General features: G+C 64.1%; 57 protein-coding genes (2 of these 57 running past the window's edge). 28 read left to right on the forward strand and 29 right to left on the reverse strand.

Annotation, left to right across the window (positions count from 1 at the left end; translation table 11 throughout):
* Positions 1-362, forward strand: the end of a protein-coding gene (gene dapB / locus IE097_RS17005; RefSeq protein WP_189462072.1) for a 4-hydroxy-tetrahydrodipicolinate reductase. It extends 439 nt beyond the left edge of the window; the window shows 362 of its 801 coding nt (coding positions 440-801); its start codon lies beyond the left edge, outside the window; it ends in the stop codon at positions 360-362.
* 120 nt (positions 363-482) lie between these two features.
* The gene (locus IE097_RS17010; protein ID WP_189462074.1) at positions 483-1016 is read left to right on the forward strand and encodes a cytochrome b; all 534 of its coding nucleotides are present in this window, start codon (positions 483-485) and stop codon (positions 1014-1016) included.
* 213 nt (positions 1017-1229) lie between these two features.
* On the opposite strand, the gene IE097_RS17015 is transcribed toward IE097_RS17010, so the two are convergent.
* Positions 1230-2402: a BaiN/RdsA family NAD(P)/FAD-dependent oxidoreductase gene (locus tag IE097_RS17015; RefSeq protein ID WP_189462075.1), complete on the reverse strand. Its 1173-nt coding sequence runs from the start codon at positions 2400-2402 to the stop codon at positions 1230-1232.
* 96 nt (positions 2403-2498) lie between these two features.
* Between IE097_RS17015 and IE097_RS17020 the strand changes: the two genes are divergently transcribed.
* The 3 genes from IE097_RS17020 to IE097_RS17030 all read left to right on the forward strand — a co-directional run bounded on the left by IE097_RS17020 (position 2499) and on the right by IE097_RS17030 (position 4700).
* Positions 2499-3149, forward strand: a complete 651-nt coding sequence (locus IE097_RS17020; RefSeq protein WP_189462077.1) for a DUF924 family protein — start codon at positions 2499-2501, stop codon at positions 3147-3149.
* A 125-nt stretch (positions 3150-3274) separates the two neighbouring features.
* Positions 3275-4075: a Cof-type HAD-IIB family hydrolase gene (locus IE097_RS17025; RefSeq protein WP_189462078.1), complete on the forward strand. Its 801-nt coding sequence runs from the start codon at positions 3275-3277 to the stop codon at positions 4073-4075.
* 160 nt (positions 4076-4235) lie between these two features.
* A complete protein-coding gene (locus IE097_RS17030) occupies positions 4236-4700 on the forward strand; it encodes a tetratricopeptide repeat protein (RefSeq protein ID WP_189462080.1) in 465 nt (154 codons plus the stop codon).
* On the opposite strand, the gene IE097_RS17035 is transcribed toward IE097_RS17030, so the two are convergent.
* The 3 genes from IE097_RS17035 to IE097_RS17045 are packed head-to-tail and all read right to left on the reverse strand — an operon-like array spanning position 4679 to position 6017.
* A complete protein-coding gene (locus IE097_RS17035; protein WP_189462081.1) occupies positions 4679-5275 on the reverse strand; it encodes a DUF4865 family protein in 597 nt (198 codons plus the stop codon). The two genes, IE097_RS17030 and IE097_RS17035, sit on opposite strands and share 22 nt — an antisense overlap.
* Positions 5272-5688: a tautomerase family protein gene (locus IE097_RS17040; RefSeq protein ID WP_189462084.1), complete on the reverse strand. Its 417-nt coding sequence runs from the start codon at positions 5686-5688 to the stop codon at positions 5272-5274. The genes IE097_RS17035 and IE097_RS17040 overlap by 4 nt, the downstream gene beginning before the upstream one ends.
* Positions 5689-5693: 5 nt before the next feature.
* Positions 5694-6017, reverse strand: a complete 324-nt coding sequence (locus IE097_RS17045) for a carboxymuconolactone decarboxylase family protein (RefSeq protein WP_189462086.1) — start codon at positions 6015-6017, stop codon at positions 5694-5696.
* A 107-nt stretch (positions 6018-6124) separates the two neighbouring features.
* On the opposite strand from IE097_RS17045, the gene IE097_RS17050 reads away from it, so the two are divergent.
* Positions 6125-7042, forward strand: a complete 918-nt coding sequence (locus IE097_RS17050; RefSeq protein WP_189462088.1) for a LysR substrate-binding domain-containing protein — start codon at positions 6125-6127, stop codon at positions 7040-7042.
* Here the strand turns inward: IE097_RS17050 and IE097_RS17055 are convergent.
* Positions 7029-7691: a carbonic anhydrase gene (locus IE097_RS17055; RefSeq protein ID WP_189462089.1), complete on the reverse strand. Its 663-nt coding sequence runs from the start codon at positions 7689-7691 to the stop codon at positions 7029-7031. The two genes, IE097_RS17050 and IE097_RS17055, sit on opposite strands and share 14 nt — an antisense overlap.
* Positions 7692-7958: 267 nt before the next feature.
* Between IE097_RS17055 and IE097_RS17060 the strand changes: the two genes are divergently transcribed.
* The 5 genes from IE097_RS17060 to IE097_RS17080 all read left to right on the forward strand — a co-directional run bounded on the left by IE097_RS17060 (position 7959) and on the right by IE097_RS17080 (position 10663).
* Positions 7959-8507 (forward strand): cytochrome b, encoded by a 549-nt coding sequence (locus IE097_RS17060; protein WP_189462091.1) that lies wholly within the window; start codon positions 7959-7961, stop codon positions 8505-8507.
* A gap of 34 nt (positions 8508-8541) precedes the next feature.
* Positions 8542-9111: a YceI family protein gene (locus IE097_RS17065; RefSeq protein ID WP_189462092.1), complete on the forward strand. Its 570-nt coding sequence runs from the start codon at positions 8542-8544 to the stop codon at positions 9109-9111.
* Positions 9112-9113: 2 nt separating this feature from the next.
* Positions 9114-9443, forward strand: coding sequence for a DHCW motif cupin fold protein (locus IE097_RS17070; protein ID WP_189462094.1), 330 nt, complete (start codon positions 9114-9116; stop codon positions 9441-9443).
* 15 nt (positions 9444-9458) lie between these two features.
* A complete protein-coding gene (locus tag IE097_RS17075; protein ID WP_189462095.1) occupies positions 9459-10025 on the forward strand; it encodes a YceI family protein in 567 nt (188 codons plus the stop codon).
* A gap of 179 nt (positions 10026-10204) precedes the next feature.
* On the forward strand, positions 10205-10663 hold the full coding sequence (locus tag IE097_RS17080; RefSeq protein ID WP_189462097.1) for a YgiW/YdeI family stress tolerance OB fold protein: 459 nt from the start codon (positions 10205-10207) through the stop codon (positions 10661-10663).
* Here the strand turns inward: IE097_RS17080 and IE097_RS17085 are convergent.
* Positions 10660-11577 carry a LysR family transcriptional regulator gene (locus IE097_RS17085; protein WP_189462099.1) on the reverse strand — a complete coding sequence of 306 codons (918 nt, stop codon included), beginning with the start codon at positions 11575-11577 and terminating at the stop codon, positions 10660-10662. The genes IE097_RS17080 and IE097_RS17085 overlap by 4 nt on opposite strands.
* Positions 11578-11690: 113 nt before the next feature.
* Between IE097_RS17085 and IE097_RS17090 the strand changes: the two genes are divergently transcribed.
* Positions 11691-12389 carry a pirin family protein gene (locus IE097_RS17090; protein WP_189462100.1) on the forward strand — a complete coding sequence of 233 codons (699 nt, stop codon included), beginning with the start codon at positions 11691-11693 and terminating at the stop codon, positions 12387-12389.
* A 116-nt stretch (positions 12390-12505) separates the two neighbouring features.
* Here the strand turns inward: IE097_RS17090 and ampC are convergent, their stop codons facing one another.
* Positions 12506-13669 carry a class C beta-lactamase gene (gene ampC / locus IE097_RS17095; RefSeq protein ID WP_189462205.1) on the reverse strand — a complete coding sequence of 388 codons (1164 nt, stop codon included), beginning with the start codon at positions 13667-13669 and terminating at the stop codon, positions 12506-12508.
* Between the two features lie 121 nt (positions 13670-13790).
* Positions 13791-16466 carry a bifunctional acetate--CoA ligase family protein/GNAT family N-acetyltransferase gene (locus IE097_RS17100; RefSeq protein ID WP_189462101.1) on the reverse strand — a complete coding sequence of 892 codons (2676 nt, stop codon included), beginning with the start codon at positions 16464-16466 and terminating at the stop codon, positions 13791-13793.
* Between the two features lie 170 nt (positions 16467-16636).
* On the opposite strand from IE097_RS17100, the gene ppa reads away from it, so the two are divergent.
* From ppa to IE097_RS17115, 3 genes are all read left to right on the forward strand, one after another.
* Entirely contained in the window at positions 16637-17167 is a 531-nt protein-coding gene (gene ppa / locus IE097_RS17105) for an inorganic diphosphatase (RefSeq protein ID WP_070527721.1), read from the forward strand.
* A gap of 405 nt (positions 17168-17572) precedes the next feature.
* On the forward strand, positions 17573-18715 hold the full coding sequence (locus IE097_RS17110; RefSeq protein WP_189462102.1) for a porin: 1143 nt from the start codon (positions 17573-17575) through the stop codon (positions 18713-18715).
* 291 nt (positions 18716-19006) lie between these two features.
* Positions 19007-20209: an ammonium transporter gene (locus IE097_RS17115; protein ID WP_189462104.1), complete on the forward strand. Its 1203-nt coding sequence runs from the start codon at positions 19007-19009 to the stop codon at positions 20207-20209.
* Between the two features lie 220 nt (positions 20210-20429).
* On the opposite strand, the gene IE097_RS17120 is transcribed toward IE097_RS17115, so the two are convergent.
* Complete coding sequence (locus tag IE097_RS17120; protein ID WP_189462106.1) at positions 20430-20828, reverse strand: RidA family protein; 399 nt, start codon at positions 20826-20828, stop codon at positions 20430-20432.
* Between the two features lie 592 nt (positions 20829-21420).
* Here IE097_RS17120 and IE097_RS17125 point away from each other — a divergent pair.
* Entirely contained in the window at positions 21421-22494 is a 1074-nt protein-coding gene (locus IE097_RS17125; RefSeq protein WP_189462108.1) for a linear amide C-N hydrolase, read from the forward strand.
* 212 nt (positions 22495-22706) lie between these two features.
* Here the strand turns inward: IE097_RS17125 and IE097_RS17130 are convergent, their stop codons facing one another.
* Entirely contained in the window at positions 22707-22913 is a 207-nt protein-coding gene (locus tag IE097_RS17130) for a hypothetical protein (RefSeq protein ID WP_189462109.1), read from the reverse strand.
* Between the two features lie 1030 nt (positions 22914-23943).
* On the opposite strand from IE097_RS17130, the gene IE097_RS17135 reads away from it, so the two are divergent.
* Positions 23944-24678 (forward strand): polysaccharide deacetylase family protein, encoded by a 735-nt coding sequence (locus IE097_RS17135; protein ID WP_189462111.1) that lies wholly within the window; start codon positions 23944-23946, stop codon positions 24676-24678.
* A 122-nt stretch (positions 24679-24800) separates the two neighbouring features.
* Here the strand turns inward: IE097_RS17135 and dagF are convergent, their stop codons facing one another.
* The 7 genes from dagF to dagR all read right to left on the reverse strand — a co-directional run bounded on the left by dagF (position 24801) and on the right by dagR (position 32388).
* The gene (gene dagF, locus IE097_RS17140) at positions 24801-25550 is read right to left on the reverse strand and encodes a 2-dehydro-3-deoxy-phosphogluconate aldolase (protein WP_189462113.1); all 750 of its coding nucleotides are present in this window, start codon (positions 25548-25550) and stop codon (positions 24801-24803) included.
* On the reverse strand, positions 25547-26680 hold the full coding sequence (gene dgaE, locus IE097_RS17145; protein ID WP_308429730.1) for a D-glucosaminate-6-phosphate ammonia lyase: 1134 nt from the start codon (positions 26678-26680) through the stop codon (positions 25547-25549). Before dgaE ends, dagF begins: the two co-directional genes overlap by 4 nt.
* 10 nt (positions 26681-26690) lie before the next feature.
* Entirely contained in the window at positions 26691-27545 is an 855-nt protein-coding gene (locus IE097_RS17150; protein WP_189462114.1) for a PTS system mannose/fructose/sorbose family transporter subunit IID, read from the reverse strand.
* A gap of 2 nt (positions 27546-27547) precedes the next feature.
* On the reverse strand, positions 27548-28294 hold the full coding sequence (locus tag IE097_RS17155) for a PTS mannose/fructose/sorbose/N-acetylgalactosamine transporter subunit IIC (RefSeq protein WP_070527780.1): 747 nt from the start codon (positions 28292-28294) through the stop codon (positions 27548-27550).
* A gap of 25 nt (positions 28295-28319) precedes the next feature.
* On the reverse strand, positions 28320-28805 hold the full coding sequence (locus IE097_RS17160) for a PTS sugar transporter subunit IIB (protein ID WP_189462115.1): 486 nt from the start codon (positions 28803-28805) through the stop codon (positions 28320-28322).
* Positions 28806-28833: 28 nt separating this feature from the next.
* Positions 28834-29241: a PTS sugar transporter subunit IIA gene (locus tag IE097_RS17165; protein WP_189462117.1), complete on the reverse strand. Its 408-nt coding sequence runs from the start codon at positions 29239-29241 to the stop codon at positions 28834-28836.
* Between the two features lie 333 nt (positions 29242-29574).
* On the reverse strand, positions 29575-32388 hold the full coding sequence (dagR, locus tag IE097_RS17170; protein WP_189462118.1) for a transcriptional regulator DagR: 2814 nt from the start codon (positions 32386-32388) through the stop codon (positions 29575-29577).
* A gap of 190 nt (positions 32389-32578) precedes the next feature.
* On the opposite strand from dagR, the gene IE097_RS17175 reads away from it, so the two are divergent.
* The 4 genes from IE097_RS17175 to IE097_RS17190 all read left to right on the forward strand — a co-directional run bounded on the left by IE097_RS17175 (position 32579) and on the right by IE097_RS17190 (position 36454).
* On the forward strand, positions 32579-33118 hold the full coding sequence (locus tag IE097_RS17175) for a hypothetical protein (protein WP_189462120.1): 540 nt from the start codon (positions 32579-32581) through the stop codon (positions 33116-33118).
* Positions 33119-33220: 102 nt separating this feature from the next.
* Positions 33221-34153 carry a TraB/GumN family protein gene (locus tag IE097_RS17180; RefSeq protein ID WP_189462121.1) on the forward strand — a complete coding sequence of 311 codons (933 nt, stop codon included), beginning with the start codon at positions 33221-33223 and terminating at the stop codon, positions 34151-34153.
* Positions 34154-34215: 62 nt separating this feature from the next.
* Complete coding sequence (locus tag IE097_RS17185) at positions 34216-35253, forward strand: aldo/keto reductase (RefSeq protein ID WP_189462123.1); 1038 nt, start codon at positions 34216-34218, stop codon at positions 35251-35253.
* Between the two features lie 13 nt (positions 35254-35266).
* Positions 35267-36454, forward strand: a complete 1188-nt coding sequence (locus IE097_RS17190; protein WP_189462125.1) for a M20 metallopeptidase family protein — start codon at positions 35267-35269, stop codon at positions 36452-36454.
* Between the two features lie 171 nt (positions 36455-36625).
* Here the strand turns inward: IE097_RS17190 and IE097_RS17195 are convergent, their stop codons facing one another.
* On the reverse strand, positions 36626-37015 hold the full coding sequence (locus IE097_RS17195; protein ID WP_189462126.1) for a DUF3224 domain-containing protein: 390 nt from the start codon (positions 37013-37015) through the stop codon (positions 36626-36628).
* A 42-nt stretch (positions 37016-37057) separates the two neighbouring features.
* Positions 37058-37762, reverse strand: a complete 705-nt coding sequence (locus tag IE097_RS17200; RefSeq protein ID WP_189462128.1) for a hypothetical protein — start codon at positions 37760-37762, stop codon at positions 37058-37060.
* A 219-nt stretch (positions 37763-37981) separates the two neighbouring features.
* Here IE097_RS17200 and IE097_RS17205 point away from each other — a divergent pair, with 219 nt between their 5' ends.
* Positions 37982-38323, forward strand: a complete 342-nt coding sequence (locus IE097_RS17205) for a zinc ribbon domain-containing protein YjdM (protein ID WP_189462130.1) — start codon at positions 37982-37984, stop codon at positions 38321-38323.
* A gap of 67 nt (positions 38324-38390) precedes the next feature.
* Here IE097_RS17205 and IE097_RS17210 read toward each other — a convergent pair whose 3' ends face one another.
* The gene (locus tag IE097_RS17210) at positions 38391-40001 is read right to left on the reverse strand and encodes a methyl-accepting chemotaxis protein (RefSeq protein WP_189462132.1); all 1611 of its coding nucleotides are present in this window, start codon (positions 39999-40001) and stop codon (positions 38391-38393) included.
* 244 nt (positions 40002-40245) lie between these two features.
* Between IE097_RS17210 and IE097_RS17215 the strand changes: the two genes are divergently transcribed.
* The gene (locus IE097_RS17215; RefSeq protein ID WP_189462134.1) at positions 40246-40593 is read left to right on the forward strand and encodes a GFA family protein; all 348 of its coding nucleotides are present in this window, start codon (positions 40246-40248) and stop codon (positions 40591-40593) included.
* A 74-nt stretch (positions 40594-40667) separates the two neighbouring features.
* On the opposite strand, the gene IE097_RS17220 is transcribed toward IE097_RS17215, so the two are convergent.
* On the reverse strand, positions 40668-44306 hold the full coding sequence (locus tag IE097_RS17220) for a phosphocholine-specific phospholipase C (RefSeq protein ID WP_189462136.1): 3639 nt from the start codon (positions 44304-44306) through the stop codon (positions 40668-40670).
* Positions 44307-44505: 199 nt separating this feature from the next.
* Here IE097_RS17220 and IE097_RS17225 point away from each other — a divergent pair, with 199 nt between their 5' ends.
* Complete coding sequence (locus IE097_RS17225) at positions 44506-45216, forward strand: MarC family protein (protein WP_189462138.1); 711 nt, start codon at positions 44506-44508, stop codon at positions 45214-45216.
* 67 nt (positions 45217-45283) lie between these two features.
* Here IE097_RS17225 and IE097_RS17230 read toward each other — a convergent pair whose 3' ends face one another.
* The 6 genes from IE097_RS17230 to IE097_RS17255 form a co-directional block, all read right to left on the reverse strand.
* Positions 45284-45664, reverse strand: a complete 381-nt coding sequence (locus IE097_RS17230) for a hypothetical protein (RefSeq protein ID WP_189462139.1) — start codon at positions 45662-45664, stop codon at positions 45284-45286.
* 84 nt (positions 45665-45748) lie between these two features.
* Complete coding sequence (locus IE097_RS17235; RefSeq protein WP_189462141.1) at positions 45749-46276, reverse strand: hypothetical protein; 528 nt, start codon at positions 46274-46276, stop codon at positions 45749-45751.
* Between the two features lie 56 nt (positions 46277-46332).
* A complete protein-coding gene (locus IE097_RS17240) occupies positions 46333-46629 on the reverse strand; it encodes a hypothetical protein (RefSeq protein ID WP_189462142.1) in 297 nt (98 codons plus the stop codon).
* A 79-nt stretch (positions 46630-46708) separates the two neighbouring features.
* Positions 46709-47038: a hypothetical protein gene (locus tag IE097_RS17245; RefSeq protein ID WP_189462144.1), complete on the reverse strand. Its 330-nt coding sequence runs from the start codon at positions 47036-47038 to the stop codon at positions 46709-46711.
* Between the two features lie 236 nt (positions 47039-47274).
* Positions 47275-48009 (reverse strand): DsbC family protein, encoded by a 735-nt coding sequence (locus IE097_RS17250; protein ID WP_189462145.1) that lies wholly within the window; start codon positions 48007-48009, stop codon positions 47275-47277.
* A gap of 42 nt (positions 48010-48051) precedes the next feature.
* On the reverse strand, positions 48052-49224 hold the full coding sequence (locus IE097_RS17255) for a UbiH/UbiF family hydroxylase (RefSeq protein ID WP_189462146.1): 1173 nt from the start codon (positions 49222-49224) through the stop codon (positions 48052-48054).
* Between the two features lie 101 nt (positions 49225-49325).
* Here IE097_RS17255 and IE097_RS17260 point away from each other — a divergent pair, with 101 nt between their 5' ends.
* Both IE097_RS17260 and IE097_RS17265 read left to right on the forward strand, forming a co-directional pair.
* Entirely contained in the window at positions 49326-51623 is a 2298-nt protein-coding gene (locus IE097_RS17260; RefSeq protein ID WP_189462147.1) for a DNA internalization-related competence protein ComEC/Rec2, read from the forward strand.
* A 34-nt stretch (positions 51624-51657) separates the two neighbouring features.
* On the forward strand, positions 51658-52446 hold the full coding sequence (locus IE097_RS17265) for an MOSC domain-containing protein (protein ID WP_189462148.1): 789 nt from the start codon (positions 51658-51660) through the stop codon (positions 52444-52446).
* An 83-nt stretch (positions 52447-52529) separates the two neighbouring features.
* On the opposite strand, the gene IE097_RS17270 is transcribed toward IE097_RS17265, so the two are convergent.
* Complete coding sequence (locus IE097_RS17270) at positions 52530-53423, reverse strand: response regulator (RefSeq protein ID WP_229797647.1); 894 nt, start codon at positions 53421-53423, stop codon at positions 52530-52532.
* Between the two features lie 42 nt (positions 53424-53465).
* Positions 53466-54245, reverse strand: coding sequence for a ParA family protein (locus IE097_RS17275; RefSeq protein WP_189462149.1), 780 nt, complete (start codon positions 54243-54245; stop codon positions 53466-53468).
* Between the two features lie 223 nt (positions 54246-54468).
* Here IE097_RS17275 and IE097_RS17280 point away from each other — a divergent pair, with 223 nt between their 5' ends.
* A complete protein-coding gene (locus IE097_RS17280; protein WP_189462150.1) occupies positions 54469-55614 on the forward strand; it encodes a porin in 1146 nt (381 codons plus the stop codon).
* 168 nt (positions 55615-55782) lie between these two features.
* Positions 55783-56038, forward strand: partial view of a molecular chaperone HtpG gene (htpG, locus tag IE097_RS17285; RefSeq protein WP_189462151.1) — the 5' end (the start) only. Its footprint extends 1631 nt past the window's final position; only the first 256 of its 1887 coding nucleotides appear in the window; it begins with the start codon at positions 55783-55785; the stop codon falls past the right edge of the window.

The raw sequence follows: 56038 nt of genomic DNA on the forward strand, positions 1-56038 counted from the left end.
ACGTCGAAGTCATCGAAATGCACCACCGGATGAAGGTCGATGCACCGTCGGGCACGGCGCTCATGCTCGGCGAAACCGTTGCCGAGGCCCAGGGCCGTACGCTCAAGGACGCGGCCGTGTACGCCCGCGAAGGCATCACCGGCGCACGCGAATCCGGCACGATCGGGTTTGCCACGCTGCGTGGCGGTGACGTGATCGGCGACCATACGGTGATCTTCGCCGGACTGGGCGAACGCATCGAGATCAGCCACAAGGCCAGCAACCGGACCATTTACGCTCAGGGCAGCCTGCGCGCCGCGCACTTCCTGGCTGACAAGACCAGCGGTTTCTACGACATGCAGGACGTACTCGGCCTGCGCTGAAGCCGTGACCGCCAGACGGGGCGCCTGCGGGCGCCCTTTTTCGTTGCCGGACTCAATCGCTTGGGATTCGCCGCACAATCCCCTACCATATGCGGGGTTATTTACCGACGGAGCCCTCCGATGTCGACAACCCGCTACCACCCGCTTTCCATCGGCCTGCACTGGCTGATGTTCCTCCTGTTCGTGGCCGTTTACGCGGCGATCGAACTCAAGGGTTTCATTCCCAAGGGCGAGCCGCTGCGTGCGCAGGCCACGTCGGTGCACATGCTGTGCGGCCAGCTGATTCTGCTGTTTGCCTGTGTACGGCTGCTGGCGCGCTGGCGCTTTGGCGCACCACCCGTTCTCGGCCACAGTGCGGCGCAACGTCTGGCCGCCCACGCCGGCCACCTGCTGCTGTATCTGGTGATGTTCGTCATGCCGCTGACCGGCATCGTCTTTACCCAGGCAGGCGGCCGCGAGGTCACCTTCTTCGGTCTGCAGCTACCGCATCTGGTCGCTGCCGACCCGGCCTTGAAAGCGTCGGTGAAGGCATTTCACGAACTGGTCGGCAATGCGGTGTACTTCCTGATCGGCATCCACGTCGCCGCGGCGGTCTGGCACCACGTGGTGCTGAAGGACGACACGCTGCGCCGCATGCGACCGTCGTCCCGCTAAAGCACGCCGGAAAGAAACAGGGCGCCGCATGGCGCCCCGCTGGAACGAGTCCGGCAGCTCCGTGACCGAAGGCATCCTGCTTTCACCCCGATCCCCGCCGGCAGGTTCCGGGTCGAACCGCAGTTCGACCGATGGCCGACTCAGCTTCCATCGGCTGAACGGAACGTTGGCATCACTCCGGCCCGCGTTCCGACCTACAGTTTCAACGTAGCATCAGACATTCAGTCCCGCCACGTATCCCGACGACCACGCCCACTGAAAATTGTAACCGCCCAGCCAGCCGGTCACGTCGACGACTTCGCCGATGAAGAACAGGCCGGGAACATCGCGCGCCATCAGGGTCTTGGAATTGATGCCTTTGGTGTCGACGCCGCCACGGGTCACCTCGGCTTTCTTGTAGCCGAGCGTCCCCGATGGCACTACCTGCCAGTCGGACAGTCGGTCGGCGATCTCGGCGATTTGTCTGGGCAGGTACTGTTTCAGCGGTTTGTTGTCGCCGAACTGCGCGGCCAGCGCCTGTGCAAACCGGCGCGGCAGCCGTTCTGCCAGCACCGTCGACAGCAGCGCATCGCGGCTGGCGCCGGCGAGGAATTCGGCCGGGCTCTCGTCCGGCATCAGGTCGAGGTGCACCGGCTCGCCCGGTTGCCAGTACGACGACACCTGCAGGATGGCCGGCCCCGATACGCCCTTGTGTGTCAGCAGCACGTCCTCGCGGAACCGTACCTTGCCGGCGCGGACCTCGGCGGATTCGAGCGCGACGCCGGCCAGCTCGCCCCACAGGTCCTGCGGCTGGAAGGTCAGCGGCACCAGCGCGGCGCTCGTCGGCACGATGGCCAGACCGAACTGGCGCGCCAGATCGTAACCGATGCCGGTCGCGCCGATCTGCGGAATCGACAGCCCGCCGGTCGCCACGACCAGCGATGCACAGCACCAGGTTTCATCGCCGGCGTCGACTTCGAAGCCGCCTTCGACCTGCCGGACCGCGCCGATTGCCGTACCCATGCGCCACGTCACACCGCCGCGGTCGACCTCGGCCTTGAGCATGTCGATGATCGCGCCCGAGCCCTGGTCGCAGAACAGCTGGCCCAGCGTCTTCTCGTGATAGGTGAGGCCGTACGACTCGACCAGTTTGATGAAGTCGTGCTGGGTGTACTGCGCCAGCGCCGATTTGACGAAGTGCGGGTTCTGCGAGAGGTAGCACTCCGGGCGGACGTTCAGGTTGGTGAAGTTGCACCGGCCACCGCCGGAAATGCGGATCTTCTCGGCCAGTTTGCTTGCATGGTCGATCAGCACGACGCTGCGCCCCATGGTGCCGGCCGTCGCCGCGCACATCATCCCTGCCGCACCGGCGCCCAGCACCACCACGTCGATTGTCTTGCGTTCCATCTGCACTCCCTTGCAAGCGGCGATTGTAGCCGCGTCGACGACGCTGCGGTTTACACTGATCGGATCCGCAGCCCGCACCCGCCAGAAGGACGCCCCATGACCTCGTTGATCCGCCGCTCCAGCCCCGAAGGCCAGGTCAAAAGCGGCCGCCTGCGCGCCGGGCGCGACACCGTCGCCACGCCGGACGAAGTGCTGGCCTTCTGGTTCGGCTGCCCGGACGACCCGGACTACCGGCAGCCCCGTGCCGCCTGGTTCCGCAAGGACCCGGTGTTCGACGCGGCGATCCGCCGGCGTTTTCTCGCCACGGTCGAGGCCGCGCTGGCCGGGCATTGTGACGACTGGCACACCGACGCCCGCCGCACCCTGGCCTTGGTCATCGTCCTCGACCAGTTCCCCCGCAATCTGTTCCGCGGCACGGCCAGGGCCTTTGTCGGCGACACCCTTGCCTGCCGCATCGCCCATGCCGCGGTCGACGCCGGCTGGCACGACGCACTGTCGCCGGTCGAACAGCTCTTCCTTTATCTGCCGTTCGAACATGCGGAATCGCTGGCCGACCAGGAAAGGATGCTGGCCCTGACCGCCGACTGGCAGGGCCACGACGTGCTCGGCGACTTCCACCGCTACGCGGTCCTGCACCACGAAGTCATCGCCCGTTTCGGCCGCTTTCCGCACCGCAACGATGTCCTTGGCCGAGCCTGCACGCCGGACGAGCTCGACTATCTGGCACAACCCGGCGCAGGGTTCTAGCGTGCATGCCGGCGTGACGCATCGGGGAAATCCGTTAGCCGAACGGGCAGCCCACCGGCATTTTTGACTGCAAATCAAGGGGGTATGCCCGGTAGAATGACGGAATCCCTCTGCCCGGAGTCCCCATGTACAAGGTTATTGCCTCCGACCTCGACGGTACGCTGCTCGACGGCGACCACACCGCCTCCGCCTTCACCGCCCGGACGATGCAGGCCCTGCAGGCGCGTGGCGTGCCGCTGATCATCGCAACCGGCCGGCACTATTGCGACGTACGCGGCATCCGCGCCGCTCTGGGCATCCGCGCCCACCTGATCACGTCGAACGGTGCACGCGTCCACGACCCGGACGACCGGCAGATGTACGCCAAGAACATTGCGCCGGCCATCGTTCGCGAAATGATGCAGCCGGAGTTCAGCGACGGCGCCACCGTCAACCTCTACCTCGATGAGGAATGGCTGATCGGCGCGCCGTGCGAATGGCTCAAGGACATGCACAAGGACTCCGGTTTCACGTACCGGATCGACGATTTGCCCAAGCACAGCGGCGAAGGTGTCGCCAAGGTGCTGTACATCGCCGAGCCGGAGCACCTGGCCAAGATCGAGGCCAAACTGTACGCGCGTTTCGGCCATGGTCTCTACATCACCTATTCGCTGCCCGACTGCCTGGAAATCATGGCACCGACGGTATCGAAGGGACATGCGCTGCAGGTGGTGCTCGATTCGCTGCAGCTGCAGATGGCCAACTGTGTCGCATTCGGCGATGGCCTGAACGATCTGGAAATGCTCGGCACCGCCGGTCATCCCTTCATGATGGGCAACGCCAACCCCAAGCTGGTGGCACTGCTGCCCGACGTGCCGCAGATCGGCCGCAACACCGATGCCGCCGTCGCCTTGAAACTGCGCGAGCTCTTCAAGCTCGAGCAGTAAACAGACCGGCGCGCTTGCGGCAACGCGGGCGCGCCGTCCCGGCGATATTCGTCGTCGGGGCGTACCGGCCGCCCGTCCCGTTCTGCACGCTCCGAACCGTGCCGAAGCCACCACGTTTTGCCATGCTCAGGATATCGATACCGATCCGGAGTGTGCGGCCGTGAAACGCTTCCTGATGATCGCCACGACCCTGGTGCTGACCACCGCCGCGTGGGCTTCCGGCGGCGGCAGTCCGCCTGCGGCCCGCAGCAACAGCAACGACACGCCGAAGGCCATTGCCGAGGCGCGCCAGTACATCGACCAGCAACAGTGGGATCAGGCCCTGCAGATTCTGGACGCCGCACGCCAGCGCGACCCGCGCAATGCCGACCTGTGGAACTGGACCGGCTATTGCGAGCGCAAGCGCGGCAACCTGCAGCAGGCCTTTGCCGCTTACGACGAAGCCTTGCGACTGAACCCGCGCCACCTCGGTGCGCATGAATACCTCGGCGAAGCCTGGCTGCAGGCCGGGCAGCCCGAGAAGGCACAGACCCAGCTCGACCAGCTGAAAACGCTGTGCGGCACTTGCGAGGAAGAACGCGATCTCGCCAGCGCCATCGACACCTACCGAGCCAAGGCGCAGTAGCCCGCGGCCGTCGGCATCAGATCTGGCGCGGAGACGTGGCCGACCGCATACGGCTGTACATCGCCCGCCTCCTCCGGCACCGGTCGGTCAATCCACAAGGCAAACCGCGTCAGCGTCCAGCTGGTCGGATCGTAGGCGACCAGCGCGGCACAAGCACCGTGTTCGCTGATCCGCTGGCACGACATCCCGGCTTCGGCAGCCCTCAAGTCCCCCAGCCCCCCGGCCGACGGCATGGCCATCTGCGTGCGGCTGGCAAACCGTGCGCCTGGCAGGTCCCCGGTCCAGCCCGCCTGCCAGACCGGCCGGCATTGCACCGACGGCCGGCCGAAATCGGCGCACAGTCCGGCGAAACCCGGGCCGCTCAGAAAGGCGTTCATTGCGACGATGTCCTGCCAGAGATAGAACGGTGCATACAGATTGTGCCGCGCCCCCTCGCTGTGCCGCGCGCTCAGGTAAGCCTTGAAAACCAGCCCGGACAGCCGGTCCGTCAGCCCGCCCCTGGTCGCAATCCGCGCGTCGATGATGGCCATGTCGTAGTCGGCCGGCAGCAGAATGCTGTACTGCATCGCGATCATTGCGGCGTCCCTCCATGGGCAGCATCGGGCGGCACGATCATCGTGGCGCGACCGAAACCGAACGACCAGCTGTCCGGTTCGGTGGTCGTAATCACCACCATGACATCGGCCGGCCGGATGCCCGGCGAAGCTTCGAGCAAGTGCACCAGAGAACCGAAGAAGGCCTGCTTGGTTTCGGTCGAGCGCGGCCGGCCGGCGGTCAGCGCGATCAGGACGAAATCGTCCGAACGCGGGCCGCCCAGATAGTCGCGATCGAACACCAGCGATCCCGGCGCAAGCTGTTCGATCACCTGAAAACGGTCACCGGCAGGCACTTCGAAAGACTGTTCGAGAGCCTGTTGCACCGCGTCCGAGACGGCCCGCAGCCAGGCCGGCGATTTGCCCTGCAAAAGCGATATCCGTGCGAAAGGCATGATGGTCACTCCTGTGCTTCGTCGAGCCGGCCCTGCACGGTCAGCGCCGATGCGGCAGCCGGCCAGCCGGCGTAGAACGCCAGATGCGTGCCCAGCTCGCGCAACTCCTCGTCGCTCACGCCGTGTGCGCGGGCCAGGTTGAAATGGAACGGCAGCTGTTCGCTTCGGCCCAGTGCCAGCAGCGTGGCCACCGTGATCAGGCTGCGGTCGCGCTTCGACAGCTGGGGACGCTGCCACACGTCACCGAACAGCACCTCGTCGGACAGCGCGGCGAGCTTCGGTGCCAGTTGGCCCAGCGCACGCTGGCCCAATCCATCCAGCAGGTTCATGGCATTGCTCCTTGGCAGGAAAACTTGACACCACCACCTTAGCGCCGCAATTTAATACTGAATATTGGAATGTTTTTGATCAACAATCCTGAAAAACGGGATTATCAATGCGACGCGTGCACTTTGATCTGGATGTCCTGCGCTGCTTCGTCACCGGCGTCGAGCTGGGCAGCTTTGCCAAGGCGGCAGACCGGCTCGGGCGTTCGACCTCGGCCGTCAGCGCCCAGTTGAAGAAGCTGGAAGATCAGGCCGGCACGCCCGTCCTGCGCAAGTCCGGCCGCGGGCTGGCGCTGACCGATGCCGGCGAGACGCTGCTCGCCTATGCACGGCGGTTGCTGGCGTTGAATGATGAGGCGGCCGATGCGCTGCACGGCATGCGCCAGACCAGCGAAGTCCGCCTCGGCCTGCCGGAGGATTTCGGTGAATCGCTGCTGCCGCAGCTGCTCGGGCAATTCGCCCGCGCGAATCCGGACGTCCGCCTTGACGTCACCGTCGGCCGCAATGCCGCGCTGATGGCGGCGATCGACACCGGGCAACTCGATCTGGCCCTGTCCTGGGATTCCGGCATGCCGGCGCGCCATGCCGAACGGCTGGGTACGGTGCCGATGTGCTGGATCGGACCGGCCGACACGGACCGGGCATGGCAGGTGGGAACGGCGTTGCCGCTGGTGGCCTTCGAGGCGCCGTGCCTGATGCGCAGCGCGGCCGCCGATGCGCTCGATCACGCCGGGATCGCCTGGCGGATTGCCTTTACCAGCACCAGTCTGGCCGGCATCTGGTCGGCCGTTGGCGCCGGGCTGGGCCTGGCGGTGCGCACACCGCTGGGTCTGCCGGAGCGGGTACGGCGGCTCGATGCCACCGAAACGGGATTGCCGGCCTTGCCGGCACTGGATTTGCGCCTGCTGTGCGCCGAAGCCGATCCGGCCCCGGCGGTCCGCGGCCTGCAGCACCTGCTGCAGCAGGCGCTGGCCGGCTGGTTCGATGCCACGCCGGACGGCGTGGCGGCGGGGCTTACTCGGCCGTGACGCCGTTGTCGGGCGCTTCGACCACGGCTTCGAAGGCGTTCACATCCGGATTGAACTGGAACAGTGCGCCCTGCTGGATGTCGAAGTACCAGCCGATCAGTGCCAGCTCGCCGGCAGCAACGCGTTCGGCGACGAAGGGGAAGGACATCAGGTTGTCGAGCGAGACGATGATCGCCGCCAGCTCGCAAGCACGGACCTGTGCTTCCGGGCTCTTGTAGTCGAGCTCGGCCAGCACTTGCTGCTTGGCCGGATTGGCGATGCTGACCCAGCTGCCGATGAAGTCGGTTTCGTTCGACGCATCGTCACCCGCCATCAGTGCGCCGATGCCGCCGCAGGCCGAATGACCCATGACGACGATCTGCCGCACCTTGAGGCTCTTGACCGCGTACTCGATCGCCGCCGACACACCGTGGTACTGGCCGCCGGTTTCGAACGGCGGGACCAGGTTGGCGACGTTGCGCACGACGAACAGGTCGCCCGGGTCGCAGTCGGTCAGGATGGCCGGATCGACGCGCGAGTCCGAACAGCCGATCAGCAGTGTCTTCGGCTTCTGCCGGCGCTTGAGGCTTTCGAACAGCCTGGTGTCTTCGCCGAAGTACTTGTGCTGGAAGCGGCGGAAGCCGCCAATGAACTTTTCGATGTCTTTCATGCTCACTAGATTCCCTGACTCGCTGCGCGCCGGAAGGCACAGATATAAACATCCCGGTAGGGGATTCTACCTGTTGCTGCGCAACATCGCCTTTGGCCTTGTGTAAGGACTCGACATCGGACAAAGCAGCCGGCTACATTGAACGGCACGCTTCGGAAAGCTTGTTCTGTTTTTTTGAACCATCTATTGCATATTTTCCGATATCCCATCCCGAGTCTGAGGCAATACTATTTGTCGCAGATCAATAATTCTGAATAAGGATTTTTCATGTCGCGAGACCGCTACGATCCGCTGCAAATGTCGCTGCACTGGCTGATGGCGCTGCTGATCTTCTCGGCCTTCGGGTTGATCTGGTACTTCAACAGTCTTGAACTGGGCCCGCAGACCTTCAAGCTCAAGTTCCAGATCATCGCCTGGCACAAATGGGCCGGTATCAGCGTGATGTTCCTGCTGATCCTGCGGCTGGCGTGGCGGCTGGGCCGTGGCGCACCGGCGCCGTTGCCGAACCAGCCGGCCTGGCAGCTCAAGGCGGCCGCCAGCATCCATCACCTGCTGTATCTGTTGATGTTCGCGCTGCCCTGTATCGGCTGGCTGATGAGTTCGGCCAAGGGCTATTCGGTCGTGCTGTTCGGTGAGTGGCCGCTGCCCGATCTCGTCGGCAAGAACGCCGAACTCGGCGAAACGCTGGCGACGATCCACTATTACCTCGGCTATACCCTGCTCGCACTGGTGGTGCTGCACGCCGCCGCCGCGATCAAGCATCACCTGATCGACCGCGACGCCACACTGTCGCGCATGTTGCCCTGGGGCCGCTGATCCGGCCCCGGACATCCACAACAAGGAGAACACGATGACCCGTTTCCGTACCACGCTGATTGCCGCAACGCTGGCCGCCGCGGCTTTCGTGCCGGCCCAGGCCGCGCAGACGCTGAACGCGGCCAAGAGCCAGATCGGCTTCACCTTCAAGCAGATGAACACGCCGAGCGACGGCAGCTTCAAGCGCTTTGCCGCCAACGTCGATTTCGACCCGGCCAAGCCGGAGGCCACCAGGGCCGAGTTCAGCGTCGACCTCGCCAGCATCGACACCGGCAGCCCGGATGGCGACAACGAAGCCAAGAAAAAGGCCTGGTTCAACACCGCAGCCACCCCGAAGGCCACCTTTACCGCCAAGAGCGTCAAGGCGCTCGGCAACGGCAAGTTCGAAGCCCGCGGCCCGCTGGTGATCAAGGGTGTGAGCCGCGACATCGTCTCGACCTTCACCGCCAAGCAGAACGGCGCCGAGCTGCAGCTTGACGGCAGCTTCCCGCTGCTGCGCCTGCAGTACAAGCTGGGCGACGGCGACTGGGCCGATACCGGCGCCGTGGCCGACGAAGTGCTGGTCAAGTACCGCTTCGTGCTGAACGGCAAGGCCGGCAAGTAAGCATGCAGCTGGACCAGATCGCCTTCGGCGTCACCGACTGGGACACGGTCGAGGAAACCGTGCACCCGGGCGAGACCGGCGAAGCGCGCTGGCGCACCCGCCAGTTCGGGAATGTGCGCGTGCGGCGCGTCAGCTACACGCCGGGCTATCTGGCCGATCACTGGTGCAGCAAGGGCCACATCCTGCTGTGCCTTTCCGGCGAGCTCGACACCGAACTTGCCGACGGCCGCCGCTACACGCTCCTGCCCGGCATGAGCTATCAGGTGGCCGACAACGCCGAACCGCACCGCTCGTCCACCCGGACCGGTGCCACCCTTTTCATCGTCGATTGACCCTGGAGTACACACATGAAAAAACTGATCCTCGCCGCAGCCTTCGCCACCGTTGCCTCGGCCGCCTTCGCCGCACCGGAAACCTACTCGATCGATCCGTCGCACACTGCGGCGCATTTCTCGATCAACCACCTCGGTTTCTCGACCCAGCAGGGCACGTTCGACAAGACCAGCGGCAGCATCGTGCTTGACGCCGAAAAGAAGAGCGGCAGCGTCGACATCAGCATCGACACCGCCAGCCTCGACACCGGCTGGGATGCGCGTGACAAGCACCTGAAGGGCGAAGACTTCTTCAATGTCGAGAAGTACCCGACCGCGACGTTCAAGTCGAAGAACTTCAAGTTCGACGGCGACAAGCTGGTTGCAGTCGACGGCGACTTCACCCTGCTCGGCGTCACCAAGCCGCTGACGCTGTCCGTGGCCGACTTCAAGTGCGGCCCGCACCCGATGATGAAGAAGCCGTGGTGCGGTGCCGCGGCGACTGCCGTGCTCAAGCGCAGCGATTTCGGCATGAAGGCTTACCTGCCGGCCGTGGGTGATGAAGTCAAACTGACGATCCAGGTCGAAGCCGGCAAGCAGTAAAAACCGCCTGTCTGCCCGCCCGCAAAAACCCGCGCTCGCCGCGGGTTTTTGCTTTTTCGGCCCCCTTACCGGCGAAAGCCGCTGCCTACACTGTAAGCACATGGGCCAGCGACAAGTTTTCACCGTGCAGCGAAAAACACGCGCGTATGAGCCCTGTATGGGACCATCAGGAGGTCATCATGAGCACAGGCACGCACGTCTCCATTGTCTGCATGGCCCTGTTGTCAGGGCTTTGCCTGGCATCGGCCCAGGCCGGCTACAGCGGCCCCGGCAGCGAAGCCACCGACGTCGACACCGCAGCGGCAGCGCTGCAGGCCCCCGACAAGACTTCGGTCAGTCTCGAGGGCTACATCATGCGCAAGCTCAAGGGCGATCGCTACGAGTTTCGCGACAAGAGCGGCGCCATCGGCATCGACATCGACGACGACCAATGGCCGAAGGAATCGATCAACGACCGCACCAAGATCCGCGTGATCGGCGACATCGACCGCTCCCTCAGCTGCATCGGCGTCACGGCACAGTCGCTTGAAGTCCTGCCGGCCGACGCCGATACGCCGAAGGCCGCACCGCAGAAAACCACCTCGGCCAAAAAGCCGGTCACAACGGCCACGGCCAAGAAGCCCAAGACCGGCAACTAGCGCCCTGCGCCGGCCAGCCAGCGACCGATCCGGTCGTCGCCGGCCAGCGCATCCAGCCACCAGCGCAAGGCCCGGCCCGCGCCACTGGTACGCCAGGCGGCGTAGAGCCGGGTTGGCGGCTTCACTTCTTCGATCGCCTTGCGCACCAGTCGCCCGTCCGCCAGATAGGGCGCGGCCACGCAGTGCGGCAGATATCCGCAGCCGAGCCCGGCCAGCTGCACGTCGAGCTTGGCGGCCAGATCGGGTACGGTCAGCGTCTCCTGTCCCGAAAGAATGCCGACGGTGCGCGGCATCAGGTGGCGCGAACTGTCGGCGATCGCGCACGAACGGTGCTGCTGGATCTGTGCCGCCTGCAGGGGCTCGGGCAGCACCGCCAGCGGATGTTGTGGTGCAACGGCGAAAATGAACTCGCAGTCACCCAGATAGTGCGTGGCATAGCCGCCCCCGTGCGGCCCCTCGAGCGATGCGCCGATGACGAGGTCGGCACGATGGTCGACCAGGGCCTCCCAGACGCCACCGAGCGTTTCCCGCGAAAAGCGCAGTCGTGTCCCGGATTGAAGCGCGTCGAACTCGGCGATCCAGTCGTGCAGCAGCGACAGCGGCATCAGCGCGTCGATGGCGATGTTCAGCTCGGTTTCCCAGCCGGTTGCCACCCGCTTGACCCGGCATTCCAGATCGCCGGCCGCGCGCAGCAGGTGTCGTCCTTCTTCGAGCAGTGTCTCGCCGGCCGGTGTCAGCCGGGCGCGGTGACCGCTGCGGTCGAACAGCTGCACGTCGAGTTCGTCCTCGAGTTTCTTGACCATATAGGTGACGGCCGACGGGACCCGGTGCACCGCTTCGGCGGCGGCGGCAAAGCTGCCCTTGCGGGCAATGGCATCGATGATTTCCAGCGATTCGAGGTTGAGCCTGAGCATGACGGCCATCCATTCATAAATTCGAACAAGATGTCCATATCTTTTCGCTATCAACACATGAAGTCAAGGAATAGCATGGCGTTACTGGTTCAACAACTTAGAAGGAGTACACCATGATCAAGCTGCGCAAAGCCGGCGAACGCGGCCATGCCAACCACGGCTGGCTGGACTCCTGGCACAGCTTCTCGTTTGCCGGTTACTACGATCCGGCCCACGTGCACTTCGGCGCGCTGCGCGTCATCAACGACGACCGCGTCGCACCGGGCATGGGTTTCGGCACGCACCCGCACAGCGACATGGAAATCATCAGCTATGTGCTCGAAGGCGAACTCGAGCACAAGGACAGCATGGGCAACGGCTCGGTGATCCGTCCCGGCAGCGTCCAGCGCATGAGCGCCGGCACCGGCGTGCTGCATTCGGAGTTCAATCCGTCGAAGCAGAACGCCGCGCACTTCCTGCAGATCTGGGTGATGCCGGACCGCAAGGGCGTGACGCCGTCGTACGAGGAAACGCATTTCGGCGACGAGGAAAAACGCGGTCGCCTGCGTCTGGTGGCCAGCAACGACGGCGCCAACGGCTCGGTAACGATCAATCAGGACCTGCGTCTGTACAGCGGGCTGTTTGATGGCGACGAAACCGCGACCCTGCCGCTGGCTGCGGACCGACGTGCCTATGTGCATGTTGCCCGCGGCAACGCCGAAGTCAACGGCATCGCACTGGAAGCCGGTGATGCACTGATGCTCAGCGACGAGACGTCGGTCACGGTCGCCGCCGGCCAGCAGGCCGAGGTGCTGGTGTTCGACCTTGCCTGATGACCGACGACCCGGACCATAGGGTCCGGGTCGTCGGCCGGTGAAGCCCCGGGCCATTTCAGCCCGGGGCTTCGCTGACCGAATCAATGAACGGGCGGGATGTTCCCGCCCGGCGTTCAGCGCGGCTTCGTGCCGGGTGCGAGCCGGCTCAGGATGGCATGCGCCGCATCGATCCGGGCCGGAATCGGGAAGTTCCGGTTCGCCAGCATCACGATGCCGATCCGCTCCTCGGGCACGAAAGCCACGTAGGCGCCGAATCCGTTCGTTGCGCCGGTCTTGTTGAACAGCGTCGCGCCGGACGGCGTGCGTGGCGGGGTCAGCTTCACCGCCGGATTGGGCTTCATGCTCACCTCCGGCGAGTTGCCGGCCTGCAGTCGCTGCAGCGAAACCGGATACGGATACTGCTCCCAGCCCAGCCCCTGCACCATCCCGCCGATCCTGAAGTAGCCGGTATGACTACCCTCGACGGCGCGCCGCATCGGCCCTTCAAGCCCGGCCGGATCGATGTTTGCCTGCACGAAACGGGCCATGTCGGCCGCCGAGGACTTGATGCCGTAGGCTTCCGCATCGAACATGCCCGGATTCACCCGGATGGCTTTGTTCGTCTTGTCGTAACCCCATGCATAGCGGGCCATCGCGCCCTGCGGTACACGGACATAACTCCGATTCAGGCCGAGCGCAGGGAAAAGCCGGCTTTCCACCGCGTCGGCAAAATTGCTTTTCAGTGCGATCGCGGTGACATGCCCGAGCAGACCGATGCTGGGGTTGGAATACCTGCGCAGTACGCCCGGTTCGGCATCGGGCTGCCACTGCCGGAAATAGTCGATCATCTGCGCGTCGTCCGACACGGCGTCGGGAAACTGCAGCGGCAAGCCACCGGCACTGTACGTGCCCAGTTCGAGCAGGCTGGCCCTGTCGACCGGAAATCCGGCCAGCGCGGGCATGTATCGCCCGGGGTGGTCGCCCAGCGACAGCGCTCCTGTTTCCTGCGCGTACAGCGCCAGCGTTGCCGTGAACGTCTTGCTGACGGAACCGAGTTCGAACAGCGTGTTCTCGCTGACCGGGGTCTGGTCCTGTCGCGATGCGACGCCGTAGCTGTAGAAGTGCGGCCGGCCGTCGACGATCACCGCGACGGCCATGCCAGGCACGTCGTACTGCTGGATCACCGGGCGGATCGCCGCATCGACGATGCCGCGAATTCCGGCGTCGTCGTCCGCGCGGGCGACAAGGGGGAGACAGGCCGCGACAACGGGCGCGATCAGGGCGAGGCATTTGGGCAGGACGTTCAAGCGGGTACCTTTTCAGCGGGGCTTCGGCGGACGGCGCCATCGCGCCGACCGGCAGAGCGTGACCGGTTTGCCCGTCACGGACAATCCGGCAAATTCCCGCCACGCGGTGCCGTCAGAGCGGCTTGACCACCCACTTGAGGCCGTCGTCTTCCGGGTGCGGCTTGACCTCGAAGCCGAGCGACTTCATGAACGACAGCATGGTCTTGTTGCTGGTGAGCACTTCGCCCTCGACCACCGACAGACGCATGTCGCGCGCGGCATCGAACAGCGCGTTCATCAACCGGTTGCCCAGCCCCTTGCCCTGCCAGGCATCGTCGATGACGATGGCGAACTCGCAGCTGTCGTAATCCGGGTTGACGACGAAACGTGCCACCGCAACGATGGCCTCGCCCCCGCCCGACTCGACCGCGGCGACCAGCGCCAGCTCGCGGGCGTAGTCGATCTGGGTGAAGCGCGCCAGCTGCGCCTGCGGCAGCGACTTCAGCGTGCTCATGTAGCGGTTGTAGCGCGTTTCCTCCGACAGGCTGGCAACGAAGGCGATGATCAGCTCGGCGTCTTCGGGCCGGATCGGCCGGATCGTCACCGGCATGCCGTTCTTCAGCTGCGTCACCTGCACCAGCTGCGACGGGTAAGGATGGATCGCCATATGCCCGTAACGGCGCGCTTCCGGCGCCACCGGTGCGACGATGATCCGCGCATCGACGGCGATCACGCCGCCCTCGTCGACGACCAGCGGATTGATGTCGAGATGCTGGATCTGCGGCAGCTCGCACACCATTTCCGACACGCGCAGCAGCACCGCCTTGATTGCGTCGAGATCGGCGGCCGGCTGGTTGCGGAAGGTCTCGAGCATTTTCTTCACCCGGGTCCGGCGGATCAGGTTCTCGGCCAGGTATTCGTTCAGCGGCGGCAGCGCCACGGCGACGTCGTTGAACACCTCGACCGCGATGCCGCCGGCGCCGAAGGTGATCACCGGGCCGAAAGCGCGGTCATGGGCGACGCCGACCATCAGCTCGCGGGCGTTCTTCTTGCCGTGCATCGGTTGCACGGTCAGGCCCTTGAGGCTGTCGCCGAGCCGGTCGCGTGCGCGCGCCAGCATCTTGTTCGCTTCGGCCGCCACCTGCACCAGGCTGGTCAGGTTCAGCGCCACGCCGTCGATGTCGGTCTTGTGCAGCACGCCCTCCGCGTCGACCTTCAGTGCCACCGGCAACCCCATGCCCATGGCCGCATTCACGGCCTCGTCGGCACTGGCCGCACGCATCGTCAGCGTCACCGGAATGTTGAAGGCACGCAGGATGGCCTTGGACTCGATCTCGTCGAGCACGCTCCGCCCGCTGGCAACGACGCCGTCGATGATCAGCCGGGCGGTTTCCAGATCGGGCGCATCCCACTCGCCGATCGGCCCCGGCGTCTGCAGCAGCAACTGCTGGTTGTACTGCCAGGCGGCGAGCGAATAGAACACCTCGATCGCCTGTTCCGGCGCATGGAAGTAGGCGCAGCCCGCCTTGGCCAGCAGGTTGCGGCTGGCCTCGACCTTCTTGCCGCCGATCCAGGCGAACAGGATGGGCTTGTCGTGCGCCTTGCGCAGCGCCGCGAGCACGCGTGCGGTTTCCATGTCGTCGGTGCCGGCCTGCGGCGTGAAGATCACCAGCACGCCGTCGACCTGCGGATCGTCGAGCATGATGCTGGTCGCCGCCTCGAAGCGCGAGGCCGGGGCGTTGCCGAGGATGTCGACCGGATTGTCGCGGCTGGTCTGGCCCGGAATGATCGCATCGAGCCGCGCCACGGTTTCCGGCGCCAGCTTGGGCAGCGGCACGTTCAGGTCGCGCGCGCGGTCGACGGCCATCAGCCCGGCGCCGATCCCGTTGGTCAGGATCGCCAGCCGGCGCCCCTTGACGCGATAGTTGTTGGTCAGCACCCGCGCAGCGGTGAAGATCTGGTTGATCGAGCGTACCCGCAGCACGCCGGCCCGGCGCAAGGCGTTGTCGAACACGTCGTCGCGGCCGATCAGCCGCTCCGAGTGCGTCCGGCCCAGCTTGACCTCGTCGTCGTAACGGCCGACCTTGAGCACCAGCACCGGCTTGGATCGCGCCGCGGCACGCAGCGACGACATCAGCATGCGGGCGTCGTGCACGTCTTCGATGTAGATCAGGATGCTCTTGGTCTTGTTGTCGGCAACGAGGTAGTCCAGCGTTTCGCCGACGTCGACGTCGGCCGCCACGCCCAGCGAGACCACCGAGGAAAAACCGATGTCGTGCGACTCGGCCCAGTCGAGGATCGCCGAGGTGACCGACGAGGACTGCGATACCAGCGCCATGTTGCCCGGCTTGATCTTGCCGATGTAGTTGGCGGCGGGAAACTTGCTCGCCCCGCGGGCCGTGCCGAACACCGTCGGCCCGATCAGGCGGATGCCGTACTGGCGCGCCCGCACGAGAATGCGGTCGAGCAGCTTGCGGGTTCTGGCATCGGTGCCGACGAAATCGCAGCTCATGATCACCGCCGCCCGGATGCCGGCGCGACCGCACTCCTCGATCACGTCCGGCAGCGTTTTCGACGGCGTGGTGATCAGCGCCAGCTCGACCGGACTGCCGATGTCGCGCACGTGCTTGAACGCGGCCACGCCCTGCACCTTGGCATGCCGCAGGTTCACCGGAAATACCTTGCCCGTGTAGCCGGATTCGAGCAGGTTGGCGAGGACCACCGCCCCGACCGAACCGGCACGCTCCGAAGCACCGATCACCGCCACCGAGCGCGGATCGAACAGAGGGGTCAGGTAGTGTTTTTTCATGGCCCAAGCCTTTGCCGGTTATGCCGTCATTCTAATGGCAGTGCGACAGTGCGCGCTGCGGCGGATCAACACTGGCGCATTCTGCCATTGCCCGATCACGCCGGATGCGGCCGAAATCACCTACCGCTATAATTCGTCCCGTTTCCTATCAACCCGCATCAGGACGCAGCATGGACATCAGCAAGATCCCGGCCGGCAAGGACCTGCCGAACGACTTCAACGTCATCATCGAAATCCCGGCCAACGCTCCGCCGGTGAAGTACGAATTCGACAAGGAAGCCGGCTGCATCATCGTCGACCGTTTTGTCGGTACCTCGATGTCGTATCCGATGAACTACGGCTTCGTGCCGCACACCCTGTCGCTGGATGGCGATCCGGTCGACGTGCTGGTCCACACCCCGTTCCCGCTGTCGCCGGGCATGGTCATCAAGTGCCGCGCCATCGGCGTGTTGGGCATGGAAGACGAAGCCGGTCAGGACGCCAAGGTCATCGCCGTGCCGGTCGAGAAAGTGTGTGCGATGTACGCCCACATCCAGAAGCTGGAAGACCTGCCGGAGCTGCTGCTCGCGCAAGTGAAGCATTACTTCGAGCACTACAAGGACCTGGAGAAGGGCAAGTGGGTCAAGGTCACCGGCTGGGGCGACAAGGCCGCCGCCCAGGCCGAGATCGTCACGAGCTTCGAGCGCGCCCAGAAAGGCTGATTGCATATCCGCCCTGCAGAAAAAGCCGGTCATCGACCGGCTTTTTTTCATGGCCCTGTTGTACCGCTGCATCACCCGCCAGCCGGCAAGCGCCCTTCGCCCGCGCCCTGCACCGCCCTCGCTCGCCTGTGATCGCAGGCGGACCGCCGCCTGTTCCGATCCCCCTATGCCGTCCAGGGTCCGCCGTTGCTGGCTTGAACACGTCTCGGCCGCAAACGGCCGGTCGTACCCTTGATGACAGGTTGTTTATGGAAACAGTTTCAATGTCTTTTAATTACGTTTGATACCAAATTTGCAGCGTCCTACAGTCCTTCCTGTTGAGTTTCACAACTTTTCACAAGAACAGCCGCTGTTTTTGCACGGAGCACGCGGCAAGAAACTGACTGCACAGAGAAGGAGTCGTTCATGCAACACCGCAAACTGTACCGAAACACCCTGTCCGCCCTGCTGCTCGCCGCCGGTCTGGCCAGCCCGGCCATGGCCGCGATCACCATCGGCGGCTCGATGGAAACCGACATCCTCTACGAAGGATCGAACGCCGACGGCTTCAGCGACAACGCCCAGCTCGACGTCGAACCGCGGATCTTCTTCCAGGGGGACGACAAGCTCGACAACGGCTCGAGCGTGATCTGGAAAATCTGGACCGGCGCCGAGAACTACCGGACCGGCAAGGACAATGACATCAACGGCGGCAACGGCCCGGCCAACTGGGGCAACCGCGAAGCCTGGGGCGGCTGGAAGGGAGACTGGGGCCAGTTGCGCTTCGGCAAGATCTACTCGCCGTCCTACCTGGTACTCGACTGGCCGTACGCCGCACAGGGCGGTTCGATGCATGTCGAGGAAGTCGGCGTCATCGGCTTCAACGTCGAGAACTCGATCGTCTACGACTCGCCGAACCTGAACGGCTTCACCGTGTCGGCGATGTACTCGCTGCGCACGCAACAGAACAACACCGAAGGCGGCGGCGACGAGTACTTTGCCGACGTCACCGCCGGTTATGCCGGCCACAACGCCACGGTCAACGTCGGCTACCAGCAGGCCAAACCGCGGCTGCAGAGCGGCTCGGCCAGCGACGATGTCGACAAGTTCGGCTTCATCGCCGGCGGCTACACCTTCGGTGACAGCGGCTGGACCGTCCGTGGCGGCTACAAGTGGTGGGACTGCAGCGCATCGGCCCACGCCAACGCCGCAGCCGGCACCGACCAGAGCCTCGACGACGCGGTCGGCAGCTGCAACTACTTTACCGGTCCGGAACAGCAGCAGGCGTGGGTCCAGGGGCTCTACACCACCGGCAAGCACAGCTTCGCGGTCGGCTACAACTACTTCTGGGGCGCCAAGGACATCAACGGCAACAGGATCGACGACAGCGACAGCCAGACGCTGCTGGCGCGCTATACGTATGCGCTGTCGAAGAACACCTCGGCCTACTTCGACACCCGCTTCAGCACCAACGACACCAACGGCACCATCGGCGCCACCTACGGCACGTCATACAAGCCGGGCACCGATTCGTACCGGCTGCTGATCGGCACCTGGACCGGTTTCTGAACGCCGGCCCGTCCCGACAACAAGCCCGCCTCGGCGGGCTTTTTTCATGCACCAGTCCGCCCTGCATGCCGCACCATCTTCGCCACCCAGCACCCTTAATGTGCATTCGCACCGATCAAGCGGACAACGATGCACACTATCGGTGCAACCATGCGGCGCAACATGCAGCCGAAATGACGAATACCCTTTTCAGATCAGCACCCTGATCACACCGGCACACTGCTTGCTTCCGGTGCACGCCACACATGGCGCACCAATTCAAAGCGCCAACCTGAAATCCGGGAGCATGCAGTGAGCCAATTCCAAACCAGCACCGACGTGCTGTTCATCCTGCTCGGGGCGATCATGATTCTGGCGATGCACGCCGGCTTCGCCTTTCTCGAGCTCGGCACCGTCCGCAAGAAAAACCAGGTCAACGCGCTGGTCAAGATCCTCACCGATTTCGGTGTCTCCGCCATTGCCTATTTCTTCATCGGCTACGGCATCGCCTATGGCACCCACTTCCTCCAGCCGGTGCACGAGATTGCCAGCAACAGCGGCTACGAACTGGTGCGCTTCTTCTTCCTTCTGACCTTCGCCGCGGCGATTCCGGCCATCGTCTCCGGCGGCATTGCCGAACGCGCCAAATTCCACCCGCAATCGGCGGCGACCTTTTTGCTGGTCGGCTTCGTCTACCCCTTTTTCGAGGGGATGATGTGGAACAACAACTTCGGCGTACAGGACGGTTTCAAGTCCGTTTTCGGCGCACCGTTCCATGACTTCGCCGGCTCGGTCGTCGTCCACGCCGTCGGCGGATGGATCGCACTGGCGGCCGTGCTGCTGCTCGGCGCACGCCGTGGCCGCTACCACAAGGATGGCGGCGTTGCCGCGCATCCACCGTCGAGCATTCCCTTCCTCGCGCTCGGGGCATGGATCCTCATCGTCGGCTGGTTCGGCTTCAACGTGATGAGCGCGCAAAAGGTCGCCGGCATCTCCGGTCTCGTTGCGATGAATTCGCTGATGGCCATGGTCGGCGGCACGCTGACCGCGATGTGGGCCGGCAAGAACGACCCCGGCTTCATCCACAACGGCCCGTTGGCCGGCCTCGTCGCCGTCTGCGCCGGCTCCGACGTGATGCACCCGCTGGGCGCACTGGTCGTCGGCGGCGTCGCCGGCGCCGGCTTCGTCTGGCTGTTCACCGTGGTGCAGAACCGCTGGAAGATCGACGACGTGCTCGGCGTCTGGCCGCTGCACGGCATCTGCGGCGCGTGGGGCGGCATCGCAGCGGGCCTCTTCGGTCTGGAAGCGCTCGGCGGTGCCGGCGGCGTCAGCTTTCTTGCCCAGCTGGTCGGCACGCTGATGGGCTGCACGATTGCCTTCGCCGGCGGCTTCGTCGTCTACGGCGTGCTGAAGAAAACCGTCGGCCTGCGCCTGTCGGACGAGGAGGAATTCAACGGCGCCGACCTGTCGATCCACAAGATCACCGCAACGCCGGAGCGTGAATCGAGCTGGTAAGCCGATCACAAGGGCATGGCCGGTGCGGGCATGCGGGCTGTTCACGAGATAGGCAGCGTCGCCCGGTGTCCGGCCATCCGGTTCAGCCGCGTCGACCCGGCCACCCGCATCGTCATGCGCCGGCCGGACGCCAACGCAAAATGACTGCGGGACAGGGCGATTACGGCGGTCGCGCCGATGGCCGTGAATACGCGGCGCGAAGACCGCCCGCGACAACCGGCTAGTCGAGCATGGCTTCCGCCTCGATTTCGATCAGCCATTCGGGCAAGGACAGCCCGCTGACGATGATCCACGATGACGGCGGCGGATCGTTCGGGAAACGCTGCCGCAATGCCGCCACGATCTGGTCCTGTTCCTCCCTCGCGGCTTCACAGATGTAGATCCGCAGCATCACCACCTGTTCCAGCCCGGCGCCCGCGGCGGCCAGCACGCGCTCGATATTGTCGAACGCCGCATCGGTCTGCTCCCGCAATCCGGGCCCGACGGTTCGCTCGCTGGCGTCAACGCCGACCTGTCCGGACAGCAGCATCCGGCGTTGCCCACTGACAATGGCAGCCTGACTGAAGCCGTATTGCCGCGTATTGAATACGCTATCTGGATTGAGGACGGTTTTGGTCATGATCGATTCCTGGTCTGTGTGTCGGCGCAGCAGCGATGGAGGACGGACCCCGGCTGCGCCCCACCGGCAGACCGGGCCGCTGCGCGAGAGTTCACCGGAGCAATCTCGCGCCAAGCCCCTCCGGACCGGAAGCACCTCCCAAAGCGGCAACCCCATGCGCCATGTCTATGCCCGGCGCCACGCCGCAACCGGCCGATCGATCGGCGCCAGCGGGGAAACGCCATGCAGGGAACACCGCCTTGCCACTGGGCATTCACCTGCCCGACTGCACCTCGTGAATTCGCAGCCCTGCACTCCCCTGGCATCCGGGCGGGTGATCCGGCCGATGATGACGCTCAGGCGCTGTTTCCACCGGGAAGCCCCCCTTAAGGGATGCCGCTGCTCACCGGGCCGCAGTAGGCGGGTCCGGTCAATTTTCACCCGGCAACAATTCACCCGCCTGCTGAAAATACCGCGCAAGCCCTGAACGCGCTGGCTTGACGCACCGATAGCACGATGACCAACTTGAAGTTGGTTGTCTGACAGCAACTGACCTGATCACCCGGTCGGTCGCATACTGGTAGGCCTCTGATCCGTCTGAAGAGGTCCGCTCATGATTGCCGTCCGTTTTCCCCGTGCCGTGCTGGCAAGCGTACTCGCAAGCAGCCTGATGCTGCTGCCCCTGCAGGAGGCGGACGCCTGCACCCGACTGGTCTACTTCGGCGCGCACGGTCAGGTCGTGACCGCCCGTTCGATGGACTGGAAGAGCGACGTGGCCACCAACCTGTGGGTCATGCCGCGCGGGACGCCACGGACCGGCGAGGCCGGGCCGAATTCGCTGCGCTGGACCTCGAAGTACGGCAGCGTCATCGCCACCGGCTATGACGTCTCGACCACCGACGGCCTCAACGAAGCCGGACTCGTCGCCAACGTGCTGTGGCTGGCCGAATCGCAGTACCCCGAATACGACGGCAAGGGCAAACCGGGCCTGTCGATCGCACTGTGGGCGCAGTACGCGCTCGACAACTTCGCCACCGTGGCCGAAGCCGTCGCCGCGCTGGAGAAACAGCCCTTCACCATCGTCACCGACAATGTTCCCGGCGAGGAGCGCCTGACCACGCTGCACCTGTCGCTGTCCGATGCCGGCGGAGACAGCGCCATCATCGAATACATCGGTGGCAAGCAGGTCATCCACCATGGCCGGCAGTATCAGGTCATGACCAATTCGCCGACGTTCGACCAGCAGCTCGCCCTCAACAGCTACTGGCAGCAGATCGGCGGCACGGTGATGCTGCCCGGCACCAACCGAGCGTCGGACCGCTTTGCCCGCGCGGCGTTCTACGTCAACGCGATTCCCAAGGACGACAACCCCAACCGCGCAGTGGCCAGCGTCTTCAGCGTGATCCGCAACGTCTCGGTACCGTACGGCATCAGCACGCCGGACGAGCCGAACATCTCGTCCACGCGCTGGCGCACCGTCGTCGATCACCAGCGCAAGCTGTACTTTTTCGAATCGGCGCTGACGCCGAACACTTTCTGGGTCGACCTCAAGCGCCTCGACCTGTCGGCCGGCGCACCGGTGCTGAAACTCGATCTCGGCAAGGACCAGGACCACACGTACGCCGGCGATGCAACCGCGCAGTTCAAGCCGGCCAAGCCGTTCAAGTTCCTCGGCCTGGGCAGCTAAGACCGGAACGATGCCCCGCTCATCCCTTCAGCTCGCCGGTCAATGCCTCTGCGACGCTGTCCAGCACAGCATTGCCGACGGGCTCGTCTACGCGCTCAACTGCCGCAGCACCCGCACGCGACCGGTTCAGAAAGCGTCACGAGCCCCCTAACGTTTGAATTGATGGGCGCCGTGAGGCGTCCCGTTGAATGAGAGATTAGGCCGACGAGGCTTCATAGTGCGCGAGCCTTACCATTTTTTAAAAGAAACTCGCGTGCGGCCTGGTACAAGTCATTGTCTTCGATGAGTTTCGCCATAAGCTTCCCTTGCGAGTTTTCATAGGCAACAAACTTGCCATTCAAGACAAAAAACTCCTGCCAAGTGGCGGCTCCACTCTCCTCAAGAGCTGCAATTAACTCCAGCTCAGTAAATGTACGCATGGCTTAGGCCTGACTTTTGAAGTAACGGGCCGGCGTTAGCCGGTCCCGGTTGACTGAAGTGTTAGGTGCTTGGCTCCCCGGTTGAAACGTAGATAACATCGCGGCAGGTGGGTCATGTATTTGGACATGTCGGATAACACTGCGAACACACCAGTCCGCGCTTGTTCGCGCAGATGAGGGATTGCCTGCGCTATCGCCACTACAGCCTAAGCACCGAAAAAGCTTACATCTACTGGATAAAAACACTTTATCAGATTTAAGGGGCTACGCCACCCACCGGAAATGGGGTGACGGTAACAGATGTGTTTTCTAGTTCATCTGACGGTGGAACGCGATGGGTCGCCATCGACGCAAAGTACGTGCTGTCGGCACCGCTGTTCCTGAACAATGCCATTCTGGTAGTTGTCAGTACCCTCTGTTTAAACGTAGATGTTGCATGCCCACCCGGCTCGCGACGCATGACGCCTCCTCGGCACGATTGACGCAGGTCCGGACCCGGCGCTGCGCATGGTTTTCCTTAAGATGGATCACCGACAACGGCCTACCGCAGTCCAAACTTTCGATCGGATCGAGTTTGCCAGATCCCCCCGCCTTCTCCGTGAGGTGACGTCATTCCGAACATCTCACCGATGCGTCATCGTTCCTATCGCACATTCGAGCCGGCCTAAGGGCCACTTCGGCCAGCCCCCGGCGGTGCGTTAGTGGCGGTTGTCGTCATGTGTGTCGACGGCGATCGCGGGTTCTACAACATCGAGGCGACCGATCAGCGTCCAACGCGCAGCTCGAATCCAGAATGCCATCGACCGTTGTGGCCGCACGTTTGCATTCAAAGCCCATCGTGCTACCAAGCCCCCATGATCACTTTTTAACATCATTCATTTCAATTATTGACAGAAAACAGCAAGAAAAATTAAGATACATATCCCAGATATGTTGGATAAACCCATCGTCGATGGGCTGCAACACTCCGCTTTTGTATGGGTTTCTCAAGAAAGATTCACACAACAATCCTGAATGAATTGGAAGACCAATGTCGAAGAAGGTTCTACTTACCGTTGATGATGGCCCGTCGGACAATACGATGGCTCTTGTTGACCATCTGATGCAACGAGAAATTACTGCGGTCATGTTCTTTCTAGGCAGGTGCATGGAGGCCTATCCACACGCAGTGGATTATGCAATTCAACGAGGCACTGTCATCGGAAATCACAGTTACTCTCATGCAGCCTTCTCACAGATCAGTTATGAACAGGGCATTATTGAAATTGAAAGAACAGAAAAATTGATTGTCGATGCCTACAAGCGAAATGGAGTGGAAAGGCAGGCTAAAATTTTCCGCTTTCCTTATACCGACCAAGGCGGCAATAATTTTGCAAGATTTCAGGAATACTTGATACATAACCAGTTTGAGCACCTGGATACGAATTTTGTGAATTACGAATGGTTCAGTAATTCCGCCACCAAGAACCACATCGACATCGGAGTTACATTTGCCTGCTGGGATTGGGAACTCTGGAGTAGCTGCCATTTTAAATTGGCGGACTTGCGACAGAATCTGAGAAAAAATGTCGAGCCGTCCATGGGCAGTTTTACCGAGGGAGCCAGCGGCGAGGTCTTGGTCATTCATGACAGCAATTGGCGAGGGGAACAAGGCGAGTTCCATTTCGATATAATTCTGGAAGAACTGGAACGAATGAACGTCCAATTCGTGAAGCCTGTTCCATCGAGACCAACGCTCAGCCAAATGCTTGAAACCACGGTTTAACAGCGCCGGCCTCCCACAAAGGGCATCGCGAGCGGCACATTCATGCAAACAGGAATACCGAACGGGAAATGAAAAAAGCCGCCGGCAAGGCCGGCGGCGTCAATCACGGGTCGTGGGGGGTATCACACCCGTTGCTTCACCATCTGCAACAGCTCGGCCACGTCGGCGGGCCGGGTGTTGCCGCTTTCCTTGTCGATGATCGAGCTGTAGACGTGCGGCATGACCCTGGGCACGCCGGCGTCGAGGCAGACCTGCAGGATCTCGCCGAAGTTGGCGAGGTCGATTCCGCCGGTCGGTTCGATCATCTCCAGCCCGTGGCTCGCGCAGCTTTTCGCCAGCACTTCCAGCTCGGCCAGCGATTTCAGCCCGCCCATCGGGAAGAACTTGGCCGCGTGCGCGCCCTGGTCGCGGATCATCAGTACCGCCGTATCGGTATCGACCAGCGCCGGCACCTCGGCACCGCTGCCGGCAACACCGGTCGAGACGATCACCTTGCCCGGCGTACCGGTCGGGCGGACCAGCGCGTTGATGCGGGTGTTGGTCACGCCGCGTGCCGCCAGCGCACCGGCCGCGAAGCCGGCGCCGCTGAAGGTCTGGTTGACGTGGCCCGGCGCGGTCGCCGCGGCGATCATCGCCGCCTTGTAGAACTGCGCCGGATCGCCGGCGCCGAGGCCGACCGACACGCAGACCCTGTCCTGCCACTGCCTTGCGGCGACGACGCCCTCCTCGACCGTGTCGAAACGTGCCGACAGCAGGCCGATGGCCGCATGCCCTTCGGCGGCTTCGAACGCGGCGGCGGCGTTGTCGAGGTCGCGCGCCAGCACGTTGATCGCGACGCGATCGTGATAGAACGAAATGGCTTGCTGCATCATGCATTCTCCTTCGCGGTGTTCTCCTGCAAGCACGCGCCGGCCAGCTGCCGCAGTCGCGCGACGATGACGGCGAGGTCGTCGCCCTGCAGCGGTCGCGGGTCGATGCTGAACACGCCGGCGTTGAGGTAGTACTTGCGGGTGTAGATGGCCGGACTGCCGCCGCGCAGCTGCGCTTCGATCGCCGCCGCGTCGACGCCGAGCACGTCGGCATGAACGCGGACGCGGGCGCGGTAGATCTCGCGGCCGGCTTCGTCCTGCTCCAGTTCGGCCGACAGGCCGCGGATGCCGTTGACCTCGGCGATCGCCGCTTCGAGCGCCGGAATGTCGGCGCGGCCGTCGTGCTTGTGCACTGCATAGCGGTCCAGCGCCTTGACCAGCCCCAGCATGCATTCCTTGCCGATCTTCATCGGCCGGCCGATGCCGTGGTACTGCGCCTTGCACGCGCCGATCAGCGCCTTGCGGCCGGTGATGAAGCCCGAGGTCGGCGCGTCGATCGCCTTGGCGCCGCTGTAGATCACCAGATCGGCGCCGGCGGCGACGTACTTCTTCAGGTCTTCCTCGGCGGCAGCGTCGATGATCAGCGGCAGCCCGTGTTCGTGGGCGATGCGGATCATCTCCGCCAGCGGCACCATGCCCTTCTGCACCGCGTGGTGCGACTTCACGTACAGGATGGCCGCAGTACGCCCGGTGATCGCCGACGCCACATGGAAGGCTTCCGATTCGTTGGCCTGGCCGACTTCGACCGGCACGCCGCCGCCGAGGCGGACCATCGTCGTCACCGGCGCGCCGTAGTTGACGCTGTGGCCCTTGAGCAGGATCACCTCGTTGGCCAGGCCCGAACTGTCGGGCAGCCGCTCGACCAGATTCGGATCGCCCTTCGAGATCACCGCGGCGACCGAGATCGCGATCCCGGCCGATGCGCTCGAGGTGACGCAGCTGTCTTCGGCGCCGGTATGCGTCGAGATCAGCTCGCCGACGCGGTCGATCAGCGTGTCGATCTCGACGTAGTTCGATGCGGCCTCGGCGACTTCGTCCATCACCGTCCTGTCGACGGCCGAAACACCGAGGATGGTCATCTTGCCGCAGGCGTTGATCACCCGCTTCAGGCCGATGCGTTCGTAGATGTTCATCATGATCCCCTTAGAGAATGCCGGTGATCGAGCAGACCAGGCTGAAGGCGACGACCGACAGCAGGATCACCGTGTAGCGCGGGCCTTTCTTCAGCATGTACAGGTAGATCGCGAACACCGCGGCCAGCGGCAGCAGCCCCGGCACGATCGAGTCGAGCACCTGCTGCACCACCACTTCCGAGCCCTGCAGGAAGCTGAACTTCAGCGGCGTCGAGAGCTTGACGTAGCTGGCGGCGAGCGCGCCCATCATGATCAGGCCGAGCACGTTGGCGCCGTAGATCAGTTCCTTGATCTTGCCGCCCTGCAACAGCGTGACGATGGATTCGCGGCCGAGCTTGTAGCCCTTGTGGCACAGCGCGTAGCTGATGCCGATGGTGATGCCGGTGTACAGCACCAGCGGCGCGATCCCGCCCATGGCGCTGCCCTTGGCGGCGAACGGGATGAACAGCGCGATCAGCAGCGGCATCAGCGCCGCCCAGATGATCGAATCGCCGACGCCGGCCAAGGCGCCCATCAGCCCGGTCTTGATGCCGATGATCGACGAATCGGTGATCGGCTCGCCGCGGGTCTTCTGCTCTTCCATCGCGATCGCCACGCCCTGGATGATCCCGCCCATCACGCCTTCGGTATTGAAGAAGTTCAGGTGGCGTTTCAACGCTTCGGCCTGCTCTTCCTTGTTCGGATAGAGCTTCTTCAGCACCGGCGTCATCGACGCGCAGAAGATCAGGCTTTGCAGGCGCTCGTACGAGTTCGAGACTTCGGCGCCCATGTAGTAGATCAGCCAGGACTTGGTGATGTCGGCCTTGGTCAGCAGTGGACCGTGCTGGACGTCCGAGACGGCTTTGTCGGTAACGGTAGCGTTCATGATCATGCTTCCTCGTTCTTGCCAAAACTGCGGATCAGGAAGGCGATGCAGGTGCCGAAGATGGCCACTGCCATGATGTCGACCTTCAGGTAGAGCACGGCGAAGAAGCCGGCAACGAAGTAGGGAATCAGCGTCTTCTTGCCGATCACCATGATGGTGATCGCGAAGCCCAGCGCCGGCAGGATGCCGCCCATGATCTCGAACGAGTGGGTCAGCCAGCGCGGCATGAAGGCGAGGAACTGCTCGACCACGGACTGGCCGAAGTAGTTGGCCGCAAACACCACCGGGAAGCGGATCACGAAGCCCATCAGTGCCGGCCACAGGAAGGCGCAGCGCATGATGCCGGCGGTGTTGCAGGTCTCGGCGTGCTTGTCGGCCATGTGGACCCACGCGGCGTTGATCGTCCGGCGCAGCTGGTCGACGAAGACGCCGATCACGCCGAACGGAATCGCCAGCGCGATCGCCAGATTGGCGTCCATGCCGGTCTTCACCGCGATCGGCAGCGCGATGCACGCCGCCAGCGCCGGGTCGGACGGCACGTTGCCGCCCGGCGTCGACGTCACGCCGAGGTAGACCAACTGGATGCCGGCGCCGACGATCATCGCCGTCTGCATGTCGCCGGTGATCAGGCCGACGAACACGGCGATCACGATCGGCTGCACCAGCATGCCGGAGAAGGTGTAACCCAGCCGCAGGCGGGCGAACCAGTAGTACAGACCCATCAGGGTCGCGAGCATCAGGGTACTCATGACGAGGCTCCTCGTTCAGGGTGGGTTACAGACGCTTGAGGATGTCGGCCAGCTTTTGCGGCTTGTCTTCCGGAATCGTCTGGAAGTACACGTCGACCCCGCGTTCCTGCAGGTCGCGCAGCGTGACCTCGTCGGCGTCGTCGAGCGTGATGTTCTGGAACACCACCTTGCGGCCCGGGCCGCCACCGAGGCCGCCGACCTGGATCTGCGCGATGTCGAAGCCGTCGATCACGGCCTGGCGCACCGACGCCAGATTCGGGAACAGCACCAGCACGTTGCCGGCGCCGAGCTGGTCCTCGCGCCATTGCTGGCAGAAGCCGGCGACGCCGAAACAGTCGACCTTGATGTTGGGCGGCGCGGCCATCATGAAGATGTTCTTCATGAACGGATCGGCGTCGAGCTCGTCGCTGACCACGGCGATGCGGTTGGCCTGAGACTGGCCGACCCACTTGGTGACGACCTGACCGTGGATCAGGCGGCTGTCGATACGGCAAAGGACGATTTTGGCCATGATGGTTCTCCCTGGAATTGAATGAGGTTCAGCGTTGCTGCAGGCTTTTGACGATGTTCTTGAAGCTGTTGCGGCCGACGTCGACGAGGTCGTCGACCTGGTCGGCCAGCCGGCCTTCGTCGCGCAGGTCGAGCGCAGCGAGCATCAGCGTCGCGTTGAGGCCGGTGATCACGCCGATGTCGAAATCGGCCGAGAGGCGCGCGGCGACGTTCGAGGTCGAGCCGCCGGTGAAGTCGGCGATGATCAGCGAGCCGGCCGGCATCGCCTCGACCCGGGCTTTCACCTTCTCGTAGAACTCGCCCATGGTGTCGACCGGCATCAGCGCCAGATCGGACACACCGTGGATTTCGCCGGCAACCATCTTCAGGCAGTCGATCAGGTTGGCACCCCAGCCACCGTGGGTGAGCGTGAGGATTTCGGATACGGGTTGATTCATCAGACTTCTCCTTGTCGGTATGTGCGGCCCTGAAACCGGCCTTGCCCCCATTACCGCAAGATGCGTGCCAGTTTCTGTCACGCGATTGCCATCAGGAAACAAACTGCTTTCATATCAATGACTTGGACGATGAAAAACCGGCAAGACCCAACGGAAAGCCCGCCGGATCATGGCGCCCGGCAGCTGATGTGACAGATGCACGATCGACGGCAGCGTGCCGCGGGGACATCTGTCACGCGACAGTCGCGCAGGAGGGAGGGAAAGGACGGCAGCAGCGGCGCGCGTCACCGCGCCGACTGCGGCAAGCGGTCGGGCGGCGTGATGTTCCGGCGCTTACCGGAACAGCAGCTCGTAGATGTAGAAGTGCTCGGTCGCCGAGAGGCGGATGTTGTAGGCGGTCTCGATCGGCGCGAACGCGGCCTTGATGGCGGCGAATGCCGCATCGTTGACGGCGGCATCGGGTGGCAGCGTCATCTGTAGCGGTTTGCGGTCGATGACGATGCGCTCGACCATGCAGCAGCAGTGGATCATGAAGCGCAGTGTCACCTTGCGCGACGGCTTGATGTCGAGCTCGCCGCAGATCCGGTGGAACACGGCCTCGATTTCCTGCAGCACCCGGTGCGGGTTCAGCACCGAAATCTGGTTGATGATGCTTTCGATCGTCACCGTGGCGATGAACTTCATCGACACCTTTTCCAGCATCAGTTCGCGCTCGTCCGCGCTCATGCCGAAGTCGAGCATGTCCATCACCAGCTCGGCGCCGTGCTCGGAAAACAGCTCCTCCAGCGACAGGAAGGGCACGTCCGGCAAGCGCGGCAGGAAGGAGCCGATGATGCCGGCCAGCCGCTCGTTCTCTCCGATGTGCTGGCTGAGCCGGTCGAGCTGTTCGACCTCGGCATGGTCGAGCGTCAGCAGGCGGATCCGGTCGGTGAGCATGTCGTCGAACACGTCCTCGATCATCTTGCGGATCTTCACCGAGGTACCGAGCCCGGTGACGCACGACACGACGATGACCTTCACTTCGTCGGCTCCGGCCGGATCGTACAGGTCGTACTCCATCCCCTGCTGCGCCAGCAGCTCGCCCAGCACCTTGAGCTCGGTGGTCTCGAACGACAGATTCATCGCCACTTCGAGCAGGCCCAGCATCGTCACGTTGCGCAGCAGCAGCGTTTCGATCTTGAACATCTTGCGCACCACCGCGCCGAAGTGCACCAGCGAACCGAGGTCGACCGCGAGGATCAGCTTCTTGTACTGGTAGTGCGCCACCTGCTTGAGGAACAGCGCCAGCGTGTCGTGTACCGACTGTTCGAACGGCATGTTGATGGCGGTGACCAGCTCGCGGCCGATCAGCCGGTTCACGTAGTCGGCCATGCTGCTCGCGGTGCTGTCGCCGTGCGAGACCAGGATCATGCCGCAGTCCTGCTGCAGCCGGTGCGCATGCCGCTGCGACTTGAGCTCGGCCAGCAACAGGCACATGAAGATGAGCTCGGCCGACGGGCAGGTGATCAGGAAGGTTTCCTCGATCTTCCTGCACACCAGCCGGGCGTTGTCGTACTCGCCCTTGGCCGCGTCGGCGATCAGGTTGGCCGAGTACAGCCCCGGCACCTTGCCTTTCTTCACGTAGGCCAGCAGCGTCATCAGGTGGTTGCGCAGGTGGCCGGCAACGGTCTCGCTCATCTTGTAGCCGGTCAGCCCGTCGATGAAGGCGGTCAGCAGCTTGATCTTCTGCTCGATCTGCAGCCCGTAGACGCCGTCGAGCGTCGGCAGCGGTTCGACCCGGGCGTGATGGATCTTGTGCTCGAACACCGTCTGCAGTTTCTTGCGCAGGATCAGGCTGATCTCGTTGGCCGGAATCTGGCTGTTCTGCAGCCGCGTGTATTCGTCGGCCAGGTAGGCGTAAAACAGGTCGGCGTCCTTGCGTTCGAGCGGCAGCAAGGCGGTACGCTCGAGCTTCTGCACGTCGTCCGGCGCGATCGACAGCGTCTCGCCGGCCAGCAGCTCGTCGAGGATCAGCCGGGTACGGATGTCGGCGTGCGCGGCCTTGCCGTCGAGCCAGGATTCGTCGACGTTCAGCACCGCACAGCGCTGGGCGAACTGGTTCGCGTAGGCCTGGGCGCAGATGAACTGGATGTCGCTCTTGAGCTCGCCGATATTGGCCTCGTACTCGCGGCACAGCAGCTGGCCCAGCAAGGCCTTGCTCACCTTCAGCGCCAGCCCGGTCTTGCGGCTTTCGGCGTGGAAGAAGCGCACGATCATCTCCAGCCGCTCGTCGAACGAGCGCGCCGACAGCGGCGGCAGGTCGATGACCACCTGGATCCGGCGCAGGAAGGTGCGCAGCAGCGTCGACTTGATGTTCTCGGTGGTTGCGCAGATCAGCCGGATATTGCTGCTGATCTCCTTGTCGCTCGATCCCAGCCGGCGGTAGACCCCCTTGTCGAGGATCGAGAACAGCTTTTCCTGCCCCTCGAACGGCAGCCGGTGCACTTCGTCGAGAAACAGGAAACCGCCCTCGGCCTTGGCAACCAGCCCTTCCTTGGCCGCGGCGGCGCCGGTGAACGCACCCTGCTGGTGACCGAACAGGTGCGAGGTCAGCAGCTCCGGATTGTTGAAGTACTCGGAGCAGTTGAAATAGACGAAGGGCACCGCCGAATCGCGCGCATGGTCGGCAAAACGGTGCATCAGCTCGGCAAAGTAGGTCTTGCCGACGCCGGACGGGCCGGTGAGCATCACGTTCAGCCCGTTGGGCGGGTACAGTACCGCCGCCTTGCCCTTCTCGACCGCCTGTTTCAGGCTCTGGTCGTAGCCGATCAGCGCGGCAAACGGATCGGCATCGGCCGGTTCGGCGGCTTCGCCAAGCAGCTCGGCCAGTTCGCGCACCTCGTGCACGTCCGGGTCGAGTTCGGCGCCGAGCAGGGCTGCCGCCGCGGCGCGGTGCAGGAACAGCACCGGGCGGCTCTTGATCTTGATGACCTTGCCTTCGCTGCACAGCGCGTTCAGGTCCTGGCTGACCGAATTGCGCGCCACGCCGAGGTTATAGCCGATGGTTTCGGCATCGATGCCGCCACCGTCGCGCAGTGCCTGTACCTTGAGCTGCCGCGTCAGCCGTTCGAGCTCCTGATAGATCGTGTCCTTTCTGCGTACCGCCATTGCCCGCTCCGTCAAACCAGTCCCGATGATGCCAAAGGCCGCCGCCGGCCGCCTTGATCGTGACCAAGAGGTAGCACGGCATGGCCGCACCATGCCATTGGGGTTCGCCCGGCACGGCGTCGCAGGATTGAAACACGCCACTGCTACCCTCGCCGGCTTCAACCGTCGGAGCTCCCGAGGAGCGGACAGCATGGCGAATACCGTCTACAGCAAGACAGCCCGGGGCCAGGCCGAGATCGATGCGCGCAGTCTGGGTCTGTCGGCCAGGGCGCGCCGGCTGCTGATCCTGATCGACGGCCGGCGCACACTGGCGGAGATTGCCGTGATCCTCGGCCACGACACGCTGCCGCCGCTGCTCGCCGAACTGCAGGCGCAGGGCTGCATCGGCACACCCGGCGAGACCGCAAGCGAGGCCGGCGCGACCGTCGAGCCGGCCCCTGCGCCGTCCCCCGTGCAATCCGTGCCCCCGGCAGTGACACAGCAACCGAAGCCGATCGACGCACTCGACCCGATCCGCATCGTCAAGGCCAAGGAGTTGATGACCGAAAGTGCGCAGACCTTTCTCGGCCTGATGGGGCGCGGGCTGATCAGCGAAATCGAAGCGGTTTCCGACACGCCGGCACTGAAGAACGCCATCGCGCGCTGGAACATGGCCCTGCGCGAATCGCGCAAGGCCGGCCCCTACGCCGACGAGTTCGTCCAGGCGGTCAAGGTGCTCACCGGGCTCTAATCGCAACCGCGGCGCCAAGGCGCTTCGGCGCCGCGCCGGGCATGTTTATACTGGCGGTCGACCACAGGGCACCCAGCCCGTACAAATCAGGAGACTCGCCGGATGTTCGCCCGCCTTCGCTCGCCCCTTGCGGTACTTGCCGCCGCACTCTGCAGCGCCTCGCTGCTCGCACCGCTGCCGGCGCTGGCCGCAGCCAAGGGCGACACCTTCCCGCGTGCCGTGCTGTGGAAGATCGACAAACCGGGCGTGAAACCGTCGTACCTGTTCGGCACCGCCCATGTCAGCGACCCCAAGGTGACGCAGCTGTCGCCGCAGGTGCAGAAGGCATTCGATGACGCCGACACGGTCACCACCGAAGTGCGTATCGACTTCAACGGCATGATGGACTTCGCCAAACGCGTGCTGATGCCCGAAGGCGAGCTGCTTACCGACCAGATCGACACCAAGCACTACCAGAAGCTGCTGCCGGAACTCGCCGCACGCGATTACCCGGAAGTCGCCGCCAAGCGCATGAAGCCGTGGGCCGCGGCCATGCTGCTGATGGTGCCGAAGAAGAAGGCCGGCGATCTGCCGCTGGACCTGATGCTGGCGAAAATGGCGATCGAGGGCGGCAAGGAATACACCGGCCTAGAAACGATTTCCGAGCAGGCGTCGGTGTTCGAGACCATCCCGGCCGACAAGCAGAAGACGCTGCTGTATGCGCTGATCGACCAGCAACCCGACGTCGATGCCTACTACAGAAAGCTGGTCGCGATGTACGTGCAGCGCGACGTCGAAGGCATCGTCCGCTTCGCCGACAAGGACGAAGTCACCCTGCCCGCCGCCGACCAGGCCTTCTTCAACGACTGGAAGCAGAAGACGCTGATCGACGACCGCAACGACCGGATGGCCGAGCGCATGCAGCCGCAGCTGCTCAAGGGCGGCAGTTTCATCGCCGTCGGCGCGCTGCACCTGCCGGGCAAGACCGGCCTCGTCGCCCAGCTCAAAAAGCAGGGCTACACGCTGACCCCGATCGACGACCGCAAACGCAAGTAGTAGTCTGATCCCCCCTCCCGAAAGCCGGCTCGCCGGCTTTCGGCATTCTGGAGAACCCGTTCATGCAATACCGTACCCTGCCCGGTACCGAGCTCGACGTCTCGGCCATCTGCCTCGGCACGATGACCTTCGGCGAGCAGAACAGCGAAGCCGATGCCCACGCACAGCTCGATGCCGCCACCGCGGCCGGCGTCAACTTCATCGATACCGCCGAGATGTATCCGGTCCCGGCCCGGGCCGAAACGCAGGGACGCACCGAAGCCTACGTCGGCAGCTGGCTGGTGAAGCAGCCGCGTGACAAGGTCATCGTGGCCACCAAGGTCGCCGGACCGAACCGCGGCATGGACTGGATCCGCGGTGGCCCGCAACTGAACGCCGCGCAGATCGTCGCAGCCTGCGATGCCTCGCTCGCCCGGCTGCGGACCGATTACATCGACCTCTACCAGGTGCACTGGCCGGCACGCGCGGTGCCGATGTTCGGCACCAGCCAGTACGATCCGGCCGACGAAAAACCCGGCATGCCGGACCTCCACGAGCAGCTCGAAGCACTGTCCCGGCTAGTCACCGCCGGCAAGGTGCGCTACCTCGGCACGTCGAACGAAACCGCCTGGGGCGTGGCCCGCTGGGGCGCGGTTGCCGATGCCGCCGGCCTGCCGCGCATCAGGACGATCCAGAACGTCTACAACCTGATCAACCGGAGCTTCGAGACCGGCCTCGTCGAAGCCTGCCACCGCGAACAGGTATCGCTGCTGGTCTACAGCCCGCTGGCTTTCGGCCTCCTGAGCGGCAAGTACGTCGCCGACGCCCCAGCCGACGGCCGGCTGACGCGCTTTCCCGCCTTCGGCTCGCGCTACCGCAAACCGTTCGTCGACGAGGCCGTCGCCGCCTACGCGCAGCTCGCGCTCGAGCACGGCCTGAGCCCGGCCCAGCTGGCGCTGGCTTTCGTCAACAGCCGCTGGTTCGTCGCCAGCACCATCATCGGAGCCACGACGCTGGCGCAGCTGACCGAGAACATCGGCAGCAGCGGGATCCGGCTTTCCGCGGAACTCGAAGCCGGCATCGAAAAGCTATACCGTCAGTATCACAGTCCCGCTTTATAAACCGGTGAACCGCATGCGCGCCCAGGCCGAAGCTCTCCGCGACTACATCGTCGCCATCCGTCGTGATCTCCATCAGCACCCGGAGCTCGGCTACCGCGAAACGCGTACCGCACAACAGGTGATCGCGCAGCTCACCACGCTCGGCCTGCCCTATCACGGCGGTGTCGCCGGCACCGGTGTGGTGGCCGAGCTGAAAAAAGGCGACGGCCCGACCGTGATCATCCGCGCCGACATGGACGCACTGCCGATCATCGAGGACACCGGCCTGCCGTTTTCGTCCTGCCATCCCGGCGTGATGCATGCCTGCGGCCACGACACCCACGTGGCCATGGGCCTGGGTGCGGCGCGGCTGCTGCTCGACGCCGATTTCGCCGGCACCGTGCGTTTCGTGTTCCAGCCGGCCGAGGAAGGCTGCTACGACGATCCGGACGGCTGGTCGGGCGGACAGCGCATGGTCAAGGAAGGCGTGCATGCCGGCGCCAGCGCGGCGATCGCGCTGCACCAGGTGCCGATCCTGCCGACCGGGCAGATCAGCATTCGCGACGGTGCGGTGATGGCCGCCAGCGACGAATTCGAGATCGTGGTCCACGGTCGTGCCGCCCACGCCGGCGTGTCGCCGCAGGCGGGCATCGACGCGGTCGTCATCGCCGCACAGATCGTCACCACGCTGCAGACCATCGTCGCGCGCAATGTCGGCCCGACCGATACCGCCGTCGTCAGCGTCGGCACCCTCCAGGGCGGCACGGCGACCAACATCGTTGCCGAACAGGTCCGCCTGACCGGAACGATCCGTACGCTGAACATGGAAACCCGCGCCCACGTCCACGCCCGCGTCGCGACGATCTGCGAGCACGCCGGCGCGATGCACGGCACCAGCGTCGACTGCCGGATCGCCAACGGCTACCCGGTGACGATGAACGATGCCGGCATCGCCGCCATTGCCCGCGGTGCCGCGCGCAACGTGCTCGGCGAAGAGGCGCTGGTCGAACTGCCGCCGCTGATGGGCGGCGAGGACTTCTCGTTCACCGCGCAGGCGGTGCCGTCGTGCTTCGCGCTGCTTGGCACCCAGGGGCCGGAGCGCAGTCCCTACTCGCTGCACAGCCCGAAAATGGTCGTCGACGAGTCCGCACTGCCGCTGGGCTCGGCCTGGCTCGCCCAGACCGCGCTCGACCTGCTGGCGCATTTCGCCGCGCCGCGCTAAGCACGGCTCATCCTCGAGGGCACTTCCTGCCGGTCGCAAACCCAGCTGGCGGCGTTGTACTCACTTGCCGACTCGTACTGTTGTGACCGACGGGAATCCCCGCGGGATGTTTCGCACGCCTTGCCAGCACCGCTACGCCGCGTTTTGTCCGCCGCTCGAACGAGGGGGCGGCTACGCGTCGAAGCGGTAATCGAAGTCGTAGAAATGTCGGCCGTCGGCAATACGGATCGTCAGCGTCCCGTCCAGACCCGCCAGCTCGCCGGAACCCGAGTCGGGTACCACCGACACCCGCAGTTGCGGCGTGCCGCGGTGCATCGTGCCGCTGTGCTGCAGCGTGAAGCTGCCGCTGCGGCCGGCCAGCGTGCCGCTGACGCGCTCGATCGCGACATAAGCGGCCGAACCGGCAACGGCAGTCCCGGCCGACAGCATCTCGCCGACGCTGGTCGCCACCAGATCACCGCTGAAACGCTTGTCGATCGCCCGCCGCCCCAGCGTCCCGTCGGCCGGATCGTGCAGCTCCAGCGCCTTCAGCCCGACTTCGAATGTCCCGCTTGCCCGCATGTGCTTTCTCCAGAAGTCACCGGCCGGTCCGGCCGGCCGTGCTCAATCGTCGCCGTCGAACAGCTCGCCGGCCTTTTCCAGAATCGCGTCGACGCTGGCGTCGATCAGCGGCGCCATGTAGTCCGACACCTTGTCCATCAGCGCCTCGCCGGTATCGGCCGCGACCTTGCTGGCGACCTTCTTGAGCGCGGCCTTGAAAATGCCCTTGAGCGAGGTATCGGGTGCGCCGGCCGCGACCAGCGCCAGTCGCAACGATTCCTTGTCGGCATCGGCCACCGAGTCCTCGGCCAGCGCCGAAATCGCGTCGAGACCGAGCTTGACGATGCTCGGCGAGAACGAGCCGTCCGACAGGTAGCCGAGCTGCTTCACCTTGGCACGCAGATGATCGGACACCAGCGGGTTTTCGACCTCGAGCACGAAGACTTCGCCGTCCTTCTGGATCAGCGGCTTTTTCAGCAGCGCCTTCACCTTCGCATCCAGCTCGTCCCCGGACGAGCGCCGCAGCTCGCGGGCGTAGATCAGTCCGCGCGCCTTGGCACGCGTCACGCGCAGCTTCGACACCAGCTCGTACAGCTCGGGATCGGTCCCGATTGCTCCGGTCTGCTCGAGCGCATTCAGGAAGAGCAGCTCGACTTCACCCTTGGGCAGCGCGCCAAAAACCGGATTCAGGTAACCGGCGAGCAGATCGCTCAGCGCCTTGCGTACCGTGGCCTCGTCCACCCGCTCGATGATGTCCGCGACATCCATGCTCGTGTCTCCATTTCGTCTGGCGCCCGTCGGGCCACCCGCTCCTGAATAGCCGGAATCGGTCATTTCGCCAACAAAAATGACGATCTGCACCCGACATTCATCAGCTTTAAGACAGTTTTGCGCATGGCCCGGCGCCACACGGTGTGCATACTCCCGCGGGCATCGCGACACGGCGGGCTTATACTGCCGGCCTCGCATTCTCACCGGAGCCCAGCCATGTCGACCCTCCCCGCCTGCCCGCAATGTGCGATGGAGAACATCTACCCGGACGGCGACAACCTCGTCTGCGCCGACTGCGGCCACGAGTGGAACCCGCAGTCGGTGGCGGCCAGCGACGATGAAGCCCGCGTCGTGCGCGATGCCAACGGCACGGTCCTGCACGACGGCGACGCGGTGGTGCTGATCAAGGACCTGAAGGTCAAGGGGTCGTCGATCACGCTCAAGCAGGGCAGCAAGGTCAAAAGCATCCGCATTGTCGGCAACGGCGATCACGAAGTCGACTGCAAGCTCGATGCCGGCCAGTTCATGCTCAAGGCCTGCTTCCTGAAAAAAGCCTGATCGCTGCCGGGCAAAGAAAAACGCACATCCCCGGATGTGCGTTTTTCCTTTCGCGACGCCGGCCGGATCAGAGCCGGAAACGGGCCACCGAGTTTTTCAGCTCCACCGACAGCGCCTCGAGCGCCTGGACGTTGCGGTTGGCCGCGGCGACCGAATCGGCCGACGACTCGACCATGTTGGCAATGCGTTCGACATTGCTGGCCACGCTGGCGCTGGCAACGCTCTGCTCGGCCGTGGCGTTGGCCACATCGCGGATCTTGCCCAGCGTCGATGCCGAACCGGCGCTGATCTCGCGCAGCGCTTCGGCGGCCTGACCGGCCAGCTCGACACCGCGCGCCACCTGCGGCTTGACCTCGTCCATGCTGTGGACCACCGAACCGGTATCGGCCTGGATCGCCTGTGTCATGGCGGCAATCTCGCCGGTGGCCTGCGTCGTGCGCTCGGCCAGCTTGCGCACTTCGTCCGCCACCACCGCGAAGCCGCGTCCCTGCTCGCCGGCGCGCGCGGCCTCGATCGCGGCGTTCAGCGCCAGCAGGTTGGTCTGGTCGGCGATGTCCTTGATCACGGCGGCGATGCCGTCGATCTCGCGCGAGCGCTCGACCAGACCGGCAATCAGCACCGAGGCGTCGCCGATCTGCGTCGAGACGCGCTGGATTTCGGCCGAGGCGTTGTTGACCAGCGATTCGCCCTTCACGGCCAGCTCGGTCGAACGCGACGAGTTGCCTTCGGTTTCGCGCGCGCTTTCGGAAATCTGGTCGACGCTGACCGACATCTGCTCGATGGCCGCAGCGGTCGCCGCCGTCGCATCGGACGACTGCCGTGCGGCCTGGTTGATCTGCGTCATCTGCCCGGAAAGGCTGACTGCGGCCTGGCCCAGCCCGCTGGCGCCGTGCTGGATGCCTTCGATCATCTGACGCAGGCTGGCCTGCATTGTCGCAACGGCCCCCAGCAGGCTGTCGACCGCGACCTTGCCGTCGATGCGGCGGCTGAGGTCGCCACCGGCGATCGCCTGTGCCACCTCGGCTGCGTATTCGGGCTCGCCCCCCAGGCGGCTGTAGATGCGCCGCGACATCATCACCGCAACGGCAATCACGATTGCCAGCACGACCAGTCCGATGATCAGGAAGGCCAGTGCGTAGTGCCAGTAGGCCCGGTCGATGTCGTCGGTGAACACGCCGAAGCCGACGATCCAGTTCCAGCCGCCGACCTTGATCACGCCGTTGATCTTCGGAACCTCAACGTCGCTGCCGGGCCGCTTGGTCACGATGTCGGTGTAGCCGAAATCGCCCTTCGACAGCACGTCGAGGTAGGCCTGATGCGTGGTGCGGCCGTCGGGCAGCTTGGAGCCGAAGTCGACCTTGCCGACCCGCTTGGGGTTCGGGTGAACCAGCATCTTCGCGTCCATGCTGCGCACGAACACGTAGTCGTCGTCCTTGGACAGCGCCGAGGTCGCCTCGATCGCGCGCGCCTGGGCTTCCTCGCGGCTCAGCTTGCCGCCCTGTTCGAGCGACTGGAAGTGCTGGATCTGGCTGGCCGCCAGATCCAGCAGCAGACGGATTTCCGCACGGCGCTCCTGCAGCATGGTCGAACGGATGGTCTGCAGGGCGTACCCGGCGATGATGACGAGGCCGGCGACCGCACAGACGACGATCAGCCCCAGACGGGTGGACAGTTTCATTGCTTTACTCCAGCGCCCCCCTGACGAGGCGGATTGACTTGGTTTGATCTGTTCGTGGCAGATCGCGGGTCATTTGTATTAGTAATTTGTAATTTACTTACTTACAGGCGGATTATAACCAAGTCCGCGCCGAACCGATGACATCGGCACGGGAAAGCGCCGGACGGCTGGCGCAATCCGGCATGGCCGACGCCCCGCACGCTATAAAAACATGACCCTCATGCAGTCAACATAAGGAACAACCATGATCTATCGCGCCAGCTGTCACTGCGGACGGATCGCACTCGAAATCGATGGCGAGATCGGCCCGGTCATCGACTGCAACTGTTCGATCTGCCAGCGCCGCGGGCACCTGCTGTGGTTCGTGCCGCTGGACAAGCTCAGGTTGCTGACGCCCGCAGCGGACCTGAGCACGTACACGTTCAACAAGCACGTGATCAAGCACCGCTTCTGTCCGCACTGCGGCTGCGGCCCGTTCGGCGAAGGCGTCGATCCGGCCGGCCACGCGATCGCCGCGATCAACGTCCGCTGCATCGAAGGCATCGACCTGGCCAGCCTGACGATCCGGCCCTACGACGGCCGCAGCAAGTAGCCCGCTCCGCTGCGCCATGAACGGCAACGCCCCGCATTGCGGGGCGTTGCACACCGGCTTCACTTGACCGGCAGTCAGCAGATGCCGAGGTCCTCCCACGGCCTAGCGCTGCCACTGTTGCGGTCCGGCTGCTCGCCCTGCGTCACCCACTTGGCGCGGTAGTTGCGACCGCCGTAGCTGGCGCGCTCGCCGGCGGCGTAGGTCGTTGCGCTGACCCACGGCGCAGCGCAGACCGCGGCGTTCAGCGACATCGTCGCAGCCAACGCCTGCGTGCCGCCACGCAGGCTGGCAATCGGCTGGCCCGACGCGGCGATGGCCTTGATCTCGTCGATGCCCAGTGCCCGTGTCCACACCGCGACGTCGTCGAAGCCCAGCGCAAAGCGTTCGGCCGGATAGCGGCTGTAGTAGTCGCCGCGCGCATCCTCGTTCAGCGCCCAGCGGCCGTAGCCCGGGACGATGTTGCCGGTGACGTTGCCGAAGCCGAGCACGGTTTCGCGCACGTCGGTGGCGGACTGGCTGGCGTAGCAGCGCATCGTTTTAGCGCTCTTGTCGACGCAGATTGCCACGTAGCACCAGGTGTCGAGTGGCATCGCCAGATAGCCGTCGGCGCGGTTGGTGCCGTCGCCGATGTTGAACTTGAAGCGCCCGTCGCCCGAGCCGCCGATCGAGATGCCGGCGTTCTTGCCGGTCGCCCAGTCCTTGTTGGCGACGATGCTGGTCATGTTCGTGCCCATGCCCGACGGCATCCTCACCCAGAAGCCCAGCGTGAATGCGTTGCTGGCCGCGCTGACGTCGTACGGCAGGAAGGCCGCAGCGGCCTGCAGCGCATCGAGGCGGATGCCATTGCCGTACTGCGACGCCGGATACGTTGCCGTGCCGGCAATCGTCGCCGTGCCGGCCGCAACGTCGTCGCTGCCGTCGGCGTCGAAGCGGTGATAATGCGCCAGCCCGGTCAGCAGCGCACTGCTCCAGGCCGACGGAGCCGGTGTCGGTGCGGTGCGCAGGCTGTCGATCGGCTGGCCGGCCGAGGCGATCGCCTGGATGTCGCTCGCCGCCAGCACGCGGTTCCATACCGCCATGTCGTCGAAGGCCAGCAGGTAGCGCTCGGTCGGGAAGCGGCTGTAGTAGTCGCCGCGACCGTCCTCGTTCAGCGCCCAGCGGTTGTAGCCCGGCACGATGTTGCCGGTGACGTTGCTGTAGCTCACCGTCGTCGTCGACACCGTGCCGGCTGCGTTGCTGGCGTAGCAGACCAGTTTCTTGTTGGCGGTATCGAGCGCGAGCGCCATATAGACCCACGCACCGGTGACCATGGCGATGTAGCCGTCGGCGCGGTTGGTGCCGTCGCCGATGTTGAACTTGAAGCGCCCGTCGGACGTGGTGCCGATCGAGATGCCGGCATTCTTGCCGGTCGCCCAGTCCTTGTTGGCCATCACGCTGGTTTCGGTCGTCATGCCGGCCGGCATCTTCACCCAGAAACCGAGCGTGAAGCTGGCCGGCCCCTTGGCCATGTCGAACGGCAGGAAGGCGGCGGCGGCCTGCTTGGCGTCGAGCGTCAGCGCCGAGCCGAACTTGCCGGCCGCGTCGTAGGTGACCGGACCGACCGTGCCCAGCGCCGAGCCGCCGACGTCGTCAGACCCGGTGCTTTCCAGCCGGTAGTAATGCGTCATGCCGCTCAGCAGCGCGGCGGTGAAGCCGGCCCCCGGTGCCGGCGTGGGCACCGGGCTGGGCGCCGGGGTCGGTGCGGGGCTGACGCCCGGTATCGCCACGCGGCCCGGGAAGGTCATGCTGTTGCCGCCCTCGATGTGGCCGCAGTACTCGTAGACGAAGACGTTGCCGGTGTCGCCGCCGACCAGCAGCATGAAATCGTACCAGTTGCTGCGCGTCGCCAGATTGAGCGTCAGGCTGGCGTTGGCGGCGATGGTTTGCGGCGCGCGCGCGCCGGCAAGATAGTCGTCGACGTTGACGGTGATCGCCACCGGCGCACGGTTCTGGATCGTGATGGTGACGACGCCACCGGCCGGGTTCGGCGTCACGTTCACCTGCGGATACGCCCCGCCCTGCCATGCGGTCGGCAGCACGTTGCCCGCAAAGCGGCGGTAGAAACTGTTCGGGCCGTGCACGGCCAGATCGAAGCGGCCGGAAGCAACCGCGCTGGCGTCGAACACCAGGGTCTGCGCGCTGCTGCCGACGGTGGCGAACACCGGCGCGAACGTCAGCGTACCGTAGCCGTGGATGTCGAACGCTGCCGACTGGGTGCCACCGTTGCTCAAGGTCAGCGTGATCTTCTTCGTTGCCGGGTCGACCGCAGCGTCGACATTCGGCTGCACCGCCACCGGTCGCAACGGCCGCGCGCCACCGTTCTCGATGTTCGGCGCGGCGACTTCGCCGTTCGGCTGCGCCGCCGGCAGGTTGGCGCACGCGAACGCCGCATCGCTGGCCAGATTCGCGGTGTTCGGCAAGGTCGACGGGAAGCCGTAACCGCTGGCGACGAAGTCGAAACCGTCCATCAGATCGCCGCAGACGCTGCGGCGCCACGCGCTGATGTTCGGTTCCTGCACGCCGGTAAAGCGCTCGAGGAAACGGATCGTCGAGGTGTGGTCGCTGGCCTGACTGTGCACCCAGCCGCCGACGCTCCACGGCGAGATCAGCCAGGTCGGAATCCGGTGGCCGAGGCCGAGCGGGTAACCGCCGCTCCACTCGTTGGTCGTGCCCGCCGGCGGAATCGGCGGCACCACGTGGTCGAAAATGCCGCCGTTTTCGTCATAGGTGTAGATGAACACCGTCTTGGCCCACACCGCCGGGTTGCTGGCGAGCGCGTCGAGGAAGATCTTGGCGTAATCGCCGCCACCGTTCGGGCTCGAGTTCGGGTGTTCGGACAGCGCCGCCGGCGCGATGATCCAGCTCACTGCCGGCAGCGCGTCGTTGGCGACGTCCTGCGCGAACTGGGTGCGGGCGAGGCGCGTCATGCCGCGCTTGTAGAGGTTCGAGGTCGTCGCGGCGTTCTTGAAGTTGGCGAACCACGCCAGCGCGTTGTCGTCGTAATTGTCGGCCTCCTGGTACATCTTCCACGAGATGCCGGCCGCTTCGAGCCGCTCGGCATAGGTCGTCCAGGTGAACGGCTTGGATTCGTCGTTGTTCATCGACGCACCGTTGCCCCACAGCCCGGCGCCGTTGCTGCCCGACATCAGGAACAGCCGGTTCGGATTGGTGCTGGTGTCGGCCGAACAGAAATAGTGGTCACAGGTGGTGAAGGCGTCGGACAGCGCGTAGTGGAACGGGATATCGGCGCGGCTGTAGTACGCCATGCCGTAATTGCCCTTGTTCGGGATCCACTTGTCCATCGTGCCGCCGTTGAACGCCTGCCGGCCGGTTGCCCAGTCGTGGGCCACGTCAACCATGCACTGGCCGTTGGTAGTGGCGCTGTTGAGCCGGAACGGCCAGATCGCCTGGCCCGCGGCGCTTTTCTGTGCAAACACGCTGCTGCCGTCGGGCAGGCGCAGCGGATGCGGATCGTTGTAGCCGCGCACGCCGTTGAGCGTGCCGAGGTAGTGGTCGAACGAGCGGTTTTCCTGGCTCAGGATCACCACGTGCGCCACCGAGGACAGGCTGCCGCCCGACGGCGTGCCGGCGGCCAGCACCTTCTGCAGGCTGAGCGGCAGCGCGCCCAGCGCAGCGCCGACCCCGCCGTACTTGAGGAAGTTGCGACGATTCATCTCTCTCTCCGTTGTTGTGTCGCCCCCTCTAACGGGAGGCAGCGCACTGTGCACGGCGAATATGAATCGCAGCTTTCCACTTGGTGAATTTGTCACGACATCTAGATGACATGGGGAAACCCGCAGCACGGCACTGGCTGACGGCACTACAATCGGGGCATTGCCGGCGCGCCCGGCCGTGGCTCCCGGAGCTTGTTGCATGCTGCAAACGATCACCGCCTTCCTCGGCAACATCCTGCTGGTTGTCGCCGCACTGATGCCCATCCTGAACCCGCCGGGGCACGCGCCGATCTTCCTGTCGATGACCACGGCGTACAACGAGCAGGAAAAAGCCATCCTCGCCCGCCGCGTCGGCATCTACAGCTTCTTCCTGATTCTGGTGAGCATGTTCACCGGCAGCTATGTGCTCGATTTCTTCGAAGTCTCGCTGCCGATCATCCGCGTCGCCGGCGGCCTGCTGGTCGCTGCCGCGGGCTGGAAACTGCTGTCGGACGAAGGCAAGAACAGCAACCGCAAGCTGGAAGAACAGGCAGTAGCGCTGGAACACAGCAACGAGGAACTGCGCTCGCGCGCCTTCTATCCGCTGACCTTCCCGATCACCGTCGGCCCCGGCACCATCACCGTCGCCATCACCCTCGGTGCCGGCCTCAAGGGCCCGGGCCTGCTGCACCGGCTGGACATGCCGATCGCCAGCATCATCGCCACCGCGCTGGTCGCCTACTCGCTGTACTTCTGCTATCGCTACGCGGAAAAGATCATGCGGATGCTGGGCAGCACCGGCACCATCGTCTTCCTGCGGCTCTCGGCCTTCATCCTGTTCTGCCTCGGCGTGCAGATCGTCTGGGACGGTGCGAGCGCGCTGCTGGCGGATTTTGTTGCGCATTCGGCGCCGGCCTTGCTGAAGCGCTGACAAGCCCGTTGGGGGAACACGGCGACTACGCAACACCGGGATGCGGCAGGCCGGTACTTCACCGGCTTCAGCGGACTTGGGAGTCCGCCCGGGTCAGCGCTGCAGTCGCCGTTTTCAGCTGTCGGAGCAAGCAAACGTGCCACAGCACATTCCTCATCGCGATCAAACCCGGCAATGCAATGACGATGCTTCCGACCGGATTGCCTCCTTCAAGTGACCGTACCGAAAACAGTACGACTCCGGCGCAGAGTACGGCGTTGCTCGCCAGGCCGGCCAGGGCTGCAGGATGGCTTGTCGGAAGAGACCGGATGGAAAGGATCGTGGACAGCGCAGCCGCAAAGCCGACGGCGGCAAACACATAGCCTGGTGCGGCAAAGAAGCCGAACAGCAGCTCGGCGACAAAAACAGCCAGCCAAAACAATGCAAATACAATGTTGATAATCAGCATGCGAACCTGCGTGTGGTTTAAACGGGATGAAGTTTGCGGCACAGGTTCGCTCAACCTGTCGCCACAAGGGAAAGCTGGCGTGCTTTACTGAAAATCCGGGAGTTCCGAATTTGGATTCGACTCTCTGACGAATTCAACAACGGCAACAAAAAGAGAAGAGTGGTTTTTCTTGTTCATCGGCGCCACCCGGAAATCCAGCAAGGTCACGCCACGCGGCGGCCCACCGGACGCGTGAGCGCGAATGGTGATCAGCAACGAATCCACCAGTGCATCCATCGACTGTCTGGACAACCATATGGAAACACGCTGGATGTCGGCGACATCGACCTCCTTCCAGCGATGAAAAGTAGAGTAATTGGCGTAGATCAGCTTTTTGGTTTCACGATTCAGCTTGACTCGCTGAAATCCAACTCCGGCGAAAATCAAGAAACACATGAAAAAGAAGCCGGAATTGAACAGCACCAACCCAATCAGGTCGTGATAAAACGTGCCATACGGATCATGGTAAACGTCCCATGAAATCCACACACCAACACCCAGAAACATGAGCGGAAGCAGGAACAAAACACCCCAGCCTGTCGTAAACAGCTGAACCCTTGAGTCTGAATCCATCAGAAATGAATCCTGTTTTCCATCAAGCACACCGCGACCAGAAAAACCTGCCAAGCCTAGAAGAAATTGAAATACCCTCTCGGGCTGATCAGGAGCACCACGGGAATGGCAAGCAATGCACTTCGCCAGTAGGTCGCCAAACTGGTACGCAAGAAGAATACGGCCGCCAGGTAATAGCTCAGCGCGGTCAGTATGTAGACAACGTAACTTGAGAACAAACCGGCGGCCATGCAGGACCCGTCGCCACAGGAATAATCAATGCGGGGCGTAAAGTAAGAAACGAAGGGCATGAGGACGGCAAGACCGAAGAACAAGGCACACATTTTTTTCGGAAAAGAATCCAGAAACTTCATATCGACCCCCTAATAATCCCCATAAAAAACAGGACGAGCTTGATCACTCACACCAACCTCACCCCATGCGCAGAGAAATTCAATTACCGTAGTACATACGAACCGCCTTCTGCACAGCACCATTGCTTTTGTATTTTTTCTTCATGACCGTCACCTCCCCATCAACCGAGTCACACTTCAACTTTCTCATTTCCTGTTTGACCTCTCTGTCACGCTGCGAGTCATCGCCATTCAACTCGCCTGTAAAATGCGAACAGGTTACCCCTCTGTCGAGCATTTTTGCTGCATCAACAGGCAGGGTTTTGAGTACCTTGTCGTAGTCATTCCAAATATCCGCCTCCGTGTTGGCAAACGACGGAACAGCCCCACTCAGAAAAAGCACAACAGGAATCAACACGAATTTGAACATGGATAAAATCCGAACCCGATGGGAATCAACAGCGAACGGCAGACTGGGTAATGACGTGAAGTGACGATCCGCCACCACTCTGAGATAGAGCAATGTTGAATTTTGTCAGAATAGAAAATAGCTTTCAAGCATCATACACAAAACAAACAATCAAATAAATTCGGCGATTGTTATCGATCGTCACAAACGCAAAAAAGCCCACCATTCGGTGGGCTTCTTCGTTGCGGCCGTTGCGCTTACTTGCCGTCGAGCAGCTGTTCGATCTGCTGGCGCGGGATCGCGCCGGAGACGATGCGGCCGTTGCCGAATACGAGCGCCGGCGTGCCGGTGACGCCGAGCGATTCGCCCAGCGCCAGGTTTTTCTCGATCGGATTGGCGCAGTCGGCCTTGCCTTCCGGCAGCTTGCCGTTGTTCATGAAGTTGCTCCACGCGGCCGCCTTGTCGTCGGCACACCAGATCAGCTTCGACTTGCGCTCGGCATCCGGGTGGATGTTGAGCGGGAACAGGAAGGTGTAGATGGTGACGTTGTCGATGCCCTTCAGGCTTTCCTGCTCGAGCCGCTTGCAGAACGGGCAGTCCGGGTCGGAGAACACCGCCAGCTTGCGCGCACCGTTGCCGCGCACTTCCTTGATCGCCTGATCCATCGGCAGCTTGCTGAAGTCGGTCTTCATCAGCTCGGCCATGCGGCGTTCGGTGACGCTTTCCTTCTTGGCGACGTCGACCATGTCGCCGACGATGACGAAGTTGGCCTGCGCGTCGGTATAGACGATCTGGCGGTTGGCGATGACGACTTCGTACACGCCCTTGATCGGGCTCGGGTTCACCGCGGTGATTTCGCGACCCTGCAGCGTCGACGCCAGCTTCTGGCGGATCTGCTTCACGTCGGTCTTCGAATCGGCCTGGGCCGAGCACGCGGTCAGCGCGACCATGCCGATGACGGCCAGGCTCTTGGTGATGCGGGTCAACTTCATGCGGTTTCCTCTGTTAGATGCACGCGTCGGTCGCGTGACGGCTCACGCGTCCATCGCGTGACGTATCAACTGCTGCTTGATCCATGGCAGCGAATCGGTCAGGCCCAGCCCGGCGTTTCGCAGCGTTTTCAAAAACGGGTTGCGGTTGTTGAACAGCTTCTGCAGGCCGTCGCACGCGCCCTGCATCAGGTAAATCGCTTCGCGCCGCGCCAGCTCGTAGCGGCGCAGGTTGAGCCGGTCGCCGAGCAGACTGGTGTCAGTCGCCGCCAGCAGCCTCGCCAGCTCGGCCACGTCGCCGAAACCGAGGTTGACGCCCTGCCCGGCCAGCGGATGCACGGTATGCGCGGCATCGCCGACCAGCGCGACACCGTCGCGGACCAGCTCGCGCACATGCGTCAGCCGCAGCGGAAACGCCGCCGCCGGGGTGATGCAGTGCAATTCGCCCAGTGCCCGGCCACCGGCCGCGGCGACCCTGGCGTCGAGTTCGGCCAGTGGCAGCGCCAGAAGTTCATCCTTGCGCGCCTCGTTGCACGACCAGACGATCGACATCCGCTTCCCCGCCAACGGCAGCCAGGCGAGGATGCCGTCGTCGAAGAACCATTGCCGCGCCACACCATAGTGCGGCCGCTCGGTCTCGAAATTGGCGACCACGCCCCACTGCTCGTACGGTCGCGCGGTGCTGTCGATGCCGGCGCTGCGGCGCAGCCACGAGTTGGCACCATCGGCGCCAACCGCGAGCCGTGCACGCAGCACGCGGCCATCGGCGAGCGAGACGGTAACACCGTCGGCGTCCCGGGCAAATGCGGCCGGTTCGGCCGGCGCCAATACGCTGACATTCGGCGCCGCCAGCGCGGTCTGCCACAGCGCAGCCTGCAGATTGCCGCTTTCGAGGATGGTCGTCAGCGCATCGATGCCGGCGTCGAGCGCGTCGAACGTCAGTCCGCTGCGGCCGTCGTCACCGGTGATCCGCATCTGCGAGACCGGCTGGATCCGCTCGAGGTCGAGCCGCTGCCACGCGCCGATGCCGCGCAGCAGCTTCTCGCTGGCGCGGCTGATCGCGTAGACGCGGTTGTCCCACTGCGCACGGGGCGCTTCGGTCTGCGGCTTACGGCCTTCGAGCAGCAGCACCGAATGCCCGCTCGGTGCCAGCGCTGCAGCCAGGGCGGTACCGACAAGGCCACCGCCGATGATCAGGATGTCTGCGTCGTAGTGCATGGCGCAGAGTGTATCAGAGCCGCCGCAAAGTCTGTCGCGAGCCGCCGGCAGCCTGCGCGTGTCGGGTTTGCCGGACGAAATCCGGCCGTCTACGCTGGTGCGTGCCTTCCTGCCTGATCCTCGCCGCCTTCGTTGCCGGCGTCTGCGCCCTGCAACGCCTTCCCGCCCTGCCCCCTGTATGGCCGGCGCTGCTCGTTGCGCTGGCGCTGACCGGTCTTGCCATTCCGCACAGCCGTTACCGGACGCTGGCCTGTGTACTCGCCGCGCTCGCCGCCGGCGTTGGCTACGCCGACTATCGTGCCGGGCTGCGGCTGGCCGACCGCTTGCCGGCAGCACTCGAGCAGCAGAGCATCGTCGCCGACGGCTATATCGCCGACCTGCCACAGCAGAACCGCTATGGCTGGCGTTTCACCTTCGTGGTGCAGCACAGTGATCCGCCGGGCCTGCCCGAACGCGTCCAGGTCAACAGCTACGGTGACCGGCTTCAGCCGCAGGCGGGCGAGCGCTGGCGGCTGACGCTCAAACCCAAACGGCCGCACGGTCTTGCCAACCCCGGCGGCTTCGATCTGGAGCGCTGGCTGCTGACCGAGGACGTCGGTGCGACCGCCAGCGTCCGAAGCGCAGAACGCCTGCCCGGCCATGCGTGGCAGGCCGGTGTGAGCCGTGTCCGCGAGGCGCTGCGTACCCGCTTGCAAAGCCAGCTCGGCGATGCGCCGTACCGCGGCGTGATCGTCGCACTGGCGGTCGGCGATCAGGGCTGCGTGCCGAAGGCGCAGTGGCAACGCTTTGCCGCTACCGGCGTCACCCACCTGATCAGCGTGTCGGGCCTGCACATCACGCTGTGGGCGACGCTGCTCGGCGCACTGGTCAATGCCGGCTGGCGCCGCGTACCACGACTGGTGGCCCGCGTGCCGGCGCAACGCGCCGCGCTGGTCGCCGGCGTGCTGGCCGCACTCGGCTACAGCGTCCTGTCCGGCCTGAGCGTACCGACACAGCGGACCTTGCTGATGCTGCTGATCGCCGCCATCGGGCTCTGGCGTGGCCGCAGCAGCGCGCCGCTGTTCACCTGGCTGCTCGCGCTCGCCGCCGTGGTGCTGGTCGATCCGTTCGCCACACTGTCGGTCGGTTTCTGGCTGTCTTTCCTCACCGTCGGCGCGCTGCTGTACGCGGGAGCGGCCACACTGGGGAAATCGCCGCGCTGGCATGGCTGGGTCGCCGCCCAATGGGTCGCGACGCTGGCAAGTTTTCCGGTGCTGGCGCTGGTGTTCCAGCAACTGCCCCTCGTCTCGCCGCTCGCCAACGCACTGGCGATTCCGCTGGTCAGCATGGTCGTCACGCCACTGGCCCTGCTCGGCGTGCTCGACCCCAGCGGAACCCTGCCCTGGCTGGCCGAGCGCGCCTTCGCGCTGACCGACCGCTGGCTGCAGTTGTGCGCACAGGCACCGGTGCTGACCGTCGCCGCGCCCCCCGCTTGGGCGTGGTTGCCGGCCACGCTTGGCGTCGTGCTGTGGCTTGCCCCGCGGGGCATCACCGGCAGACTGTATGCGCCGGTACTGTTGCTGCCGCTGGCCGCATCGGGGACCAAGCCACTCGAAACCGGCGTGTTCCGCGCCACGGTCATCGATGTCGGGCAGGGGCTGGCCGTGCTGGTACAGACGAACTCGCACACGCTGCTCTACGACAGCGGTCCGCCACCGTCGACCGACCGGGCGCTGTTGCCGACGCTGCGTGCCCTGGGCATTCGCCGGCTCGATACGCTGGTCGTCTCGCACAACGACAACGACCACAGCGGCGGCGCCGAGGCCATCCTGCAAACGCTGCCGGTCGGCTTGCTGCAGTCGACCTTGCCGGCACAGCATCCGGCACGGCAACAACCCGTCCGGCACCTCGACTGCGCCGCCGGACAGGGCTGGACATGGGACGGCGTGCGGTTCGACGTTCTCTGGCCGGCGGCGGATTTCATCGCAACGAACGACAACGCCAGAAGTTGTACCGTCCGCATTGCTGCGGCCTCCGGCCAGGCCCTGCTGCTCGCCGGCGACCTCGGCCGCAACGAGGAAACCGCCTTGGTCGCGCAGGGGCTGGAACCAACCGGGATCATCGTCGCACCGCATCACGGCAGCCGCTCGTCATCGTCGCAAAGCCTGCTCGATGCCACGACACCGCAATGGGTGGCGTTCTCGAGCGGCTACCTGAACCGTTTCCGCCATCCGCATCCGGCCATCGTCGCGCGCTATGCCGACGCCGGCGCGCAAGTGTTGCGGACCGATCGCGACGGCGCGATCACCTTCGACGTAGGCAGTACGGTTACGGTACGACGCTGGCGCGCCGAGCATCCGGCCTACTGGTCGGCCGAGCGCAGCGACGCACTGTCACTGCCCGAAGGGAGCGGTGGCTGATACAGTCCCGCTTCATCCTCCGACGAGACCGAGCATGCCAACCCTGACCGCGCTGTACCGCTATCCGGTGAAATCGATCCATGGCGAGGCGCTGACGCACAGCTTGGTCGCCGCGGCCGGTCTGGCCGACGACCGCGCCTGGCTGGTGGCCGACCGCAATGGCCGCTTCATGACCGGGCGAGACTGGCCGCAACTGGTCCGCATCCGCGCCGAGGTTGCCGACGCCACGCTGACGCTCCGTGCGCCGGGCATGCCCGACCTGCAGATCGCCCGCAATGCGTTCGACACGGCACATCCGGCCCAGGTATGGAAGGACGAGTTCGGTGCCTGGCACGGCCCGGTCGAGGCTGACCGCTGGCTGAGCGACTACCTCGGCAGCGACGCCCGGCTGCTGTACACCGGCACGGCGCCGCAACGCCGCATCCGACGGTTACCGGACATTCCGCTGTCGTTCGCCGACGGCTATCCGCTGCTGCTGATCGGCGAAGCATCGCGACGGCAGCTGTCCGACTGGGCCGGACAGGATTTCGCCATGACGCGCTTCCGTCCCAATCTCGTCGTCGACGACGCCGAACCGTTTGCCGAAGATGGCTGGACCCGCATCCGCATCGGCGACGTCGTCCTGCGCATGGTGAAACCCTGCACGCGCTGCGTCTTCACCACTGTCGATCCGGACAGCGGCGAGAAGTCCGCCGACCAGGAACCGCTGCGGACACTGGCAAAGCACCGCAAGGGTGAAGGCGGCGTGCTGTTCGGCCAGAACGCCATTACCGAGATTGCCGGGCGGATCGAAGTCGGCATGCCGGTCGACCTGCTGGACTGAGCACCGCGACAAAAAGGCGAAAACAAAAAGCCCCGGTCGATACCGGGGCTTTTCATTGGCATTGGAGCGACAGGCGAAGGCACTCAATCGTCGGTGAGGCGCACCCGCGCAATCACTGCATTGCCCCGCCCCTGATATTCGACGCTGTCGAACGACAGCATCCGCGCCATCGAGATGCCGCGACCATGCGGGTCGAAGGCGCGCTCGGGAGAGAATTCGAGGAAGGGCTGCCATTCGAAACCGTCGCCCTCGTCGGTGATCGTGAACACCAGCACGTCGGCACGCTTCTCGAAAGCGACATGGACGTTGCGGCGACGAAAATCCGCGCATTCCAGCCGGATGTCGATCTCCTCCTGCCAGCGCCCCTGCTGCAGCAGCCGGGTCTTGTCGGCATAGCTGATCCCGAGGTTGCCGTGTTCGACCGCGTTGACCAGCAGCTCGGACAGGCCTACCGCCACACGCTGCGGCTCCGGGCAGGCGTTCGACAGCAGCAGTGTCAGTTGTCGGGCCTCGTCGAGCGTACGGAAATGGAATTCGCCGCGCGTCAGCAACCGGTACGTCGACGCCTGCGCCTCGAGCTGGGATTCGAGCTGGCGCTTCTCCCGGTAGAACTTGACCGCCGCGGCGACGATCGCCAGCAGCATGTCGCGCTGGAACGGCTTGATCAGGTAGTAGTAGGCACCGGCGGCCAGTCCTTCGCGGACGTTCTCGGCCGCACCGACCGCGGTCTGCATGATGACCGGCACGTGGCTGATTTCGGACTGCTTGAGCCGCGCCAGCAGGGCCATGCCGTCCATGCGCGGCATCATCCGGTCGAGCAGGATGGTGTCGAACTCGCGGTCGTGGGTCAGCAGCGACCACGCCGCTTCGCCGTCTTCGGCAGTGACGACCTCGTAACCGACGTCGGTCAGATGCTCGCCGAGAATCTCCAGATTGTACGGTTCGTCGTCGACGACGAGGATGCGAGCGTCCGGCAATATAGTCTCCCTGCAGCTAACCGTTAGCAGCCAGCATACCCGTCAAGCGCGGGCGCCCGCCAGATCGGCGTAGAGCGCGGTGAATTCGAGCGTCAGTTTGTGGCGCGCATCGAGGAAAGGCAGCGGCACCGCGCGCTCGTGCGACTCGCGCACCTTGACCGAGCTCGACAGCCTGGTCGGCAGCAGCGGCAAGCCCTGCTCGGCCAGTTCCTCGACCATGCGTACCGGCAGGCTGGCACGCGGCTGGAACTGGTTGACGACGATGCCTTCGATCGCCAGGCCGGCATTGTGGTCGGCCCGAATCTCGTCGACACGCCCGATCAGCGACAACAGTGCCTGGCGCGAGAATGCATCACAATCGAACGGGATCAGGCAGCCATCGGCGGCAATCAGCGCCGAAAGCGTGAAAAAGTTCAGCGCTGGCGGTGTATCGATCCAGACCTCGTCAAAGTCGTCGGCCAGTTCGGCCAGCGCCTCCCGGAGTTTGTAGATCTTGTGGCGCGATTCGAGCTTGCCTTCAAGTTCGGCGATCTCCGGATCGGAGACCATGACCGACAGTCCGGCAAATGGCGTCGAATGCACGAAGGCCGCGGTCGGCTTGGCGTATAAGCTGAAATTGAGCACCTGATCGAAGAAGCCGGCCAGCGTTGGCGTGGCGGATTCGAGTGCATCACCGAGCAGATAGCGGCTGGCATTGCCTTGCGGGTCGAGGTCGACGACCAGCACGCGCCGGCCTGCCTGTGCTGCCGCCGCGGCAAGGTTGACCGAGATCGTGGACTTGCCCACGCCCCCTTTCTGGTTGAAGACCACCCGACGAAGCATCGCTGAATCCCGCCAAGACGCCGATTGCGCCGAGGGAAATATAGCACGCACGCCCTCGCGCGCGCGTAGGCGAAGCAGGATTTGCTGCTGGCAGTAATAATTACCGATTCAATAGTGGAAATAGTTACCGGATTCGATTTCGCTGGGTTCGTAGACTGCACAGCGTGGTTCGGAAGTCTCGAACCGACGTGCACTGACCCTTTCCCTCGAAGGAGAAAACCAAATGAAAATGAAGCATGCAGCTCTCGCCATCGCTCTGGCATTCGGCGCCGCAGGCCTTGCACAGGCAGAAGTAACCATCAGCGGTAAGGCTGACTTCGGTGTTCAAGCACGCGACACCGGCGACAGCACCCAGGGTGCGGTGAAGTACCAGGGCGAGATCGACTTCAGCGGCCGTGACAAGCTCGACAACGGCATGAACTTCATCTGGACCTTGAACCAGGAAATCAACAACATCAACGCTGGCTCGAGCTACACCGCAAACAGCCAGTGGGGTAACCGTGATGCATACGGCGGCCTGGAAGGCGACTTCGGTACCGTTCGCGTTGGTAAGTTCCGTTCGGGCGTTTACGCGCTGACCGACGATCTGTACGGCGATACCGGTGCTGACTGGTTCTTCTCCGACTACGGTCGTGGCATGACCCAGCGTCCGGACAACATCGTCGGCTACACCAGCCCGGTGTTCGGCGGCTTCCAGTTCTCGGCTGACTACATCCTCGAAAACCAGAGCACTGGCAAGTCCAGCAGCAACGGTTACGACGTTGCCGGTACCTACACCAACGGCGGCCTGAAAGTGCTCGGCGGCTACCAGGCTCGTCAAGGCTTCGACGGCACCAAGGACGCGACTGCGGGTGCTTCGTTCCAGCAACCGGACGGCTCGTACAGCTACGGCGACAGCCTGAACGGCGGCTCGGATGACACCGACAGCCAAACCGCTTACGTCGGTCTGCAGTACAAGTTCCAGAACGGCTTCGGCGTGACCGGCGGCTACAAGTACATGGAATTCACTCCGAACAGCACGGGCGCTACCTACGGTGGCACCGCACTGGACGCCGGTACTGACTACCATCAGAACATGTACAACCTGATGCTGTCGTACAACCAAGGCCGTCACGACGTGTACGCTGCGTACACCTACCTGGACGACCTGAAGGGCGGCAGCGCGCCGTCGGATTCGGGCGCCCAAGCGTTCTCGCTGCGTTACAACTACCACATGTCGAAGAACACCTTCGCGTACGCCGAATACCGCTACGTGAAGAACGACCAGAACTCGTCGTACAGCGCCGATGACGACCTGTACAACTACAGCGCAACCTCGGCCGGTGAAGACACCCAACGCGGTATCGTTGGCGTTCGCACCTACTTCTAATCGATCGATTGGAACTGGCGTCACAAGAAACGGAGCCTTCGGGCTCCGTTTTTTTTCGTCGGTACGTCCGGCACAGGTGAAATTGACCCTGTCTTGAAAAGGGGCATCGCGCCCCCACGTTCTTCCCCACTCCGGGGCCTCCCCGACCGTCATTTGCAAGGAGAACACATGAGCAAGGAAACGCTGGGCTTTCAGGCCGAGGTCAAACAGCTGCTGCAGCTGATGATTCACTCGCTGTACTCGAACAAGGAAATCTTCCTGCGCGAGCTGGTCTCGAACGCATCGGACGCCTGCGACAAACTGCGCTTCGACGCCACGCAGCATCCGGACCTGTACGAGGGGGACGGCGAGCTGAACATCCGTGTTTCTTTCGACAAGGCAGCACGCACCGTCACGATCGCCGACAACGGCATCGGCATGCGGC

It is taken from the genome of Jeongeupia chitinilytica, assembly GCF_014652315.1.
Lineage (GTDB): Bacteria > Pseudomonadota > Gammaproteobacteria > Burkholderiales > Chitinibacteraceae > Jeongeupia > Jeongeupia chitinilytica.

Excerpts from the sequence above, each read along its gene's own strand:
- IE097_RS17190 (WP_189462125.1), top strand. The coding sequence starts at position 35,267 with ATGCGCGCCCAGGCCGAAGCTCTCCGCGACTACATCGTCGCCATCCGT.
- IE097_RS17235 (WP_189462141.1), bottom strand. The coding sequence starts at position 46,276 with ATGGATTCAGACTCAAGGGTTCAGCTGTTTACGACAGGCTGGGGTGTT.
- IE097_RS17280 (WP_189462150.1), top strand. The coding sequence starts at position 54,469 with ATGAAAATGAAGCATGCAGCTCTCGCCATCGCTCTGGCATTCGGCGCC.
- IE097_RS17085 (WP_189462099.1), bottom strand. The coding sequence starts at position 11,577 with ATGCTCAGGCTCAACCTCGAATCGCTGGAAATCATCGATGCCATTGCC.
- IE097_RS17075 (WP_189462095.1), top strand. The coding sequence starts at position 9,459 with ATGAAAAAACTGATCCTCGCCGCAGCCTTCGCCACCGTTGCCTCGGCC.
- IE097_RS17135 (WP_189462111.1), top strand. The coding sequence starts at position 23,944 with ATGTCGAAGAAGGTTCTACTTACCGTTGATGATGGCCCGTCGGACAAT.
- IE097_RS17275 (WP_189462149.1), bottom strand. The coding sequence starts at position 54,245 with ATGCTTCGTCGGGTGGTCTTCAACCAGAAAGGGGGCGTGGGCAAGTCC.
- IE097_RS17125 (WP_189462108.1), top strand. The coding sequence starts at position 21,421 with ATGATTGCCGTCCGTTTTCCCCGTGCCGTGCTGGCAAGCGTACTCGCA.
- IE097_RS17055 (WP_189462089.1), bottom strand. The coding sequence starts at position 7,691 with ATGAAAGACATCGAAAAGTTCATTGGCGGCTTCCGCCGCTTCCAGCAC.
- IE097_RS17185 (WP_189462123.1), top strand. The coding sequence starts at position 34,216 with ATGCAATACCGTACCCTGCCCGGTACCGAGCTCGACGTCTCGGCCATC.
- IE097_RS17020 (WP_189462077.1), top strand. The coding sequence starts at position 2,499 with ATGACCTCGTTGATCCGCCGCTCCAGCCCCGAAGGCCAGGTCAAAAGC.
- IE097_RS17065 (WP_189462092.1), top strand. The coding sequence starts at position 8,542 with ATGACCCGTTTCCGTACCACGCTGATTGCCGCAACGCTGGCCGCCGCG.
- IE097_RS17155 (WP_070527780.1), bottom strand. The coding sequence starts at position 28,294 with ATGAGTACCCTGATGCTCGCGACCCTGATGGGTCTGTACTACTGGTTC.
- IE097_RS17215 (WP_189462134.1), top strand. The coding sequence starts at position 40,246 with ATGATCTATCGCGCCAGCTGTCACTGCGGACGGATCGCACTCGAAATC.
- ppa (WP_070527721.1), top strand. The coding sequence starts at position 16,637 with ATGGACATCAGCAAGATCCCGGCCGGCAAGGACCTGCCGAACGACTTC.
- IE097_RS17070 (WP_189462094.1), top strand. The coding sequence starts at position 9,114 with ATGCAGCTGGACCAGATCGCCTTCGGCGTCACCGACTGGGACACGGTC.
- IE097_RS17100 (WP_189462101.1), bottom strand. The coding sequence starts at position 16,466 with ATGAAAAAACACTACCTGACCCCTCTGTTCGATCCGCGCTCGGTGGCG.
- IE097_RS17175 (WP_189462120.1), top strand. The coding sequence starts at position 32,579 with ATGGCGAATACCGTCTACAGCAAGACAGCCCGGGGCCAGGCCGAGATC.
- IE097_RS17015 (WP_189462075.1), bottom strand. The coding sequence starts at position 2,402 with ATGGAACGCAAGACAATCGACGTGGTGGTGCTGGGCGCCGGTGCGGCA.
- IE097_RS17010 (WP_189462074.1), top strand. The coding sequence starts at position 483 with ATGTCGACAACCCGCTACCACCCGCTTTCCATCGGCCTGCACTGGCTG.
- IE097_RS17090 (WP_189462100.1), top strand. The coding sequence starts at position 11,691 with ATGATCAAGCTGCGCAAAGCCGGCGAACGCGGCCATGCCAACCACGGC.
- IE097_RS17150 (WP_189462114.1), bottom strand. The coding sequence starts at position 27,545 with ATGAACGCTACCGTTACCGACAAAGCCGTCTCGGACGTCCAGCACGGT.
- IE097_RS17045 (WP_189462086.1), bottom strand. The coding sequence starts at position 6,017 with ATGAACCTGCTGGATGGATTGGGCCAGCGTGCGCTGGGCCAACTGGCA.
- IE097_RS17240 (WP_189462142.1), bottom strand. The coding sequence starts at position 46,629 with ATGAAGTTTCTGGATTCTTTTCCGAAAAAAATGTGTGCCTTGTTCTTC.
- IE097_RS17035 (WP_189462081.1), bottom strand. The coding sequence starts at position 5,275 with ATGATCGCGATGCAGTACAGCATTCTGCTGCCGGCCGACTACGACATG.
- IE097_RS17130 (WP_189462109.1), bottom strand. The coding sequence starts at position 22,913 with ATGCGTACATTTACTGAGCTGGAGTTAATTGCAGCTCTTGAGGAGAGT.
- IE097_RS17080 (WP_189462097.1), top strand. The coding sequence starts at position 10,205 with ATGAGCACAGGCACGCACGTCTCCATTGTCTGCATGGCCCTGTTGTCA.
- IE097_RS17245 (WP_189462144.1), bottom strand. The coding sequence starts at position 47,038 with ATGTTCAAATTCGTGTTGATTCCTGTTGTGCTTTTTCTGAGTGGGGCT.
- IE097_RS17050 (WP_189462088.1), top strand. The coding sequence starts at position 6,125 with ATGCGACGCGTGCACTTTGATCTGGATGTCCTGCGCTGCTTCGTCACC.
- IE097_RS17220 (WP_189462136.1), bottom strand. The coding sequence starts at position 44,306 with ATGAATCGTCGCAACTTCCTCAAGTACGGCGGGGTCGGCGCTGCGCTG.
- IE097_RS17025 (WP_189462078.1), top strand. The coding sequence starts at position 3,275 with ATGTACAAGGTTATTGCCTCCGACCTCGACGGTACGCTGCTCGACGGC.
- dagR (WP_189462118.1), bottom strand. The coding sequence starts at position 32,388 with ATGGCGGTACGCAGAAAGGACACGATCTATCAGGAGCTCGAACGGCTG.
- IE097_RS17225 (WP_189462138.1), top strand. The coding sequence starts at position 44,506 with ATGCTGCAAACGATCACCGCCTTCCTCGGCAACATCCTGCTGGTTGTC.
- IE097_RS17120 (WP_189462106.1), bottom strand. The coding sequence starts at position 20,828 with ATGACCAAAACCGTCCTCAATCCAGATAGCGTATTCAATACGCGGCAA.
- IE097_RS17210 (WP_189462132.1), bottom strand. The coding sequence starts at position 40,001 with ATGAAACTGTCCACCCGTCTGGGGCTGATCGTCGTCTGTGCGGTCGCC.
- IE097_RS17180 (WP_189462121.1), top strand. The coding sequence starts at position 33,221 with ATGTTCGCCCGCCTTCGCTCGCCCCTTGCGGTACTTGCCGCCGCACTC.
- IE097_RS17110 (WP_189462102.1), top strand. The coding sequence starts at position 17,573 with ATGCAACACCGCAAACTGTACCGAAACACCCTGTCCGCCCTGCTGCTC.
- IE097_RS17200 (WP_189462128.1), bottom strand. The coding sequence starts at position 37,762 with ATGGATGTCGCGGACATCATCGAGCGGGTGGACGAGGCCACGGTACGC.
- IE097_RS17060 (WP_189462091.1), top strand. The coding sequence starts at position 7,959 with ATGTCGCGAGACCGCTACGATCCGCTGCAAATGTCGCTGCACTGGCTG.
- IE097_RS17230 (WP_189462139.1), bottom strand. The coding sequence starts at position 45,664 with ATGCTGATTATCAACATTGTATTTGCATTGTTTTGGCTGGCTGTTTTT.
- IE097_RS17265 (WP_189462148.1), top strand. The coding sequence starts at position 51,658 with ATGCCAACCCTGACCGCGCTGTACCGCTATCCGGTGAAATCGATCCAT.
- IE097_RS17040 (WP_189462084.1), bottom strand. The coding sequence starts at position 5,688 with ATGCCTTTCGCACGGATATCGCTTTTGCAGGGCAAATCGCCGGCCTGG.
- dgaE (WP_308429730.1), bottom strand. The coding sequence starts at position 26,680 with ATGAACATCTACGAACGCATCGGCCTGAAGCGGGTGATCAACGCCTGC.
- IE097_RS17165 (WP_189462117.1), bottom strand. The coding sequence starts at position 29,241 with ATGAATCAACCCGTATCCGAAATCCTCACGCTCACCCACGGTGGCTGG.
- dagF (WP_189462113.1), bottom strand. The coding sequence starts at position 25,550 with ATGATGCAGCAAGCCATTTCGTTCTATCACGATCGCGTCGCGATCAAC.
- IE097_RS17205 (WP_189462130.1), top strand. The coding sequence starts at position 37,982 with ATGTCGACCCTCCCCGCCTGCCCGCAATGTGCGATGGAGAACATCTAC.
- IE097_RS17160 (WP_189462115.1), bottom strand. The coding sequence starts at position 28,805 with ATGGCCAAAATCGTCCTTTGCCGTATCGACAGCCGCCTGATCCACGGT.
- IE097_RS17255 (WP_189462146.1), bottom strand. The coding sequence starts at position 49,224 with ATGCACTACGACGCAGACATCCTGATCATCGGCGGTGGCCTTGTCGGT.
- IE097_RS17195 (WP_189462126.1), bottom strand. The coding sequence starts at position 37,015 with ATGCGGGCAAGCGGGACATTCGAAGTCGGGCTGAAGGCGCTGGAGCTG.
- IE097_RS17250 (WP_189462145.1), bottom strand. The coding sequence starts at position 48,009 with ATGAAGTTGACCCGCATCACCAAGAGCCTGGCCGTCATCGGCATGGTC.